Annotated in this window: 51 protein-coding genes and 1 tRNA gene (2 of these 52 running past the window's edge); 35 read left to right on the plus strand and 17 right to left on the minus strand. The window is 75.1% G+C overall.

The window, feature by feature from the left end:
* Window positions 1–35, minus strand: the 5' end (the start) of a protein-coding gene (locus ACH443_RS01535; protein WP_430589274.1) for an HAD family hydrolase. The gene continues 802 nt to the left of window position 1, outside the view; the window shows 35 of its 837 coding nt (coding positions 1–35); the start codon lies at window positions 33–35; its stop codon lies off the left edge, out of view.
* A 105-nt stretch (window positions 36–140) separates the two neighbouring features.
* Between ACH443_RS01535 and ACH443_RS01540 the strand changes: the two genes are divergently transcribed.
* From ACH443_RS01540 to ACH443_RS01575, 8 genes are all read left to right on the plus strand, one after another.
* Window positions 141–788, plus strand: coding sequence for a winged helix-turn-helix domain-containing protein (locus ACH443_RS01540; RefSeq protein ID WP_429765958.1), 648 nt, complete (start codon window positions 141–143; stop codon window positions 786–788).
* Complete coding sequence (locus tag ACH443_RS01545) at window positions 785–2107, plus strand: MFS transporter (protein ID WP_430589275.1); 1323 nt, start codon at window positions 785–787, stop codon at window positions 2105–2107. Before ACH443_RS01540 ends, ACH443_RS01545 begins: the two co-directional genes overlap by 4 nt.
* 90 nt (window positions 2108–2197) lie before the next feature.
* Window positions 2198–4171, plus strand: a complete 1974-nt coding sequence (locus ACH443_RS01550; protein WP_430589276.1) for a TadA family conjugal transfer-associated ATPase — start codon at window positions 2198–2200, stop codon at window positions 4169–4171.
* The gene (locus ACH443_RS01555) at window positions 4159–4866 is read left to right on the plus strand and encodes a type II secretion system F family protein (RefSeq protein ID WP_430589277.1); all 708 of its coding nucleotides are present in this window, start codon (window positions 4159–4161) and stop codon (window positions 4864–4866) included. The genes ACH443_RS01550 and ACH443_RS01555 overlap by 13 nt, the downstream gene beginning before the upstream one ends.
* Window positions 4863–5516 carry a type II secretion system F family protein gene (locus ACH443_RS01560; protein ID WP_430589278.1) on the plus strand — a complete coding sequence of 218 codons (654 nt, stop codon included), beginning with the start codon at window positions 4863–4865 and terminating at the stop codon, window positions 5514–5516. The genes ACH443_RS01555 and ACH443_RS01560 overlap by 4 nt, the downstream gene beginning before the upstream one ends.
* Before the next feature lie 146 nt (window positions 5517–5662).
* Complete coding sequence (locus ACH443_RS01565; RefSeq protein ID WP_429765948.1) at window positions 5663–5929, plus strand: DUF4244 domain-containing protein; 267 nt, start codon at window positions 5663–5665, stop codon at window positions 5927–5929.
* Window positions 5930–6012: 83 nt separating this feature from the next.
* Window positions 6013–6330: a TadE family type IV pilus minor pilin gene (locus ACH443_RS01570; protein ID WP_429765946.1), complete on the plus strand. Its 318-nt coding sequence runs from the start codon at window positions 6013–6015 to the stop codon at window positions 6328–6330.
* Window positions 6327–6809 (plus strand): Rv3654c family TadE-like protein, encoded by a 483-nt coding sequence (locus ACH443_RS01575; protein WP_430589279.1) that lies wholly within the window; start codon window positions 6327–6329, stop codon window positions 6807–6809. Before ACH443_RS01570 ends, ACH443_RS01575 begins: the two co-directional genes overlap by 4 nt.
* Window positions 6810–6839: 30 nt before the next feature.
* On the opposite strand, the gene ACH443_RS01580 is transcribed toward ACH443_RS01575, so the two are convergent.
* Both ACH443_RS01580 and ACH443_RS01585 read right to left on the minus strand, forming a co-directional pair.
* Window positions 6840–7709 (minus strand): HpcH/HpaI aldolase/citrate lyase family protein, encoded by an 870-nt coding sequence (locus ACH443_RS01580; RefSeq protein WP_429765942.1) that lies wholly within the window; start codon window positions 7707–7709, stop codon window positions 6840–6842.
* The gene (locus tag ACH443_RS01585; RefSeq protein ID WP_430589280.1) at window positions 7706–10300 is read right to left on the minus strand and encodes a DEAD/DEAH box helicase; all 2595 of its coding nucleotides are present in this window, start codon (window positions 10298–10300) and stop codon (window positions 7706–7708) included. The genes ACH443_RS01580 and ACH443_RS01585 overlap by 4 nt, the downstream gene beginning before the upstream one ends.
* 323 nt (window positions 10301–10623) lie before the next feature.
* Here ACH443_RS01585 and ACH443_RS01590 point away from each other — a divergent pair, with 323 nt between their 5' ends.
* Together ACH443_RS01590 and ACH443_RS01595 are read left to right on the plus strand one after the other, a co-directional pair.
* The gene (locus tag ACH443_RS01590) at window positions 10624–10881 is read left to right on the plus strand and encodes a hypothetical protein (RefSeq protein ID WP_430589281.1); all 258 of its coding nucleotides are present in this window, start codon (window positions 10624–10626) and stop codon (window positions 10879–10881) included.
* Between the two features lie 154 nt (window positions 10882–11035).
* Window positions 11036–11827: a transglycosylase family protein gene (locus ACH443_RS01595; RefSeq protein ID WP_429765936.1), complete on the plus strand. Its 792-nt coding sequence runs from the start codon at window positions 11036–11038 to the stop codon at window positions 11825–11827.
* 16 nt (window positions 11828–11843) lie between these two features.
* On the opposite strand, the gene ACH443_RS01600 is transcribed toward ACH443_RS01595, so the two are convergent.
* Genes ACH443_RS01600 through ACH443_RS01610 form a run of 3 tightly spaced genes read right to left on the minus strand, consistent with a single transcriptional unit; the run spans window position 11844 to window position 15185 of the window.
* Window positions 11844–13151: a M18 family aminopeptidase gene (locus ACH443_RS01600; protein WP_430589282.1), complete on the minus strand. Its 1308-nt coding sequence runs from the start codon at window positions 13149–13151 to the stop codon at window positions 11844–11846.
* A gap of 28 nt (window positions 13152–13179) precedes the next feature.
* On the minus strand, window positions 13180–14595 hold the full coding sequence (locus ACH443_RS01605) for a hypothetical protein (RefSeq protein WP_430589283.1): 1416 nt from the start codon (window positions 14593–14595) through the stop codon (window positions 13180–13182).
* On the minus strand, window positions 14592–15185 hold the full coding sequence (locus ACH443_RS01610) for a sigma-70 family RNA polymerase sigma factor (protein ID WP_430556448.1): 594 nt from the start codon (window positions 15183–15185) through the stop codon (window positions 14592–14594). The genes ACH443_RS01605 and ACH443_RS01610 overlap by 4 nt, the downstream gene beginning before the upstream one ends.
* A 212-nt stretch (window positions 15186–15397) precedes the next feature.
* On the opposite strand from ACH443_RS01610, the gene ACH443_RS01615 reads away from it, so the two are divergent.
* A complete protein-coding gene (locus tag ACH443_RS01615; protein ID WP_430547048.1) occupies window positions 15398–17686 on the plus strand; it encodes a sodium-translocating pyrophosphatase in 2289 nt (762 codons plus the stop codon).
* 86 nt (window positions 17687–17772) lie between these two features.
* On the opposite strand, the gene ACH443_RS01620 is transcribed toward ACH443_RS01615, so the two are convergent.
* Complete coding sequence (locus ACH443_RS01620; protein WP_430589284.1) at window positions 17773–18351, minus strand: DinB family protein; 579 nt, start codon at window positions 18349–18351, stop codon at window positions 17773–17775.
* Between the two features lie 193 nt (window positions 18352–18544).
* Between ACH443_RS01620 and ACH443_RS01625 the strand changes: the two genes are divergently transcribed.
* A complete protein-coding gene (locus ACH443_RS01625; protein ID WP_430589285.1) occupies window positions 18545–21193 on the plus strand; it encodes a M14 family zinc carboxypeptidase in 2649 nt (882 codons plus the stop codon).
* A 51-nt stretch (window positions 21194–21244) separates the two neighbouring features.
* Here ACH443_RS01625 and ACH443_RS01630 read toward each other — a convergent pair whose 3' ends face one another.
* Window positions 21245–22117 (minus strand): hypothetical protein, encoded by an 873-nt coding sequence (locus ACH443_RS01630; RefSeq protein ID WP_430556450.1) that lies wholly within the window; start codon window positions 22115–22117, stop codon window positions 21245–21247.
* A 42-nt stretch (window positions 22118–22159) separates the two neighbouring features.
* The gene (locus tag ACH443_RS01635; RefSeq protein ID WP_429765923.1) at window positions 22160–22702 is read right to left on the minus strand and encodes a DinB family protein; all 543 of its coding nucleotides are present in this window, start codon (window positions 22700–22702) and stop codon (window positions 22160–22162) included.
* 165 nt (window positions 22703–22867) lie between these two features.
* On the opposite strand from ACH443_RS01635, the gene ACH443_RS01640 reads away from it, so the two are divergent.
* From ACH443_RS01640 to ACH443_RS01655, 4 genes are all read left to right on the plus strand, one after another.
* A complete protein-coding gene (locus ACH443_RS01640; protein WP_430589286.1) occupies window positions 22868–23425 on the plus strand; it encodes a hypothetical protein in 558 nt (185 codons plus the stop codon).
* Between the two features lie 44 nt (window positions 23426–23469).
* Window positions 23470–24069 carry a hypothetical protein gene (locus tag ACH443_RS01645; RefSeq protein ID WP_429765919.1) on the plus strand — a complete coding sequence of 200 codons (600 nt, stop codon included), beginning with the start codon at window positions 23470–23472 and terminating at the stop codon, window positions 24067–24069.
* On the plus strand, window positions 24066–25691 hold the full coding sequence (locus ACH443_RS01650; RefSeq protein WP_430589287.1) for a methyltransferase: 1626 nt from the start codon (window positions 24066–24068) through the stop codon (window positions 25689–25691). Before ACH443_RS01645 ends, ACH443_RS01650 begins: the two co-directional genes overlap by 4 nt.
* Window positions 25692–25810: 119 nt before the next feature.
* Window positions 25811–26356 (plus strand): hypothetical protein, encoded by a 546-nt coding sequence (locus ACH443_RS01655; RefSeq protein WP_430589288.1) that lies wholly within the window; start codon window positions 25811–25813, stop codon window positions 26354–26356.
* A gap of 25 nt (window positions 26357–26381) precedes the next feature.
* Here the strand turns inward: ACH443_RS01655 and ACH443_RS01660 are convergent, their stop codons facing one another.
* Window positions 26382–27806, minus strand: coding sequence for a TrkH family potassium uptake protein (locus ACH443_RS01660; protein WP_429765916.1), 1425 nt, complete (start codon window positions 27804–27806; stop codon window positions 26382–26384).
* 117 nt (window positions 27807–27923) lie between these two features.
* On the opposite strand from ACH443_RS01660, the gene ACH443_RS01665 reads away from it, so the two are divergent.
* On the plus strand, window positions 27924–29066 hold the full coding sequence (locus tag ACH443_RS01665) for a S1 family peptidase (protein WP_430589289.1): 1143 nt from the start codon (window positions 27924–27926) through the stop codon (window positions 29064–29066).
* Window positions 29067–29081: 15 nt separating this feature from the next.
* On the opposite strand, the gene ACH443_RS01670 is transcribed toward ACH443_RS01665, so the two are convergent.
* Window positions 29082–29729: a TetR/AcrR family transcriptional regulator gene (locus ACH443_RS01670; RefSeq protein ID WP_430589290.1), complete on the minus strand. Its 648-nt coding sequence runs from the start codon at window positions 29727–29729 to the stop codon at window positions 29082–29084.
* 100 nt (window positions 29730–29829) lie between these two features.
* Here ACH443_RS01670 and ACH443_RS01675 point away from each other — a divergent pair, with 100 nt between their 5' ends.
* The 9 genes from ACH443_RS01675 to topA all read left to right on the plus strand — a co-directional run bounded on the left by ACH443_RS01675 (window position 29830) and on the right by topA (window position 44056).
* Window positions 29830–32400 carry a beta-glucosidase gene (locus tag ACH443_RS01675; protein ID WP_430589291.1) on the plus strand — a complete coding sequence of 857 codons (2571 nt, stop codon included), beginning with the start codon at window positions 29830–29832 and terminating at the stop codon, window positions 32398–32400.
* Window positions 32401–32476: 76 nt separating this feature from the next.
* Entirely contained in the window at window positions 32477–34156 is a 1680-nt protein-coding gene (locus tag ACH443_RS01680) for an ABC transporter substrate-binding protein (protein ID WP_430589292.1), read from the plus strand.
* A complete protein-coding gene (locus tag ACH443_RS01685) occupies window positions 34156–35274 on the plus strand; it encodes an ABC transporter ATP-binding protein (RefSeq protein ID WP_430589293.1) in 1119 nt (372 codons plus the stop codon). The genes ACH443_RS01680 and ACH443_RS01685 overlap by 1 nt, the downstream gene beginning before the upstream one ends.
* On the plus strand, window positions 35271–36251 hold the full coding sequence (locus tag ACH443_RS01690) for an ABC transporter permease (protein ID WP_429765906.1): 981 nt from the start codon (window positions 35271–35273) through the stop codon (window positions 36249–36251). Before ACH443_RS01685 ends, ACH443_RS01690 begins: the two co-directional genes overlap by 4 nt.
* A gap of 1 nt (window position 36252) precedes the next feature.
* The gene (locus ACH443_RS01695; protein WP_430589294.1) at window positions 36253–37311 is read left to right on the plus strand and encodes an ABC transporter permease; all 1059 of its coding nucleotides are present in this window, start codon (window positions 36253–36255) and stop codon (window positions 37309–37311) included.
* The gene (locus ACH443_RS01700) at window positions 37308–38345 is read left to right on the plus strand and encodes an ABC transporter ATP-binding protein (RefSeq protein WP_430589295.1); all 1038 of its coding nucleotides are present in this window, start codon (window positions 37308–37310) and stop codon (window positions 38343–38345) included. Before ACH443_RS01695 ends, ACH443_RS01700 begins: the two co-directional genes overlap by 4 nt.
* A 181-nt stretch (window positions 38346–38526) precedes the next feature.
* Window positions 38527–40122, plus strand: a complete 1596-nt coding sequence (locus tag ACH443_RS01705) for an Ig-like domain repeat protein (RefSeq protein ID WP_430589296.1) — start codon at window positions 38527–38529, stop codon at window positions 40120–40122.
* 62 nt (window positions 40123–40184) lie between these two features.
* Window positions 40185–41168: a phosphatase PAP2 family protein gene (locus ACH443_RS01710; protein WP_430589297.1), complete on the plus strand. Its 984-nt coding sequence runs from the start codon at window positions 40185–40187 to the stop codon at window positions 41166–41168.
* A 134-nt stretch (window positions 41169–41302) separates the two neighbouring features.
* On the plus strand, window positions 41303–44056 hold the full coding sequence (gene topA / locus ACH443_RS01715; RefSeq protein ID WP_430589298.1) for a type I DNA topoisomerase: 2754 nt from the start codon (window positions 41303–41305) through the stop codon (window positions 44054–44056).
* A 22-nt stretch (window positions 44057–44078) separates the two neighbouring features.
* Here topA and ACH443_RS01720 read toward each other — a convergent pair whose 3' ends face one another.
* Entirely contained in the window at window positions 44079–44285 is a 207-nt protein-coding gene (locus ACH443_RS01720) for a hypothetical protein (RefSeq protein ID WP_429736341.1), read from the minus strand.
* Between the two features lie 72 nt (window positions 44286–44357).
* On the opposite strand from ACH443_RS01720, the gene ACH443_RS01725 reads away from it, so the two are divergent.
* Both ACH443_RS01725 and ACH443_RS01730 read left to right on the plus strand, forming a co-directional pair.
* Window positions 44358–44816 carry a MarR family winged helix-turn-helix transcriptional regulator gene (locus ACH443_RS01725; RefSeq protein WP_429765896.1) on the plus strand — a complete coding sequence of 153 codons (459 nt, stop codon included), beginning with the start codon at window positions 44358–44360 and terminating at the stop codon, window positions 44814–44816.
* Between the two features lie 109 nt (window positions 44817–44925).
* The gene (locus tag ACH443_RS01730; protein WP_429765895.1) at window positions 44926–45987 is read left to right on the plus strand and encodes a Gfo/Idh/MocA family protein; all 1062 of its coding nucleotides are present in this window, start codon (window positions 44926–44928) and stop codon (window positions 45985–45987) included.
* 18 nt (window positions 45988–46005) lie between these two features.
* Here the strand turns inward: ACH443_RS01730 and ACH443_RS01735 are convergent, their stop codons facing one another.
* Window positions 46006–46422 carry a pyridoxamine 5'-phosphate oxidase family protein gene (locus tag ACH443_RS01735; protein ID WP_429765893.1) on the minus strand — a complete coding sequence of 139 codons (417 nt, stop codon included), beginning with the start codon at window positions 46420–46422 and terminating at the stop codon, window positions 46006–46008.
* Between the two features lie 102 nt (window positions 46423–46524).
* On the opposite strand from ACH443_RS01735, the gene tmk reads away from it, so the two are divergent.
* The 5 genes from tmk (at window position 46525) to ACH443_RS01760 (ending at window position 52377) form a co-directional block, all read left to right on the plus strand.
* Complete coding sequence (gene tmk / locus ACH443_RS01740; RefSeq protein ID WP_430589299.1) at window positions 46525–47193, plus strand: dTMP kinase; 669 nt, start codon at window positions 46525–46527, stop codon at window positions 47191–47193.
* On the plus strand, window positions 47190–48341 hold the full coding sequence (locus tag ACH443_RS01745; RefSeq protein WP_430589300.1) for a DNA polymerase III subunit delta': 1152 nt from the start codon (window positions 47190–47192) through the stop codon (window positions 48339–48341). The genes tmk and ACH443_RS01745 overlap by 4 nt, the downstream gene beginning before the upstream one ends.
* A gap of 108 nt (window positions 48342–48449) precedes the next feature.
* Window positions 48450–50144: an enoyl-CoA hydratase-related protein gene (locus ACH443_RS01750; RefSeq protein WP_430589301.1), complete on the plus strand. Its 1695-nt coding sequence runs from the start codon at window positions 48450–48452 to the stop codon at window positions 50142–50144.
* Window positions 50141–50725, plus strand: coding sequence for a hypothetical protein (locus ACH443_RS01755; protein WP_430556465.1), 585 nt, complete (start codon window positions 50141–50143; stop codon window positions 50723–50725). Before ACH443_RS01750 ends, ACH443_RS01755 begins: the two co-directional genes overlap by 4 nt.
* 41 nt (window positions 50726–50766) lie before the next feature.
* The gene (locus ACH443_RS01760; protein WP_430556466.1) at window positions 50767–52377 is read left to right on the plus strand and encodes an alpha/beta hydrolase; all 1611 of its coding nucleotides are present in this window, start codon (window positions 50767–50769) and stop codon (window positions 52375–52377) included.
* Here the strand turns inward: ACH443_RS01760 and ACH443_RS01765 are convergent.
* Entirely contained in the window at window positions 52332–53258 is a 927-nt protein-coding gene (locus ACH443_RS01765; RefSeq protein WP_429765882.1) for a PrsW family glutamic-type intramembrane protease, read from the minus strand. The two genes, ACH443_RS01760 and ACH443_RS01765, sit on opposite strands and share 46 nt — an antisense overlap.
* A gap of 126 nt (window positions 53259–53384) precedes the next feature.
* Here ACH443_RS01765 and ACH443_RS01770 point away from each other — a divergent pair.
* Both ACH443_RS01770 and ACH443_RS01775 read left to right on the plus strand, forming a co-directional pair.
* Window positions 53385–53457, plus strand: a tRNA-Thr gene (locus ACH443_RS01770).
* A gap of 294 nt (window positions 53458–53751) precedes the next feature.
* A complete protein-coding gene (locus ACH443_RS01775; RefSeq protein WP_430556467.1) occupies window positions 53752–53958 on the plus strand; it encodes a hypothetical protein in 207 nt (68 codons plus the stop codon).
* A gap of 79 nt (window positions 53959–54037) precedes the next feature.
* Here the strand turns inward: ACH443_RS01775 and ACH443_RS01780 are convergent, their stop codons facing one another.
* The 3 genes from ACH443_RS01780 to ACH443_RS01790 form a co-directional block, all read right to left on the minus strand.
* Entirely contained in the window at window positions 54038–54382 is a 345-nt protein-coding gene (locus tag ACH443_RS01780) for a hypothetical protein (RefSeq protein WP_430589302.1), read from the minus strand.
* A gap of 106 nt (window positions 54383–54488) precedes the next feature.
* Window positions 54489–55814: an enolase C-terminal domain-like protein gene (locus tag ACH443_RS01785; RefSeq protein WP_430589303.1), complete on the minus strand. Its 1326-nt coding sequence runs from the start codon at window positions 55812–55814 to the stop codon at window positions 54489–54491.
* On the minus strand, window positions 55811–56929 hold the 3' portion of the coding sequence (locus ACH443_RS01790) for an aldehyde dehydrogenase (NADP(+)) (RefSeq protein WP_430589304.1). It continues 507 nt past the right edge of the window; only the last 1119 of its 1626 coding nucleotides appear in the window; the start codon falls outside the window, past its right edge — the gene reads right to left on this strand; its stop codon occupies window positions 55811–55813. Before ACH443_RS01790 ends, ACH443_RS01785 begins: the two co-directional genes overlap by 4 nt.

Raw genomic sequence — 56929 nt, forward strand, 5'->3', positions numbered from 1 at the left:
GGTGACGTCTCGCGCGGTCCTGGTCGGTCGGTCACGGGCCAGAGCCTAGCCGGGAGGATCGCCGCGGTGTCCGGGGTCTCATGCACAACTCTTGTGCAGAGATATTGTGCACAAGAGTTGTGCATGGTTATTGTGCACGCATGGAGCCGACGCCGGAGCGCCCGTACACCCACCTCGAGCTGACCGCCGAGGCCGCCAAGGTCCTTGCCCACCCGCTGCGCTCCCGGCTGCTCGGCGCGCTGCGTCGTGGCGGCCCGGCGTCGGCGACGGCGCTCGCGGCCGAGCTGTCCACCAACACCGGCGCCACCAGCTACCACCTCCGCAAGCTGGCGTCCGTCGGCCTCGTGACGGACACCGAGGAGGGGCGCGGCAAGGAGCGGCTCTGGGCGGCGGCCACGCAGAGCCACGGCTGGCGCGACTCCGACTTCGGCGGCGACGAGGACGCCCAGACCGCGCTCGGTTGGTTGGTGCGCGACTACCACCGGCAGTTCGACACGAACTACGCCCACTGGCTCGACGTGCAGGAGAGCTGGCCGAAGGAGTGGACCGACGTCGCCGGCATGACCGACACCTGGGTGGACGTCACGCCCGAGCAGGCGGCCGCGATGGCGGACGAGCTCGAGGCCGTCGTCAACAAGTACCTGCGCGTCGGCACCGGCGACCCGCGCGCGCGGCGCCTGCACCTGTGGCGGTTCCTCTTCCCGCTCGACGCCGACGACGTGCCCGACGCCGACGCCAGGACCGCCGCCGTCGACGACGGGCCCGAGAGCGAGGACGACGAGTCATGAGCCCGCAGCGCGTCTTCCTCCTGCTCACGGCCACCCGGTGGTTCCCGGTCGGCCTGGTCGTCACGGTCACCACGCTGCTGCCGATCGAGCGCGGCCTCACCGTGGCCCAGACCCTCAGCCTCGCCTCGGTGATGGGCCTCGTCGTGTTCGCGCTCGAGCTCCCGACCGGCGGCACCGCCGACGCCGTCGGGCGGCGTCCCATGCTCGTCGCCTCCGCCGTGGTGCAGGTGCTGGCGGCCACCACGTTCCTGCTGGCGCAGTCCTTCTGGGCCTTCCTCGTCGCGTCGGCGCTCATGGGCATGTTCCGGGCGCTGGACTCCGGCCCGCTCGAGGCGTGGTTCGTCGACGCCGTGCACGCGAAGCACCCGGGCGCCGACGTCGACCGCACGCTCGCGCACCAGGGCACCGTGCTCGGGGTGTCGATCGCCCTCGGCGCGCTCGTGTCGGGCGGGCTGATCTGGTGGCACCCGTTCGCCGCGTGGTCGGCGCTCGCGCTCCCGTACACCACGTACTGCGCCCTCGCCGTGGTGCACCTGGTGATGGTCACCGTGCTCGTCCGGGAGGCTCCGCGTCGCCCGGCCGACGCCGCCACGGTCGTGCCCGTCGGACGACGGCGGTGGCGCGCGGCGGTCCGGTCCACCGTCGCATCCGCGCGACAGATGCCCGCGGTCGTCGCCTCCGGTCTGCGGCTCGCCCGGGACAGCCGCGTGCTGCGCGGCCTGCTGCTGGTGGAGCTCTTCACGGCGACCGCCATGGTGGTGTTCGAGTCCCTGCAACCCGTCCGGATGGCGGAGCTGCTCGGGGGCGAGGCGCAGGCGGCGGCCGTCATGGGCCCCGTCGCCTCGGTCGGCTGGGGGACCTTCGCCCTCGGCGCCGCGCTGTGCGGACTCACCAGCCGCCGGTTCGGGGTGGCCCGCACGGCGATGGCGTCGCGGGTCCTCAACGGGCTCGGCGCGGTGTGGATGGGGCTGGCCGGCGGGCCCGGGATGCTCGTGGTCGCCTACCTCGTCACGTACGGGCTGCACGGCAGCTCGGGGCCGAGCTACAACGCGCTGCTGCACCGCGAGGCACGGCGGGACAACCGGTCCACCGTGCTGTCCCTGGCATCGATGGTGGGCTTCGCGTCCTACGCCGTCGCGTCGCCCGCACTCGGCTGGGTGGCGCAGACGGCGTCGACGTCGCTCGCGATGGTGCTCGGCGGGGCGTTCAGCGTCCTCGGCGTCCTGTGCTTCCTGCCGGCGCTGCGCGCGGAGCGGGAGCGGGGGCGGCGACCTGTCGACGAGGTGGACGACGTTCCGCAGGACGCCGCCGCGGCCTGACGCCGCACGGAGGCCGCCCCCAGGCGAGCGTCGTCCACAGATCCTCGCCCACCGCCCCGACGGGTGAGCGCTGCGGACCAGCCTGGGCGCATGGACGACGCACCCATCCGCACGCTGCCCCGGCCGACGGACACCAGGCCGACGACCGCCTGGCCCCCAGCCGGGCCTGCGGCCTGGCCACCGGGGCCAGCACGCCGCACGGTCGCCGTCGTCGGCGCGTGCGGCGGCGCCGGGGTGAGCGCCCTGGCGGCGGCCCTGGCCCAAGGGCTCCGGCGGGCGGGGGAGGGCGCGGTCCTCGTGGACCTCGACCTGCCGGGCCCCGGCGTCGACGTGCTGCTCGGCATCGAGGACGAGCCCGGGGCCCGCTGGCCCGAGCTCGCGGCCGCCCGAGGGGAGGTCGACGGCGTCGGCCTGGTCGCGGCGCTACCCCGCTGGCGCTCGGTGCCCGTGCTCTCCGGTGCCCGCCTGAGCCCCGCCCGCCCCGACGACGCGGTGGTCGTGGACGTCTGCACCGGCATGCTGCGTAGCGGCGAGACCGTGGTGCTCGACCTGCCACGACCCGCGGCCTGGACCGCGGCCGCGCGGATGCTGGTGGCCTCCGCGGACGTGGTGGCGCTCGTGGCCCCCTGCACCGCTCCCGGTGTGGCCGGGGCGCTGGCGACCTGGGGCGAGCTCGTCGAGCTCGGCGTGCGGGACCCGTGGCTCGTCGCGCGGCGGCCTGCGCCCGGCCGCGTCGACGCGGCCGCCCTGGGCGACGCCGTCGGGCTCCCGGTGGCCGCGACCGTGCGCGCGGACGCCCGCCTCCCCCGCCGCCGTCGACCGTGGCGACGGGCCGCCCGTCGGTCGGCGTACACCGCTCGGTCGTGCCGCGGCCTCGCTGGTGGCGGCGCTGGCGGGTGCGTCGTGACCGCCCGTGCGCTCGTCGACCGCGACCTGCTCGACGACGTGCGGGCCCGGGTCGGCACGTCCGGGACGGCGCTCGACGACGCCGCGGTCCGCGACGCCCTGCGGGCCACCGGGCGGGTGTTCGGGTCGGCGGCGCTGAGCGACCTCGCGCGCGCGGCGCGGGCCGAGCTCACCGGCGCCGGGCCGCTGCAGGAGCTGCTGGACGCGCCCGACGTCACCGACGTGCTCGTCAACGGCCCGCGCGACGTCTGGGTGGATCGCGGCGACGGGCTCCGGCGGGTGGACCTCGACCTCGGCACCCCCGACGCCGTGCGGGCGCTCGCCGTGCGGATGGCGGCCGTCGCCGGGCAGCGGCTCGACGACGCGGCCCCGACGGTGGACGCGCGCATGCCCGACGGGACCCGGCTCCATGCCGTCGTGGAACCCGTCGCACCGGCCGGCGCGGTGATCGCCCTGCGGGTGCTGCGGCAGGCGGCGCACTCCCTGGAGTCCCTGGTCGCCGGGGGCGGGCTGCCGCCGCAGTGGGAGGCCGTGCTGCGCGCGCTCGTCGCGGGCCGGGCCAACCTGCTCGTCACGGGCGGCACCGGCACCGGGAAGACCACGCTGCTCGCCGCGCTGCTGTCCCTGGTGCCGCCCGCCGAGCGGGTGCTCGTGGTCGAGGAGGCCCGCGAGCTCGCCCCCAGGCACCGGCACGTGGTGTCCCTCGCGGCCCGGCGCCCCAACGTCGAGGGCGTCGGGGAGGTCACGCTCACCGAGCTGGTGCGCGGCGCCCTGCGGATGCGGCCGGACCGGATCGTCGTCGGCGAGTGCCGGGGCGCCGAGGTCCGCGAGCTCCTCCTCGCCATGAACACCGGGCACGACGGCGGCATGGCCACCGTGCACGCCAACGCCGTCGAGCATGTGCCCGCGCGCCTGGAGGCGCTCGCGGCGCTCGCCGGGATGCCGCGAGACGCCGTCGCCGCGCAGGCGTCGGCCGCGCTCGACGTGGTGCTCCACCTGCGGCGGGGCGGCGGTCGTCGGCACCTGGCCGAGATCGGCCTCGTCGGGCGGGACGACGACGGCCGGCTGTCGGTCCGTCGTGCCGCCGTGTGGGCGCCGGGCACGGACCCGCGACCCGACGGCGCGTGGGAGGAGCTCGTGCGGCGGTGGGCGTCGTGACGGGGCTCGGGGCGGGGGCCGGCGCGGGGATCGCGGCGGGGCCGGCGGCCGTCGGGCTCTGGGTGGCGCTCGCCGCGTGGCTGGTGCTGGCCCGTGGCGGGCGCCGCGCGGACGTCCTCGCTCGCCCCACGGTCGCGCGCCGCACCTGGTCGAGGGCGCTGCGGCGCCGGGGGCGGGACGCGTCGACGGGGGCGGACGCGGTGCGGGTCGCCGTCGCGCAGGTGGTGGCGCTGCTGCGGGCCGGGGCGCCGCCGGCAGCGGCCTGGTCGCGCGCGCTCGCGGTGCCCGTCGACGCCACCGGGGTGCCCGACCCGGCGGCTCTGGCACCGATGGTCGGCGGGGCCGGCCACGCTCGGTCGGTCGTGGCCGCCGCGGTGCTGTCCCGGGACACCGGGGCTCCGCTCGCGTCCGTGCTCGACGCCGTGTCCGGGGCGCTCGTGGCCGAGGCGGAGGCCCGCGGGGAGCGGGAAGCGTCGTTGGCCGGGCCGCGAGCCACCGCGCGCGTCCTGATGTGGCTGCCCCTCCTGGGCGCCGCGCTCGGCTGGGTGCTCGGCGCCGACCCGCTGGCGACGGCGCTCGACGGCGGCGTCGGCTCCGTCGCGGTGTGCCTGGGGCTCCTGCTGCTCGCCGCCGGGTGGGCGTGGACCCGCCGGCTGGTCGCGGCCGCGCGGGCGGCGGGGGAGGAGGCGGCATGAGCTCGCTCGCCGCCGGTGCCGGCGCGGTCACCGTCGCGGGGGCCGCGTGGACGGTCGTGGTGACCGTGCTGCTCGGCGCAGGGCCGTGGTGGCTGGCGCGCGGTGCCGCCGACCGGCGGGTGGCGCGCCTGGCCCTGGACGGTCGTGCACCCACCCGCGCCGACGGGCCCGCGGCGGATCCCGTGGACGTGCCCGTCGTGCTGGAGCTCCTCGGAGCGGCGCTCCGCGCGGGAGCCGGCGTCCCGCGGGCCCTCGAGGCGACGGGCGCGGCGCTCGCCGGCGCGACGTCGCCGGGGGCCTCCGGGGTGTCCGGCTCGAGCTCGGCCGACGGCGTGGCCCTGCGAGCGGCGGCGGACGCGCTGCGGCTCGGCGCGGACTGGGACGGCGCGTGGCGCGACGCCCCCGGCCGGCTCGGCCCGGCACACCGGGCGCTGCGCGGGGCCTGGACCGACGGAGCGTCTCCGACAGGCGCGTTACGGGCAGCGGGGGAGGAGCTGCTGCGTGCCCGTCGGTCCGCCGCGCGCACGGCCGCGGCCAGCCTCGCCGTGCGGCTCGTGCTGCCGCTCGGCGCCTGCTACCTGCCCGCGTTCGTGCTGATCGGCCTCGTGCCCGTGCTGCTCGCGCTGGGCGTCGACCTGCTGTCCGGGTGACCGTGCCCGGCCCACGACGACCCGGGCGCCGCCCGGGTCCGCCGCGCCCGCCCGGCCGGGCGGACGCGGCACGACCCGCCCGGACCGTCCGGCGCAGGTCGCGAGAAGGACACCGCAAGGAACGACCGAAGGAACACGGAGGAGCCATGACGAACGAGGACGACGGCCGCGTGGCGGCCGAGCGCGAGCGGGAGCCAGGGACGGCACCGGACGGTGGCGTGATCGCTGGCCCGGACACGGGAGCGGGGTCGGAGCCCGCGCCCCTGGACCCGGAGGCCGGGCTGGCCACCGCGGAGTACGCCGTCGCCACCGTGGCGGCGGTCGGGTTCGCCGGCCTGCTCATCGCGGTGCTCAAGAGCGACACCGTCCGAGGCCTGCTGGAGAACATCATCAGCTCGGCGCTGTCCGTCTGATGCGCCCGCACCGCAGCAGGGGCACCCGCACGACGCGGGCCCCCGGGGAACGGTCACGGGGGGCCGACGGAGAGCGTGGCGCGGTGACGGCCGAGCTTGCCGTCGGGCTGCCGGTGGTGGTCCTCCTGCTGGTCGCGGTGCTCAGCCTCGCGGCCGCGTCCACGGCGCAGATGCGCGCCCTGGACGCGGCCCGGGCCGGGGCGCGCGCCTACGCCATCGGGGAGGACGACGCGGCGGCGCGCCGGGCTGTCGCGCAGGTCGGCGGCGACGACGCGGAGCTGACCGTCACCCGGGACGGCACGTGGGTGCGGGTCTCGGTGACCCGGCCGGTGGTGGGCGGGTGGTTCGCGGACGCGCCCGTGCGGGCGTCCGGGGACGCGACGGCGTGGGTGGAGCCGTGAGCGCCGCGTGCGGCGGGGTGCACGAGTCCCGGCCGGACCTGCGCGAGAGCTCCGTGAGCCGGGAGCGGGGCGCGGGGACCGTCGTCGTGCTCGCGCTCGCGGCGGTGGTCGTGCTGCTCGCGCTGGCCGTCGGCGCGCTGGGCGCCGCGCAGCGGGCACGAGGGGCGGCCCAGGCCGCGGCGGACCTGGGCGCGCTCGCCGCCGCGACCGCATGGCGGCAGGGCGCCGACCCGTGCGCGACGGCGACCGAGGCCGTGCGCCGCAACGGCGGGCGGGTGGTGGCGTGCGTCCCGGAGGACGGCGGCACCGTCGGCGTCCGGGCGACGCGCGCCGCGCTCGGCCCGGAGGTGGTGCCGTGGGTGGGCTCGCTCGGCGACGCCGCCGCGCACGCCCGCGCGGGGCCACGGCCCGGTCCTGCTCCTGGGCCCGCGCGGCAGCCCGGGGCCGAGCCGCCATCCCGACCCGGACCGTCGCCGTGAGGCGCGCCCGGGCCGGACGGCGGCGGGGGATCAGGAGGGGTTGACGTTGAACAGCGCGGCGCGCTCGCTGATCTTGCGGGCGCGTGCCAGGCGGGGCTTGTCCGAGCCGTCGCGGATCACGGAGCCCGACGCCTCGAAGTCGGCCAAGAAGTCGATCGCCCACGCGACGTCCGCGCTGGACGGACTGAACGACTCGTTGATGACGGCCGGCGTCTCCAGGTCCAGGCAGAGCTTGCCGGTGAGGCCGAGGGCCACGCCGTCCGCCGACTGCTCGCGCAGCAGCGAGTGGCTGGTGCCGACGGTGGGGCCGTCGATCGGCCCGGGCAGCCCGCCGATCCGGCTGGCGGTGACGAGGCGCGAGCGCGGGTACGCCATCGCGAGCGACTCGTTGGCGGTGCCGGTGTCGCGACGGTAGTCGCCGGAGCCGAACGCCAGGCGGAAGGCCCCGGGCGCGCGAGCGATGCTCACGGCGTCCTCGATGCCGAGCGCGGACTCGACCAGCGGGATCACCGGCACGCTGCCGCCGAGCCGCTGGGCCGTGTCGATCACCTGGTCGGGCGACTCGGTCTTGGCGAGCATGACGCCGCGCAGGCCCTTCGAGTCCCACAGCGCGCGGACGTCGTCGGCCCAGGCCTGCGAGCCGCGCTCGTTGATGCGCACCCAGGCGCGACCGCCCGCAGAGAACCAGTCGAGCACCTTCTGGCGTGCCTCGTCCTTGCGGCTGTCGTCGACCGCGTCCTCGCAGTCGAGGATCACCTGGTCGGCGCGGGAGAGCTGGGCGGCGTCGAACATGTCGTCGCGCAGGGCCGACAGCAGCAGCCACGAGCGGGAGTTGGCTGGGTCGACGCGCGTGTCCTCGCGGGAACGGCGGCGTTCGGCGAGGTCGATCTCGGTAGTCACCTCACGATGGTAGGTTCCGCCGGCGCGTGGCTCAGCACGGCATCCAACAAGCGCAGGGCCGCGGACTTGTCGAGGGGCGCGTTGTCGCTGCCGCACTTGGGCGACTGGACGCACCCCGGGCAGCCCTCCGCGCAGGCGCACGCGGCGATCGCGTCCCGCGTGGCGCGCAGCCAGCGGGCGCCCAGCTCATACCCGCGCTCGGCGAAGCCGGCGCCGCCCGGGTACGCGTCGTACACGAAGACGGTGGCCTCCCCGGTGTCGGGGTGCACCTCGGTGGAGACGCCGCCCAGGTCCCACCGGTCGCACGTCGCCAGCAGCGGCAGCAGGCCGATCGACGCGTGCTCGGCCGCGTGCAGGGCGCCCGGCGTCTCGTCGGGGGAGACGCCCGCCGCCCGCAGCACGAAGTCCGGCACCGACCACCAGACGGCGGTCGTCGCGAGCGTGCGCGACGGCAGGTCGAGCGCCTCCGTGCCGAGCACCTGCATGTCCGGCAGGCGGCGGCGCTGGAAGCTCACCACCTGGCTCGTCACCTCCACCGGGCCGAGGCCCCACCGCACCGGGCCCCAGTCGCGGCCCTCCACCGGCCGGTGCCCCTCCTCGTCGATCGCGATCTCCATGACCTCGTGCGACCAGGTGCCGTGCTCCACGTCCTTGCGCACCACGAGGGCCACGTGCTCGGCGAGGTCCAGGTGGTCCACGACGAACGTCGCGCCCTGGTGCACGTACACCGCGCCGTCGTGCACCTGCCCGTCCGCCGAGCCGGCGTCCACCGTGCCGAGCATCCGGCCCGTCGTCGCCTCGACGACCCGTACGGGCCGTCCTCCGGAACCGCGCAGGTCGGCCATCGACGACGCAGGCTGCGCGTGCGTCCAGTACCAGCCCGACGGCCGGCGCCGCAGCGCGCCGCGCGCGACGAGCACGTCGAGCACCTCGCGCACCGCCCGCGGGTCGCCGAACGCGGCGAGGTCCTCGGCGCGCAGCGGCACCTCCTGCGCGGCGGCGCAGAGCTGGGGCGCGAGCACGTGCGGGTTGGCCGGGTCGAAGACGGTGGCCTCGAGCGCGGCGTCGAACACCGCCTCGGGGTGGGTCACGAGGTACGTGTCGAGCGGGTCCTCGCGCGCGACGAACGCGACCAGGCCCTCGGCGCCCGCGCGGCCGGCCCGCCCGGCTTGCTGCCAGAGGGACACGCGCGTCCCCGGCCACCCGGCGACGAGCACGGCGTCCAGACCGGAGATGTCGACGCCCAGCTCGAGCGCGTTGGTCGTGGCCAGCCCGCGCAGCTCGCCGGTGCGCAGGGCCTGTTCGAGCTCGCGCCGCTCCTCCGGCAGGTACCCGCCCCGGTAGCTCGCCACCCGGGACTCCAGCCCCGCGGCCACCGGCCGCAGGTGGTCGCGCGCCTGCTGCGCCACCGACTCCGCACCCCGCCGCGACCGGGTGAACGCGAGCGTGCGCGCGCCGTGCGCCGTGAGGTCGGCGAGCAGGTCGGCCGCCTCGGCGGTGGCCGACCGGCGCGGGTGCTCCGCGGCACCGCGGGTCGTGAGCACGGCCTCGGCCTCGTGCTCGGTGTGCGTCGCGTCGAGCGGGTCGGGCAGCGCCCAGGGGTCGTCGTCGTGCGTCGGCGTCTCCCCGGTGGCCCGCGACCGGTCGAACCCCGCCACCTCCGGCGGCTGCCACAGCGCAAAGGTGCGTCGTCCGGCGGGCGACGCGTCCGCCGTGACCGCGACGACCTCCTCGGGCGCCACCCCCACCAGCCGCGCCGTGCTCGCCGCGGGCTCCGCCGTCGTCGCGCTGGCCACCACGAACACCGGCGACGTGCCAGACCGTGAGCGCACCCCGGTGAGCTGGGCGTCTGACAGGTCCGGAGCGTCGGGCGGCGTGTCAGACGGACGGAGCACCCCGGCGAGCTGAGCGTCTGACAGGGGACGGTAGTGGGCGGCCAGCCGGGTGAGCCGCCGCAGCACCAGCGACACGTGCGCCCCGAAGACGCCGCGGTAGGCGTGCCCCTCGTCGACGACGACGTACCGCAGCCCGCGCAGCAGCCGCGCCCAGCGCCGGTGGCCGGGCAGCAGCGAGAAGTGCAGGAAGTCGGGGTTCGTGAGCACCACGTCGGCGTGCTCGGTCACCCAGCGGCGCTCCTCGGTGGGGGTGTCGCCGTCGCAGGTCGCGACGCGGGGGCGGGCACCGGGCATCCCCGCGACCAGCCGCTCCAGGCCGGCGAGCTGGTCGGCCGCCAGCGCCTTGGTGGGGGAGAGGTAGAGCACGGTGGCGGGCTCGGCACCGCGCACCGCAGTGAGCGCGGGCAGCCAGAACGCGAGGGACTTGCCCGAACCCGTCGACGTCGCGAGCGCGACGTGCCGCCCGGACCGGGCGGCGTCGGCGGCCTCGACCTGGTGCGCCCAGGGTCGGTCGACGCCGAGCGCGCGGTAGCCGTCGACCACGCCCGGGTCCGCCCAGGCCGGCCAGTCCGTCGTCACGCCGGCGCGCGCCGGGAAGGTGCGCACGTGCGTGAGCCGGTCCGCCCGCGCGCCGTGCGCGGTGAGCACGTCGAGCAGCGGGTGCTGCTCGGGCTCGAGGGCAGGGACGGCGGGCACGGCCGACAGTCTTGCACCGCGCGGAGGCCGTGCGTCTCGTGCGTACGAAGGCTCCGCCGTGGGGAATCTGTGTCCTGACATCAGGGTGAAATCACCCGAAAGCAGTATTTCTCCGCACCATCGATCGAGGATCTCCCGCGCTGCCGGCACCTCCGTCCCCCGGAGCCGGGCCGCGCTCCCGACGCCGACGAAGGACGCCTCGATGCGCCATGCCACCGTGGCGGCGACCGCCGCTGCTCTCCTCCTGATCTCGGCCGGCCCGGCCGTCGCGGGCGGACGACGAGCCGCCCTACCAGGTCACCCAGGTCACCCCGGTGCACCCGGTGGCGACGCCGGCCACGCCCGACGCCGAGGAGCCCGCCCCCGAGACCTCGTCCCCGGCGACGCCCTCGGGGGAGGAGACGACCGACACCCCTGCCCGTGTCCCGGGCGACGAGACAGGGACGCCGGCCGCCGGCGCGGCTACCGCCGTCGAGCAGCTGCCGCGCACGGGCGCGGCGGTGGCGGGTCGGGTCGTCCCCGCGGCGGCGCTCCTCGGCGCGGGGGCGGCGCTGCTCGTGCGCCGTCGACGCCGCGCCTGAGGCTCAGATCGGGCATGTCGGGCCTGGCCTGAAGCGCGCGGAACCGGCGGGATATCGCGGTTCGGCACGGAATGGCGTCGGCATCCGGTGAAGAGGGTGTGACCATCCCCGCACCGGTTTTGTTATCCGATCGTGACATCGTTCCCTGGTACGCATGCCTCTTTCCATCGCCCGTCGTTCCGTCGTGGCCGCGGTCGCCGGCGCGCTCGTCACCTCCGCCCTGGTGGTGCCGGCCGCGGCCTCCGCGAGCCCTGCCTCCGCGGCCCCCGCGTCCGCCGTCACGCAGTCCGTGCGCACCGCCGCCGGCAGCAGCGGCGTCCGCTGGGTGAAGTGGAACAAGGCACCCCTGACGAAGACCTCGTCCAGCCGGTCCCGGACCGTCGCCCGGCCCGACGACGGCACGCGGCTGCGCGTCCTCGACCGCGGCACGCACCGCCTCAAGGTGCGCACGCCCGCGGGCAAGGTCGGCTGGGTGTCGAAGAAGGCGGTCACGGCGACCAAGCTCAAGGACGTGTCCGGCACCCGCTACACCAAGGGGAAGGTCACGCTGACCAAGGACATCGGCTCGGGCTCGAAGAAGGTCACGAAGGCGCGCCTCGGCACCAAGGTCACCGTCCTGGCCCGCACCACCGGCCGGGACAGCAACCGCGTCAAGGTGCGCGTGCCTGGCGGCAGGACGGGCTGGATCTCCACCAGCCGCATCTCGAAGCGGAACGTGTGGGGCCAGCTCGCGCGCTGCGAGTCCGGTGGCAACCCGCGCACCAACACGGGCAACGGGTTCTACGGCATGTACCAGTTCACCGGCCGCACCTGGCACGCCGTCGGCGGCAAGGGCCTGCCGCACCGCCACGGCAAGTCCGAGCAGACCAAGCGCGCGCAGATCCTGCAGGACCGTGCGGGCTGGGGCCAGTGGCCGCACTGCACCCGCAAGCTCGGCCTCCGCTGACCACGACAGGTGGTGGTCAGCCGGCCAGGACCGCCTGCATCGCCCGGGACAGGTACCAGGGGTCGACGACGGCGGTGAGCTCGCGCGCGGAGTGCATCGACAGGATGGCGGCGCCGACGTCGACGACGCGGATGCCGAGGCGCGTCGCGGTGATCGGCCCGGTCGTGGAGCCGCAGGGCACCGTGTTGTTCGAGACGAACTCCTGGCTGGGCACCCCGGCCGCGGCGCACGCGGCCTGCCAGCGGGCGGCCCCGTGCGCGTCCGTCGCGTAGCGCTGGTTGGCGTTGATCTTGAGGATCGGGCCGGCGCCCGCGTGCGGGTGGTTGGCCGGGTCGTGCCGCTCGGGGTAGTTCGGGTGCACCGCGTGCCCGACGTCGGACGACACGCACAGCGACGCGGCGAAGGCGCGGGCCCGCTCGTCCTCCGACGCGCCCAGACCGGCCGACACCCGCCGCAGCACGTCCTCCAGGAACGGGCCGGCGGCGCCCGAGCGCGACCCGGACCCGATCTCCTCGTGGTCGAACGCCGCGACGACGCCGATCCCCGCGAGGTCCTCGGGCGCGACGGCGAGCAGCGCCGCGATCGCGGCGTGCGTCGAGAGCTGGTTGTCCAGGCGCGGCGACGCCCACAGCGCCTCGCCGATGCCGAAGGCGCGCGGCGGCTGCGTCTCGGCCAGGACGACGTCGTAGCCGAGGACGTCCGCGGCGTCGACCCCGTCGCCGGCCGCCGCGGCGAGCTCCGCCAGCACATCGGACTGCGACACGTCGCCGAGCCCGACCACGGGCTGCGTGTGCCGCTGCTTGTCGAGCGTCAGCCCCTCGTTCGCCGACCGGTCCAGGTGGATCGCGAGCTGCGGGATGCGCGCGATCGGGCCGGTGCGCACCAGGTGCTCCACCGTGCCCCCCGAGCCGTCCGACGTCACCAACCGTCCGGCGAGCTCGACCTCGCGGTCCAGCCACGAGTTGAGCAACGGCCCGCCGTACACCTCGACCCCGGCCTGCACCCAGCCGTCGCGGCCGGTGGTCGGCCTCGGCTTGAGCTTGAACCCGGTGGAGTCGGTGTGCGTGCCGAGGATGCTGAACGGCGTCGTCGCGCCCGCCGTCGGCGGCACCGCGACCGCGATCGCGGAGCCGTCGCGGACGACGACGTAGCGTCCGCCCGGCACGACGTCCCACGCGGCCGTCTCGTCCAGGCGCACGAAGCCTGCGTCCTCCGCGCGGCGGGCCACCTCCCGGGCGGCGTGGTACGACGACGGCGAGGCGGAGACGAACGCCCCCAGGTCCTCAGTGTGGGCGCGGGCGGCTGCGGGGACGACGTCGGGCATGACCGTCATCCTCCCACGCGGCCGGTCGTCAGTCGCCGCGCGGCGGCCCCAGGTACCCGTCGACGAACTGCATCCAGCCGCCGTCGCCACGGACGACCAGCCGCCAGCCTTCGTAGTCCGGTCGCGGGCCGTCGTTCCACTCCTGCGCCTCGCGTTCGGTGAGCGCGCCGGCGTCCACGGCGTCCCGCCAGTCCTGGGCGGTGGCCTGGCACAAGCCCCCGTCCATGCGCGGCCAGGCGTACGCGCGGTCGACGTCCTCGCTGCTGTCCGCTCCCATCTCGCAGGGCGTCGTGCCGGACAGCAGCCGGCCGAGGATCGCGTAGACGTCCTCGTCGTCCTCGGCCCCGGGCAGCCCCAGGAGCTCGGCCGGCGGCTGCCCGCCCCAGTTCAGCTCGTGCCGGTCGACGGCCTCGGCGAGTGCGGTGAGCCCCTGGTCGTCGCAGTTCACGGCCGCCTCGAAGAGCGTCAGCACCGTGTCCCGCACCGGTCCGGGGAGCTCCGCGACGTCCGGCTCCGGAAGGGTGAGACCCGCCGCCGAGCAGGTGCCGTCCCCGGACGAGGGCTCGGCCTCGGAGGCGGCCCCCGGAGCGACGAGCGTCGCGCCGTCGGCATTCACGCGGACGTCGAGCCAGGGGCCGGCGACGACCACGGACTCCCGGAAGTCGTCCGACCACACGACGTCGTAGGGCGTGACCTGGTACTCGCCGTCGGGCAACGACGTGGCGTACGCGGTCGTGCCCTCGGCCTCGCCGTCCGGCGCGCACGTCGTGAGGGTGGAGTCCTCGGCCGTCCGGTCGAGCCTCCCGGGCCGGATGTCGACCAGGTCCTCGGTCATGTCGATCCCGAGGTCGACCACCTGCCCGTCCTGCGCCCACAGCAGGGACGGGCCGACGAGGACGCCGTCCTCGGGCGGGGTCTCGTCGACCACGGTCCAGGTCGGCAGGCGGAGGGTCGCCGGCTCGTCGGTAGCGGGACCGCCCAGGTGCGGGTCGTCCCCGGCGACGAGGATCTTGTAGCCCTCCGCCCGGGTGGTCGGCACGTCGTCGGCCGCCATGCCGCACGTCAGCCCGGTGCCCTCGAGCCAGCCCGGCTGGTACCCCGGCCGGATCAGGTCGGCGGCGCGCGCGCCGTCCGCCCGTGTGTCGTCGCCGGACGGCGAGGGCGACGGCGACGGGCTGGTCGCGGGGCCGGGCAGGGGCTGCGGCGCGTCGGGCAGCAGCGCGGCGCCGCCCAGCACCAGCCCGGTGGCGACGGTGAGCGCGGTGGCGCCGATGCCGGCCTGCTTGGCGGTGCGCCGGCGGCGTACGCGGTGCCGCACCGATCCCATCACGTCGTCGAGGGCCGACGCCGACGCCCCCAGGCCGGCGAGGGCGTCCAGCTCGCGGCGCAGCGTCTCGTCCGTGCGGGCGTCCGCCCAGCCGTCCCGCGCGTGGTGCGTGCTCATCGTCCGGCCCTCCGTCCTGCCGTGGTGGTCGTGGTGCTCGAGGTGGCGTGCCCGGTTCCGTCGTCGGCCACCCGCAGCACGTCGCGCAGCGTCGCCGTCGCGTCGGCGAGGTAGCGCTTGACGGTGCCCTGCGCGAGGCCGAGGGCGTCGGCCACCTGCGGCACGGTGAGGTCCTCGAAGTAGCGCAGGACCACGCACGCCCGCTCACGCGGGGCCAGGCGCCCCAGCGCGGCGGCGACGTCCGCCCGCGCCGTCGCGCCCGAGGCGGCGCCGCGCACCCGGTCGTCGCTGGCCACGAGCGGCCGCGCCGCCGCCCACCGCTTCGTGCGCCGGTGCTCGTCGAGGAAGAGGGTCAGGATCGCGCGCCGCACGTACGCCTCGCTCGTCCCGCCCCCGTCGAGCGGGTGCACGCCCGCCCCGCCCCGCGCCTCTCCGGAGCCCCGGCGCAGCCGCGCGAACACCTTGACCAGCGCGTCCTGCACCAGGTCCTCCGCGAGCCGCTGGTCCCCGCAGAGCACGTAGGCGTACCCGACCAGGGCACGGCCTCGCGCCCGTGCGAGCTCGGCGAGCTCGTCCTCCCAGCGACTCATCGTGCGACCACCAGTCCCTCCCGTGCCGTCCTCACCCGCTGGGACGGCCGGGGGACGGGAATCGTTGGGGTCAGGATTCCACGGTGGTTCGTGACGGCCGTCACATGTGGGTAGACTCCCCGGCATCCCGCCGTCAACGGCGACGGCGGGACCTTACCGACGGGCGGTCACCGCCGTCCCGCCGGGTCGAGGAAGCACGTCAAGGAGGACGGATGCTCACGTTCGGTTCCAGCAGCATCACGATCGTCGCGGTCATCGCCGTCATCGCGCTGGCCGCGCTCGTGTGTGCGGGCACCCTGCGGCGGCAGGTGCTCGCCGCCCCCGAGGGCACGCCAGGCATGCAGGAGATCGGGCGGGGCGTCCAGGAGGGGGCCTCCGCCTACCTCAACCGCCAGTTCCGCACGCTCGCGATCTTCGCCGTCGTGGTGTTCGCCCTGCTCTTCCTGCTGCCGGGCGACGGCGGGGTCCGGGTGGGCCGGTCGATCGCGTTCCTGTTCGGGGCCGCGTTCTCCGCGGCCATCGGGTACCTGGGCATGTGGCTCGCCGTGCGCGCCAACGTGCGGGTGGCGGCAGCCTCGACCCGTCCCGACGGGCGCGCGGAGGGTGCGCGGATCGCGTTCCGCACCGGTGGCGTCGTGGGCATGTCCGTGGTCGGGCTCGGGCTGCTGGGGGCGGCGCTCGTCGTGCTCGTGTACCGCACGGAGGCGCCGGCCGTGCTCGAGGGCTTCGGCTTCGGCGCCGCGCTGCTGGCCATGTTCATGCGGGTCGGCGGCGGCATCTTCACCAAGGCGGCCGACGTCGGCGCCGACCTGGTCGGCAAGGTCGAGCAGGGCATCCCTGAGGACGACCCGCGCAACGCCGCCACCATCGCGGACAACGTGGGCGACAACGTCGGCGACTGCGCCGGCATGGCCGCCGACCTCTTCGAGTCGTACGCCGTCACCCTGGTCGCCGCGCTCATCCTCGGCAAGGCCGTCATGGGGGAGCAGGGCCTCGTCTTCCCGCTGATCGTCACCGCCGTCGGCGCGTTCGTCGCGCTGCTGGGCGTGCTCGTCACCCGCGTGCGGGGCAGCGAGAACGGCCTCAAGGCCATCAACCGCGGCTTCTACCTGTCGGCCGTCGTCGGGGCCCTGCTGGCCGCGGTCGCCGCATTCGTCTACCTGCCGTCGTCGTTCGCCGACCTGTCCGGCACCGCCGAGCTCGGCGAGGTCACCGCCGACCCGCGCGTGGTCGCGTCGCTGGCCGTCATCATCGGCGTCGTGCTCGCCGGGATCATCCTGTGGATCACCGGCTACTTCACCGGCACGACGTCGAAGCCGACGCTGCACGTCGCGGCGACGTCGCGCACCGGCGCGGCCACCGTGGTGCTGTCCGGCATCGGGGTGGGCTTCGAGTCCGCCGTCTACACCGCGGGCGTCATCGCCGCCGCGATCTGCGGCGTCTTCCTGCTCGCCGGCGGCTCGCTCTGGCTGTCCCTCTTCCTCGTGGCGCTCGCGGGCTGCGGCCTGCTGACGACCGTCGGCGTCATCGTCGCGATGGACACCTTCGGGCCGGTGAGCGACAACGCGCAGGGCATCGCCGAGATGTCCGGCGACGTCGACGACGAGGCCGCGCAGATCCTCACCGACCTCGACGCGGTGGGCAACACGACCAAGGCCATCACCAAGGGCATCGCGATCGCGACGGCGGTGCTCGCCGCGACCGCGCTCTTCGGCTCGTACGCCGACGCCGTGTCGACGGCGCTGGGCGAGGTCGCGGAGCGGGGTGCGGGCCTGGTCCCGGCGATGCTCAGCTTCGAGATCGTCTCGCCGGTGACGCTCGTGGGCGTGATCCTCGGAGCCGCCACCGTGTTCCTCTTCTCCGGCCTCGCCATCGACGCCGTGACCCGCGCGGCGGGCGCGATCGTCTTCGAGGTGCGCCGCCAGTTCCGCGAGCACCCCGGGATCATGACGTACGAGGAGCGGCCCGAGTACGGCCGTGTCGTGGACATCTGCACCCGCGACTCGCTGCGCGAGCTCGCCACCCCCGGCCTGCTGGCCGCGTTCGCCCCGATCGCCGTCGGCTTCGGCCTCGGTGTGGGGCCGCTCGCCGGGTTCCTCGGGGGCGCGATCGGCGCCGGGGTCCTCATGGCCGTCTTCCTCGCCAACTCGGGCGGCGCCTGGGACAACGCGAAGAAGATCGTCGAGGACGGCGCCTACGGCGGCAAGGGCTCCGAGGCGCACGCCGCCACCGTCATCGGCGACACCGTCGGCGACCCGTTCAAGGACACCGCCGGCCCCGCGATCAACCCGCTCATCAAGGTGATGAACCTGGTGTCGGTGCTCATCGCGCCCGCCGTGGTGATGCTGAGCGTGCCGGCCGACGCGAACCAGGCGGTGCGCATCGTCATCGCCGTGGTCGCGGCGGGCATCGCCTTCGGCGCGGTCATCATGTCCCGCCTCCGCGCGGCCCGCGTGGACCGCGAGCAGGCGGACGAGGCGGCGAGCGTCCCCGCGCGGTAGACCGCGCCCGGACGACGAGACGGAGAAGCTCGGGCGAGGCCGCATCCACGTGCGGCCGCGCCCGAGCTTCTCCGTCTCGCGGGGGGCTACTGGCCGGTGCGGCCGTCGATGCACTCCCGCAGCAGGTCGGCGTGCCCGGCGTGGCGGGCGTACTCCTCGACGAGGTGCTCGAGGATGTCGCGCACCGTCGAGGTGGTGCCGTCGAACGGGACGACCCGCCCCATGTCCGCGTCGGTCAGGGTCGCGAGCCACTCGTCGGCGGCCGCCGTCTCGCACCGCCAGGCAGCCCACGCCTCCGCGACGACGTCCGGGTCCGCGACGGCGCCGTCGAAGTCCCAGTCCGGGCCGCCGTCGGCGACGTAGAGCTTCGGCAGGTCCATCGCGCCCTGCAGGACTCGGCGCGACCAGGAGTGCTCCACCTTCGCCAGGTGCCGCACCAGCCCCAGCAGGGACAGGGCCGACGGCGGCACGGAGCGGCGGGCGAGCTGCTCGGCGTCGAGCCCCTCGCACTTCATCTCGATCGTGGCGCGGTAGGACCGCAGGTAGGACCAATGGGTCTGCAGCTCGCCGACGGGGTCGGCCCACTGCTGGCGAGGGTCGTCCTCGGGGTCCACCCACAGGTCGGGGAACCGGCGTGCCTCGGGCGTGGGGGCGGGATCAGTCATGGCGACATCCGACCTCTTCGGGGGAGACGCACGCAAGCGGATAGTCCCCGTCGCCTGGCGTCCCCGGTGAACATCGTGTTTCCGGCCGTGCCGACGCCCCCGGGTCACGACATGCTGGTCCGGGACCGGCGCTCGGCGTCGGCTCCCGGGCGGGACGACGGAGTCCACGCCGACGACGACGAGAAGGAGACCCATGAAGCTCCCACGCACCGTCGCGGTGCTCGGCACCCTCACCCTCCTGGCGACGACGCTCGTCGGCACCGCCGCCGCCGACGACCGCCCCGACCGCCCGGGCCGCGGCCCCGAGCGGGACGCGGCCGCGGTCGGGGCGGCGTCGTTCGCCGAGCTCGCGCGCACGGCACAGCGCTCGGGGCCCGGCCACGGCGGCGGGACGACGAGCGGCGCGATCGACATGCCCCGCGCCTACCCGTCCCAGCCCGACCTGACCGTGTACCCGCCGGAGGACGACGACGCGACCGACCTCAACGGCACGATCAGTCACGCCGAGATCGCCCCGCGGCTGGCGGCCCTCATGGCCTCGAGCGACCGGGTCTCGACCCAGGTGGTGGGTCGCTCCACGGCGGGTCGCGACCTGTACCTGGTGACCGTGACGGCGCCGGAGTCCCGTCGCGAGACGGCGCAGCAGACCCGCTGGCGGGAGGAGATCCGCACGTCCCCGGAGCGGGCCGCGGCCGACCGCCGCCTCGCCGAGGGCTACAAGACGCCGCTGTGGATCAGCGCCAACATCCACGGCAACGAGTGGGAGGGCACCGACGCCGCGATGCAGGTCATCGACGACCTGGCGACGTCGGACGACGCGGCCACCGCAGCCCTGCTCGAGGACCACCGGCTGTACTTCTCGCTGACCCTCAACCCCGACGGGCGCACCCTCGGCACCAGGGCGACGAGCCTGAGCCTCGACGCCAACCGCGACATGATCACCGGGGCGACTCCGGAGTCGCGGTCCTTCGTCGCGACGGCGCAGGCGCTCCAGCCGCTCTACGCGGCCGACTTCCACGGGTACACCGGCGTGCTGCAGGTGGAGCCGTGCGGGCCGCCGCACGGCGAGAACTACGAGTACGACCTGTTCATCCCCCACGGGTTCGCGATCGCGCGCCAGGTGGAGGACGACGTGGTCGCGGCCGAGATCCCCGGGAACACCTACTACGACCCGGCCACGGACGAGGCGGTCGACGAGAACACCGGCTTCATCAAGATCCCGTACCGCGACACGCCGTCCGGGTGGGACGACTACCCGCCGATCTTCACCGCCCAGTACGCGGCCTTCCACGGCGCCACGACCAGCACCGTCGAGCTGCCGAAGGGCCGCACCGGCCCGGCCACCACGCCCGAGGACGCCGCCATCAACACGGCGGTGGCGAAGCGGACGATGACCTCGATGATCGACTACGTGGCCGGCCACGACGACGCCATGCTGGCCGACCAGATCGAGGCGTTCCGCCGCGGCGCGGCCGGGGAGCCGAAGGACGCGCTGACGGTCGACGACGTGGCGGCCGTGCCCGGACCGGACGAGTGGAAGCAGCACTGGGACGTGGTCGACGACCAGGACCCGGTCGACCTGCCGCGCGCCTACGTGATCCCCGTCGGCGACGGGCAGCGCTCCGCCGCCGACGCCGAGACGCTGGTGGACCAGCTCCTGTTCCACGGCGTGGAGGTGGGCACGCTGACGCGCAGCACCCGCGTCGGCGGCACGACGTACCCCCGCGGGTCATTCGTCGTCGACCTGCACCAGCCGCTGCGCGGCCTGGCGAACGCCCTGCTCGACCTGGGCACCGACATCTCGGCGAAGGTGCCGTCGATGTACGACATCTCGGCGTGGAGCCTGTCGTCCCTGTGGGGCGCGACGGTCGACAGCGTCGGGTCGACCACGGACCGGCCGGTCGGGAAGGTGGTGCCGCTGCGCGGTGAGCCGTCGGACGCGCGGGTGCCGCACGGGGCGCGCCACGTCGCGTTCGACGTCGCGGGCGTCGAGGACTACCGCGCGCTCAACGCGCTGCTGGAGGAGGACGTCCCGGTCTGGCTCCTGGACGACGGGCGTGCCGTCGTCGGGCGCGCCGACGGCCGGACGGTCCGCGAGGTCGCGCGCGAGCACGACGTGCCCTTCGAGGCTGCGACCCGGCAGGAGCTGCGCCGGCTCGACGAGGCGGCGGAGCTCGACGACCTCACGGTCGCGTACGCCGGCACCCAGGACGACCTGCTGTCCCTGACCGAGCTCGGCTTCGACGACCTGGTCCGGGTGTCGGCCGGCGGCATCGAGGCCGGCGCGGCCACCGGGACGACGGGGCTCGAGGACGCCGACGTCCTGTGGGTCGGGTCGTCGCTGACGCTCCCGGCCGGGAGCGCGGGCCGGGCGGCCGTGCAGGGCTGGGTGGACGACGGCGGCTCGGTCGTGGGCCGCACGGCGGCCGCGTTCGCCGTCGCCGAGACGTACGGGCTCGTGGAGGGCTCGGCGGTCACGGGCAACCGGTCGGGCAACGGGATCGTCGACGTCGACACCGCGGGTTCGTCGTTCCTGTCCGCGCACCCGCAGGACCAGGCGTTCGTCTACCCGGCGACCTGGTTCACCGACCTCGGCGAGGGCACCACGGCCGAGCAGTCCTACGACGCGGACCGGCCGCTCCTCGCCGGCCACTGGGCGCCGTCGGACACGGGGTCCGGGGGCCCCGACGCGGCGGCGGGCCAGGCGGCCGTGGTCTCGGGCGAGGCGCAGTCGGGCGCGCGGGCCGTCGTCTTCGGCACGTCGGTGTTCTTCCGCACCCACCCGAAGGGCGGTCTGGGCCAGGCCGCCCAGGCCCTCTTCTGGGCGACCTCCGGCGACTGACCCGCACCTGCCGCCCGGGCCGACGCCCGGGCGGCAGGTCCGGGCCGAGGATCAGGCCGCGCGGCCGCGGCGCAGCACGCCTGCTGTGACCCCCGCGCCGACCCCCACCGCCGCGGCGATCCCGAACGCCCACCACAGCTGGGTGCGCAGCGGCACCAGCAGGGCGTCGACGGTGTCGTCCAGCACCTGGCGTCCCGCCTCGCCGACGTCGAGCCCGGCGAAGCCCGCCTGCACGGCCTCCGGCAGCAGCACGAGGAGCACCAGCATCGCGACGGCGGTCAGCGCCCCCGTGGCGGCGACCGTGCGCAGGCGCCGGCCCGGCCGGGCGGCGAGTGCCGCCAGCACGGCGAGCAGCACCGTCGCCGGCAGCGCCCAGGGGGTCCACCGGTCCAGGACGGCGACGGCCGACTGGGCGGTGGCGAGGTCGTCGGACGCGTACAGGACGACGTCGGCGCCGGTCGACGCGAAGCCCTCGGGGACGGGCAGCCCACGGTCGCGCAGCGCCTGGCCGATCGACTCCAGGAACGGGTCGAGGGGCAGCGTCACCACGCCGTCCGCGGCGTCGACGACGTCGCTCTCGTCGCGCAGCACCGCCACGGTCGCGGCGTGCCCCTGCCGGGTGGCCTCCTCCCACGCGGGCGGGAAGGCGTCGGAGCGGACGAAGAGGTCCGCCACCTCGCCGATCACGGGCCGCAGCGCGCCGGCGAGCACCCCCGAGTCGATCTGGCCGACCACGGTGCCGGTCAGCGCCTCGGCGACGGCGTCCTGCGTGGTGATCTCGTCCGCGAGCGGCGCCGTCGCCGCGACGTACGCCTCGGTGTCCAGCAGCGTGCCCTCGACGTACCGGGCGGGCACCGTGACCACCGCCGCCAGCACCGCGAGCAGGACCAGGACGCCGCTGAGGAAGCTCCGCACACCCGCCATGGTCGGCACGCTACGCGGCCCCGGGCGGGGCCACAGCGCGGGCTACAGCCCGGTGCGCCCGTCGATGCACTCGCGCAGCAGGTCCACGTGGCCCATGTGCCGGGCGTACTCCTCGAGCACGTGCAGCAGCACGTCGCGCGCCTCGACGGTGCCGCCGTCGTAGGGCACCTCGCGGCCCAGGTCCTCGCCGGCGAAGCAGTCGTCGGCGACCTCGACGGCGCGGTGCCAGGCATCCCACGCCTCCTCGACGCAGGTCGCGTCCGGGAGGGCGCCGTCGAAGTCGACGTCGGGGTAGCCGGGCAGCTCGAACGGGCCGCGCTCGTCGCGGCTCTGCAGCACCCGGCGGAACCAGTGGTGCTCGACGTTCGCGAGGTGCCGGACGAGCCCGAGCAGGGAGAGGGTCGACGGCGGCACGGCGCGGCGCGCGAGCTGGGAGGCGTCGAGGCCCTCGCACTTCATGACCAGGGTCATGCGGTAGCGGCAGAGGTACTCCCAGAGGGTCTCCTTCTCACCGACCGGGTCGACGCCCGTCGCTCGCGGGTCATTCTCGGGATGCACCCACAGGCCGGGCGTGGTAGAGGTCACGCGCGTAATCTGGCCGAACGCCCGCCACGGGTCAAGCGGCGCCCTCCCACCTGCGGCGACGTTCCGGCGCCGAGCGCTCTCCCGGTACCCTTCGGCAGCATGAGGGCCAGGACGAGACGCGCTTCCGGCGCCTCGCGCGGCCTGGTCGGTCGCCTGAGGCGACCGGTGCCGGGGCCCTGGCGCCGTCGGTCCTCCCTCGCCGCGGCGGGGGCGCTGTCCCTGCTCCTGGGGCTCGGCGTCGGGGTGGCGGCCGGCTTCGTGGCGGACGCGGGCGCCCCCGCGGAGGCCGTCCTCGCGGCCGGCCCGCCCGACGAGTGCCCGGTGGTGCAGGCCGCATGGTCGCGGTCGGCATCCCTGCAGATCGGGATGACGGCCGACGACCCGGCCACGCTGCGGCGCGGCTTCGTGGGCGCCCGCGACGCGCTCGCCGAGGTCCGTCCGCCCACGGAGGTGCGGGACGACTGGCTCACCGTCGCGACCTACGTCGGCGCGGTCGCCGACGAGATCGAGGCGGCCGGCGAGGACGAGGTCGCGTCCGCCGTCGCGGACGCGCTCGCGGACCTGGACACGGCGGCGATGACGGCCGCGTCGAACCGCGTCACGACCTACCTCAAGGCCGGCTGCGGCGCGGCCGACGCGCCGACCGACGCGCCGACCGACGCGGAGGGTGACGCGGGGGACGACACGGACGACGACCCCCAGGGCGACGTGCCCGCCGGCTGAGCGGTGATTTCCGCGCGCGCGGGCGGGTGACGCACCATAGGGGGATGCGCCGTGCCCGCCTCCTGCCCCGCCAGCTCCCGGTCGTCGTCGTGGGGATGCTCGTGACGGGCGCCGCGCTGGCCGGCTGCGGGCAGTCCGACGGCGGCGCGGAGCCGGTCGCGGAGCCCGCCCCGGCGGTCTCGATCCCGGGCGACCTCTCGATGGGCGTCGAGGGCGAGCCGAGCCGGTCGAAGGACTCCGGGTCGGCGTCGCCCGACCCGAGCGCGGACGCGACGGACGGCGGCAAGGACGAGTCCGGCCTCGACCACGAGACGTGCGCGGGGCTGCAGCAGGCCTGGTCCACGACGAACCGCGCGCTCGTGGACCTCAGCCCCGAGCATCCGCGCGCGCTGGTGCAGAGCTTCCGCACCGCGGACGAGGCGATGGCCGCGGTGGAGGCGCCCGAGGGGGTGGCGAAGCCCTGGGGCGTGATGGCCGACTACCTGGGCAGCGCGGAGACGGCGTTCGACGACGTCGACGAGGACGACGCGGACGCGGTCAGCTCCGCGATGGCCGGCGCGATCACGGCCGACGACACCGCCGCCGCCACGGCCGCGGCCAAGGACATCACCGTGTTCCTGTCGACGGAGTGCGCGGGCCGATGACGACGCGCGGCACTGCCTCGACACCTGCCTCGGCGCCCGTGCCCGGCGCGGCGGGGCACGCCGCGCCCCTGGTCGACGCGCTGCGGTCGGGCCTGACGGCGGCGGGCTACACCGTCGACGGCGTGGGCGAGGCGCTGGGCGAGGTCGCGTCCGCGGCGCTGCACCGCGAGCAGACCGTGCCCGCCCGCCGCGCCCTCGCGGACGTCGCCGCCGCGCACGAGCCGCGCGCGGCGCTGGCCCGCCTCTTCCTGCTCGGCGACGACGTGCCGCGCGCGGCGCTCGACCGCGCGCTGCCCGGCCTCGGCACCGCCGGCGCCGCGCGCCTCGGCCTGGTGGCCGCCGCCGGCGAGGGTGACGACGACGCCGTGCGCGCCGTCGTCGACCTGCGTCCGTACGCCGCCGTCGACGCGGCCGGCGACGCCTCGTGGTGGCTGGCGAGCGACCTCGCCGAGCTGGCCACGGGCGGCCGACTCGCGACCGACCACGTGCTCGGCGCCGGCGGCGCCTCGACGACGCTGGCCCAGGTCACGGCCCGCACGCCCGTGGGTCGCGTGCTCGACCTCGGCACGGGTTGCGGCATCCAGGCGCTGCACGCGGCGCGGCACGCCCGCCACGTCGTGGCGACCGACCTGTCCCGGCGGGCGCTGGGCTTCGCCCGGTTCAACCTCGTGCTCAACACCCCGGCGGAGGGGGTCGATGTCGCGCTGCGGCACGGGTCGATGCTCGACCCGGTGGCGGGGGAGAGCTTCGACCTCGTGGTCTCCAACCCGCCGTTCGTCATCACCCCGCACGCCGGCGCGGCGGGCGCCGCGGTGGCGGAGGCGCTGGGCGACTACGAGTACCGCGACGGCGGCCGCTCGGGCGACGACCTGGTGCGCGACCTGGTGCGCGACGTCGGCGGCGTGCTCGCGCCGGGCGGCGTCGCGCAGCTGCTGGGCAACTGGGAGCACCGCCGCGGCGAGCCGTGGGACGAGCGGGTGGGTGCCTGGCTCGACGCGGCCGGCCTGGACGGCTGGGTGATCCAGCGCGAGGTGCTCGACCCGGCCGAGTACGCGGAGACGTGGATCCGCGACGGTGGCACGACCCCCGAGCGCGAGCCGGGCGCCTGGGCCGCCGCCTACGGCGCGTGGCTCGACGACTTCGCGTCCCGCGACGTCGAGGCCGTCGGCTTCGGCATCGTCACCCTCCGCCGGCCCACGGGCGGCACGCGCCCCACGCTGCGCCGCCTCGAGGAGCACACCGGGTCCGTGCACCAGCCGCTCGGCGCGCACGTCGCGGCGTCGCTCGTGGCGCACGACTGGCTCGAGGCGCGCGACGACGCCGCGCTGGCCGAGGCCCACCTCGTGGCGGCGGACGACGTCACCGAGGAGCGGTTCCACACGCCCGGGCAGGCCGACCCGAACGTCGTCGTGATCCGGCAGGGCGACGGGCTGGGGCGCGGGGTGCACGCCTCCACCGGCCTCGCGGCCTTCGTCGGGGTGTGCGACGGCGAGCTCGCCGTCGGGCAGATCGTCGGGGCGCTGGGCGCGCTGCTCGACGTCCCCGCCGACGACCTGCGCTCCGAGCTGCTGCCCGCCGTCCGCGGCCTGGTGCGCGACGGCTTCCTCCGTCCTGCCGACTGACCTCCTGCCGGGCCGACCTCCCCGCCTGGGAGCCTGCCGTCCGTGGGCTGTGCCACATGGGGAGCTCTCCCCGTCGTGCCGGGGCGCGTGAGCGACGCCGGTCGGTCACCATGGTCACCATGCGCAACCGACTGACCATGACCCGTGCCGCCGCCGTGGCCGCCGCCGCCCTGCTCTCCCTCGGCCTGGCCGCCTGCAGCGGCTCGGGGGACTCGGGTTCCGGCGAGGGCACGCCCGCCGCCGAGGAGCAGGCGGCCGAGGAGAGCCCGGCCGAGGAGAGCCCGGCCGAGGAGAGCCCCGCCGAGGAGGCCCCGGCCGACGAGGCGGCCGGCGGCGACGTGTGCGGCGCCGTCCAGGCCCTCACCGAGGCGTCCTCGGCGATGGGCGACGTCGACCCCGCCGACCTGCAGCCCACCGTCGACAAGCTCGAGGAGCTCACCACCACGCTCGAGGGCGTGGGCGAGCCGCCCGCGGAGATCGCCGACGACTGGGAGACGCTGACCACGTCGTTCCGCACCGCGACGGACGGCCTGAGCGCCGCGGCCGAGGACCCCACCGACGCCGAGGCGATGACGAAGCTGCAGGACGCCATGTCCGCGATGACCGGCTCGGAGTTCCAGGAGTCCGCTCAGGCCGTCGGCACGTACGCCGGCACCCACTGCTGACGCCCTCCGAGGCCCGGGGCGGTCGTCAGCCGATGACGACGGCCGCCTCCGGGCGCCGGTAGAGGCGCTGGCGGTCGCGCATCGCGAGGCCGGTGCCGAGGGTGATGGGCCCGAGCCGGCCGAGGAACATCAGGGCCACGAGCACCAGCTGGTGCCAGGGCTGCATGTCCGCGGTGATCCCGGTGGACAGGCCGGTGGTGCTGAACGCCGAGATCACCTCGTACAGCACCTGGTCCAGCGTGAACAGGCTGGTGGAGAGCGTGATCGCGAGCGTCGGCACCACCACGGCCGCGACGCCGACCAGCGCGACGGTGAGCGCCTGCCGCTGGGTGCTGGGCGTGAGGCGCCGGTCCCAGAGCGTGGCGTCGGGGTCGCCGCGCAGCTCCGACCAGATCGCGACGGCGAGGACGGCGAACGTCGTCACCTTGATGCCGCCGGCGGTGCCGCCCGACCCCGCGCCGACGAACATGAGCATGTCGGTGAAGAACCAGGTGCCGTTGTTGGCCTGCGACAGGTCCACGGAGTTGAAGCCGGCGGTGCGGGGCATCACCGCCTGCGTGAACGCGGCCAGCACCTTCGCCGGCGGGTCGAGCGGGCCGAAGGTGCCGGGGTTGCGCCACTCGGCCGCGAGGAAGAACAGCGTGCCCACCACCAGCAGCACCGCCGTCATCAGCACGGTGAGCCGCGTGTGCACGCTCCAGCGCGACAGCCGGGCGAGGTCGGTCGGGCCCTCCTCGGTCCGGCGGGTGCGGTGCAGGCGCCACAGCTCGAGCAGCACGGGGAAGCCGAGGCCGCCGATGATGATCGCGGCGCAGATCGGCAGGCACACCCAGGGGTCGGCGACGAACGGCACGAGGTTCTGGCTGTAGATCGAGAAGCCCGCGTTGTTGAACGCGGACACGGCGTGGAAGACGCCCGACCAGACGGCGTGGCCGAGGGGCTCGTCGTAGGCGGCGGCGAACCGCGCCGTCAGCACCGCGGCCACCACCAGCTCCGTCACGACCGTGAACCGCAGCACCCCGAGCAGCACGCGTCGCACGTCGCCCATCCCGACGGACCGCGTCGACTCGGTCGCCACCAGCCGGGTGCTGAGCCCCAGGCGACGGGTCAGCAGCAGGCCGAGCAGCGACGCCAGCGTCATGACCCCGAACCCGCCCACCTGGATGAGCAGCAGGATCACGACCTGCCCGAACGGCGTCCAGAACGTCTCGGTGTCGACGACGGCGAGCCCGGTCACGCAGGTTGCGGACGTCGCGGTGAACAGGGCCTCGACGAAGCTCGCGTTCCTCCCCGTGGCGCTGACCGGCAGGCTCAGCAGGGCCGTGCCGGTGGCGATCGTCGCGAGGAAGGCGAGGGTGACCACCTGGGCCGGGCGGCGGCGCAGGCTCGCGGGCGACGTGGGGGAGTTCGCGGGCACCCGGTGCGGGCGCAGCCACGGGATCGGGTGCACAACGGATCAGTGTGCACCCGCGCGGCAGCCTGGGCGCGCCCTGGCCGGGGGCTGGTCGTCCCCGTAGCGTGTGGTGCGCCGGGCAACCGTCCGGTACCTGACGGAAGGAATTCTCCGATGAGACGCACGACCTTCAGGACGATGGCCGCCACGGCCGCCGGGCTCACGCTCGCGGCGACCGCGGCGACGGCCCAGGCCGCCGGTCCGGACCCCGACGACGACGTCGCGGGCGCGGACCGATACCCGGCGGGGCTCCTGCAGGCCATGACGGACGACCTCGGCGTGTCGAGGGAGCGCGCCGTCGAACGGCTCGACTTCCAGGACGACGCCGCGGCCGCGCAGGACCGGCTGCGGGAGCAGCTCGGTGACGACTTCGCCGGCACCTGGCTCGACCCGGAGCGGGACCGGTTGTACGTCGCCACGACGAGCGGTGCCGCGGACGCCGCGGTGCGGGCGGCGGGCGGCCGGGCCGTCGACGCCCGGTACTCGCTCGACCAGCTCGAGGGCTGGGCCGCGGACCTGGGCGACGACGCCGCCGCGGCCGCCGGCGTGACCGGCTGGCACGTGGACGTGCGGGACAACACGCTCGTGGTCGAGACGCTGGCGGGCTCGGACGCCCGGGCCGGCGTCGACGACGCGCTGGCCGCCGCGGGCGTGCCGAGCGGCGCCGTCACGGTGAGCACGACGACCGAACGGCCGCGCGTGCTGGACGACGTCGTCGGCGGCAACGCGTACTACATCGACGGGGCCTCGCGCTGCTCGGTGGGCTTCGCCGTCACCGACGGCTTCGTCACCGCGGGGCACTGCGGCTCCGCGGGGGACCCGACGTCGCAGCCGGAGGGGACGTTCGCCGGGTCGAGCTTCCCCGGCGACGACTACGGGTACGTCCAGGTGGGGCCCGGCAGCACGCCCGTCGGTGCCGTGAACGACTGGGCCGGCGGCCAGGTCGCCGTCGCGGGCGCCGAGCCGGCGCCGGTGGGGGCCCAGGTGTGCCGCTCGGGATCCACGTCGGGCTGGCACTGCGGCACGGTCGAGGCGCTCGACGTCTCGGTCTCCTACGCCGAGGGCACGGTCGACGGGCTCATCCGCACCGACGTGTGCGCGGAGCCGGGCGACTCCGGCGGCTCGCTGCTGGCGGGCGACCAGGCGCAGGGCGTGACGTCGGGCGGTTCCGGCGACTGCACGTCCGGCGGCACGACGTTCTTCCAGCCCGTGGGCGAGATCCTCGACGCCTACGACCTCACCCTGGTGACCGGCTGACCGCCGCGGGGTTCTCTATCCCGTGGGGACGACGCGCGGGGCGGCCGGCCCGGCGAGGACGGCGGCGAGGATCGCCTCGATCGCGAACGCCGTCTCCTGCGCGAGGTCGACGGCGTCCGGGTCCAGGAGCCACTGCACCTGCAGGCCGTCCATGACGCCGATGACGGCGCTCGCGGCGCTGCGGGCCCGGGCCTCCTCGAGCGCCACGCCGCGCTCCTGCGCCACCTGCAGGAGGGCCGTGGCGATCTCGCCGCGCAGCACCGTGAAGCGCTCCGTGACCCACGCGGCCGCCGGGTGCCCGTCGGTGACGGACTCGCCGGTGAGCACCGAGTAGGCCTGCACGATGCCGCGCCGGTCGGCGTTGATCCGCGCGGTGGTCATCAGGTGCCGGAACAGGTCGAGGCCGCCGGGGATGTGCTGCCCCTCGAGGTGCTCGACGTCCACCCGGTCGCGGTACTCCAGCACCGCCCACAGGAGCTTGTCCTTGCTGCCGAAGTGGTGCAGCACGCCCGCGTGGGTGATGCCCACCTGCTCCGCGACGTCGACGAGCGACCCCGCGTGGTAGCCCTTCGAGCCGAACACGCGCGTCGCCGCCGCGAGGATCTCCTCGCGCCGCTCCGCCTTCGAGGGGCGGGTCCGTCGCGGGGTGCTGCCGTCTGCCATGGCGTCACCATACTGTGACCTTGCGCTACTTACTTACCTGTCAGTAACTGTGCTTCACTGGGCGCAGTCGACGCCGACCAGGACGAGGGAGTACCGCCGCGTGTCATCGCAGACCGCTGTCACCAGCACCGACGCCAGCACCGACGCCAGCGCCGACGGGCAGATCGACGCGCTCGTCGACCTCCTCGGCGTCGACGAGAAGGCCGCCCTCGTCGTCGGCGCGTCCATGTGGGCGACCCGCGCCGTCGAGCGGATCGGGCTCGAGCCCGTCGTCATGTCCGACGGTCCCGTGGGGGTGCGCGACCCGTACGGCCGCGGCACCTCCGCGATGCTGCCCGCGCCGTCGGCACTCGCGGCCACGTGGGACGTCCGCCTCGCGCGCCGGGCGGGGGAGCTGTTCGCGGCGGAGGCCCGCCGGCACGGGGTCGACATGGTCCTGGCGCCGCAGGTCAACCTGCAGCGCACGCCCGTCGGCGGTCGGCACTTCGAGTGCTACTCCGAGGACCCGCACCTCACGGCCGAGGTCGCCGTCGCGCTCGTCGGCGCGGCGCAGGACCGGGGCGTCGGGATGTGCGTGAAGCACTACGTGGCCAACGACTCCGAGACCGACCGCACCCGCTACCTCGCCCGCGTCGACGAGCGGACGCTGCGCGAGGTGTACCTGGCGCCGTTCGAGCGGCTCGTCGCCGCCGGTGCGTGGAGCGTCATGGGCGCGTACAGCGGGGTCGACGACGGCAGCACCGCCGCGCCCGCCCTCGAGCACCGCCCCCTGCTCACCGGCGTGCTCAAGGACGAGTGGGGTTTCGACGGTCTGGTCGTGAGCGACTGGGTGGCCACGCAGTCGGTGGTCGCGGCCGCGCGCGGCGGGCTCGACCTGCAGATGCCCGGCCCGGACGGGCCGTGGGGGGACGGCCTGCTCGACGCCGTCCGGTCCGGCGAGGTGACGGTCGCCGAGCTCGACGACAAGGTGCGCCGGCTGCTGCGTCTCGCGCACCGCGTCGGGCGGCTCCCGCTGCCGGGCGGCGGCGGCGCCGTCCCGGCGGCCGCGGCCGAGGACCCGGCGCCGCTGCTGCGCGAGCTCGTCGCCCGCTCCGTCGTCGTGCTCAAGGACGACGACGGCACGGTGCCGTTGGTCGACGCGGACGACGGCGCCGGTCCGCTGCGCGTCGCCCTGCTCGGCGCGCACGCGATGGAGCCGTTCTTCCAGGGCGGGGGCTCGTCGTTCGTGGTGCCCGTCCGCCTCACCTACCCCGCGGACGCGCTGCGCGACGCGCTCCCGGCGCGAGCGGTCGTGGACGTGGTCGCAGGGTCGCGCGTGCTGCGCAACCCGCCGGCCGTCGACCTCGCCCGCTGCACCGACCCCGTGACCGGCGCGCCCGGCGTGCGGCTGGAGTGGCTCGGGGCCGACGGCACCGTGCGCCGCGCCGAGACCCGGACCGCCTGGGACGGCTGGTGCGCCGACGTCGGCCCCGACGACGCCACCCTGCGGCTCACCGCCCACGTGCGCACCGACGAGCCGGGCACCCACGAGCTGGGGGTCGGCACGGTGGGCGTGCACCGGGTCACGGTGGACGGCCGGACGGCGTCCGCGGGGGACGTCGTCGTCGACGAGGACGTCATCCTCGCCTCGGGCCACAACCACCCCCTCGCCGCGACGCTGGCCGTCGAGGGCGGCGCCGGCGGCGCCCTGCTGGAGGCGGAGCTTCAGGTGGTGCACCCCGTCGGCTACGACCGGTTCGTGCGCGGTGCGCTGGTGCACCGTCTGCCCGGCCCGTCGGCCGAGGACGAGCTGGCGGCCGCGGCCGCCGCGGCCCGGGAGGCGGACGTCGCCGTCGTCGTCGTGGGCACCACGCCCGAGGTCGAGTCCGAGGGCTACGACCGTGCCGACCTGGCGCTGCCCGGCAACCAGGACGAGCTGGTGCGGCGCGTGCTGGCCGCCAACCCGCGCACGGTGGTCGTCGTCAACGCGGGCGCGCCCGTGCTGCTGCCCTGGTACGACGAGGCCCCCGCGGTGCTGTGGGCCTGGCTTCCCGGCCAGGAGGCGGGCACCGGGCTCGCGGACGTGCTCACCGGCGTCACCGAGCCGTCCGGCCGCCTGCCGTGGACGCTGCCCGCGCGCGCCGAGGACGTCCCGGTGCCGCACGCGATCCCCGTCGCCGGCGTCGTCGAGTACGCCGAGCGGCTCGACGTCGGCTACCGGGCCTGGGAGCGGCGGCTCGGTGCCGGCACGGGCCCCGGTGGCCCGGCGCCCGCCGCCCCCTTCGGCCACGGCCTCGGCTGGACGACGTGGGACTACGAGGCCGCGGGCCTCGCCGCCCCCGGGCTCGCCCCGGGCGACGCGGACGTCGTCGTGCGCGTGACGGTGCGCAACAGCGGCGCGCGGCCCGGGCGCGAGGTCGTGCAGGTCTACGTGACCCCGCCGCCCGGCACGGCGGACACCGATCCCGCACGGCCCGTGCGCTGGCTCGGCGGCTTCGCCGTCGTCGACGCCGCGCCGGGGGAGCGCGCCACCGCCGAGGTGCGCGTGCCGCGCCGCGCCCTCCAGACGTGGGACACCGCCGCCGGCGGCTGGACCACCCCGCCCGGCACCTACCGGCTCACCGCGGGCCGGTCGGTGCGCGACCCGCGGCTCGACGTCGACCTCGTCGTCGCGCCCGACACCCAGTCCTGACCATCCAGCACCGATCACCCGATCACCCACCCAGCGCCCCGCCATCGGCGGCGGGGCTCGTGCAAGGAGGCACACCGTGAGAATCCGCAAGCTCAGCACGGCGGTCGCGAGCGCCGCGGTCGTGGCCATGCTGGCCGCGGCGTGTGGCGGCGGCACCGGCGGGAACAGCCCGTCCGCCTCTTCCGGCGGCGTCGGCACCGAGACCCTGACCGTCGGCATGCCCAACGGTGTGCAGACGGAGAACCAGTCGCCGTTCGCGACCGGCTCGTCCGCGCTCTCGCTCGGCTACGCGTTCGTCATCTACGAGCCGCTCATGATGCGCAACCAGGCGAAGCCGTCCGAGGACCCGGAGCCCTGGCTGGCCGAGAAGATCGAGTGGAACGAGGACTACACGCAGGCCGTGATCACGCCGAGGTCGGGCGTGACCTGGTCGGACGGCGAGGACTTCACCGCCGACGACGTCGCGTTCTCGATCCAGCTGCGCATCGACCACGAGGGCCTCAACGCGGCCGCGCTGCCGTACGACAAGGTCGAGTCCGACGGGACGACGGCGACGGTGTCGTTCACGGCCCCGCAGTACGTCAACCAGTCCAAGCTCTACGACCTGCTCATGGTCCCGGAGCACCTGTGGAAGGACGTCGAGGACCCGACGACCTTCACGAACACCGAGCCGGTCGGGACCGGCCCGTACACGCTCGAGTCGTGGACGCCGCAGGCCGCGACCGTCACGGCGCGCGACGACTACTGGGGCAGCCGGCCCAAGGTACCCGAGATCCGGTACTCGTCGTACAACGACAACAACGCGCTCACCACGGCCCTCACCACCGGCGAGGCGCAGTGGGGCTGGACGTTCATCGCCGACTACGAGAACGTCTACATCGCGCAGGACCCGGAGCACTACCACCAGTACGCGGCGGCGGGCCTCGGCATCGACGCGCTCTTCCTCAACAACGAGAAGAAGCCGTTCGACGACGTCGCCTTCCGCCGGGCGCTCAACATGGTGATCGACCGGCAGGAGCTGGTGGACGTCGCCACCTCCGGCGTCAACCCCCCGCTGACCAACGCCACCGGCCTGCCGCTGCCCGCCGGCGAGCCGTACCTCTCCGACGCCTACGCGGACGCCGACCTCGCCGTCGACGTGGAGGGGGCCAAGGCGCTGCTGACCGACGCCGGCTACACCTGGGAGGGCGAGAAGCTCGTCGACCCGGACGGCGAGAAGGTCACCTTCGAGCTCACCGACCCTGCCGGCTGGAACGACTACCTCACCGCGCTCGACCTCATCAAGAACGCGGCCGCGACGCTCGGCGTGGACGCCACGGTCAACCCGGTGAACCAGGACGGCTGGTTCGCCGACGTCGTCCCGCCGGGCGACTTCCAGGCCACGCTGCACTGGACCGACGGCGGCGCCACCCCCTGGGACATGTACTCCGACCAGTTCGACGGCGCGCAGTACAAGAAGCTCGGCGAGCCGGCCACGTGGAACTTCGGCCGCTTCCAGGACGACGCCGCGACGAAGGCGTTCGCCGACTACGCGGCCGCGACCGACGACGCCGCGCGCGAGGCCGCGATGGACACCATCCAGCAGGTCTACGTGGAGCAGGTGCCGGCCATCCCGATCTGGTCGCGACCCGCCACCGCGCAGTACTCCTCGCTGAACTACGTCGGCTGGCCGTCGGAGGACGACCCGTACAACCAGCCGCAGCCCACCGGGGTCCAGGCGGCCCAGATCGTCATGCACCTGGAGCCCGCGTCCTGATGTCCCTCCACACCACCACCCCCGGGGCGCCGGCCGGCGCCCCGGGGGGCACCCCCCGCACCGACCCCGGCGCGCCCGTGCTCGAGGCCGTCGGGCTCACCAAGCACTACCCGGTCAAGGGCGGCGGCCGAGGCTCCGGGCGCGGCGCCGTCGTGCACGCCGTCGACGGCGTGGACCTCGCGCTGCACGCCGGCCGCGTCGTGGCCCTCGTCGGCGAGTCCGGCTCCGGGAAGTCGACCGTGGCGCGGCTGCTCGCCCAGCTCCAGCCCGCCACCGCCGGACGGTTGCTGCTCGGCGGTACCGACGCGCGGGCGCGCGGACGGCGCGCCTTCCGCCGCTACGTCAACCGCGTCCAGATGATCTTCCAGGACCCTTTCGCGTCCCTGAACCCGGTGCACCTCGTGCGGTACACGCTCACCCGGGCGCTGCGCATCCACCGCGGCCGCCTGCGCGGGGACGAGCTGGAGCGGGCGCTCGCCGAGCTGCTCGAGCGCGTGCACCTCACGCCCACCGAGCGGTACGTCGACAAGTACCCGCACGAGCTGTCCGGCGGGCAGCGCCAGCGCATCGCCATCGCGCGGGCGCTCGCCGCCGACCCGGAGGTGCTGCTGGCCGACGAACCGATCTCGATGCTCGACGTGTCCATCCGGCTCGGGATCCTCAACCTGCTCGCGGACCTCCGCGACCGGCTGCACCTGGCCATCCTCTACATCACGCACGACATCGCCTCCGCGCGGTACTTCGCCGACACCACCCTCGTGATGTACGCGGGGCGCGTCGTGGAGTCGGGGGACAGCGAGTCGGTCACCCAGGACCCGAAGCACCCGTACACGCGGCTGCTCCTGGCGTCCGCCCCCGACCCCGAGGACCTCGCTGAGCGGCCCGCGGGCGCCCCGCGCGGCGAGCCGCCCAGCCTGGTGCGGCCCCCGTCGGGCTGCCGCTTCCACCCGCGCTGCCCGTTCGCCACCGACCTGTGCGCCGCCGAGGCGCCGCCCCTGCTCGACGTCGGGCACGGGGCGGGCGGCGAGCCGCGGCAGGCCGCCTGCTGGGGCTACGCCGACCGCGCCGACGCCCCGGCCGTGCCGCGGACCGCGACGCCGACGGGAGGGGGCGCGTGAGGTTCGTCCTGCGCCGCGCGGCCTTCTACCTGTTCACCGCCTGGGCCGCGATCACCATCAACTTCTTCGTGCCGCGCCTGCTGCCGGGCGACCCGGTGACCGCCCTCATGGGGCGCATGCAGGGCCGGATCGACTCGAACGCCGAGGAGTCGCTGCGCGTCCTGTTCGGGCTCGACCAGGACATGTCCCTGTGGGACCAGTACGTGCACTACTGGCAGATGCTGCTGCACGGCGACCTCGGGCTGAGCTTCACCCACTTCCCGACACCGGTGGCCGACATCGTCACGCAGGCCCTGCCGTGGACGGTCGGGCTCGTGGGCATCGCCACGGTCATCGCGTTCCTGCTCGGGACGGCCGTGGGCACCGGCATCGGCTGGCGGCGCGGCACCTGGGCCGACTCGCTGCTGCCGATCACGACGTTCTTCTCCGCCGTGCCGTACTTCTGGCTCGGTCTCATCGCCATCGCGGTGTTCGCCGTGAACCTCGGCTGGTTCCCGTCGAACGGCAGCTACGACCGCGGCATGGTGCCGTCGCTGAGCTGGGAGTTCGTCGGCTCGGTGATCTACTACGGCACGCTGCCGGCGCTGACCATCGTCGTGTCGTCGATCTCCGGCTGGATCCTCGGGATGCGCAACATGATGGTCACCGTCTCCAGCGAGGACTACGTCACCGTGGCCCACGCCAAGGGGCTGCCCGCGCGGGCGGTCGTCGTGGGGTACGCGGCGCGCAACGCGATCCTGCCGCAGGTCTCCAGCTTCGCCCTGGCCCTCGGCTTCGTCGTCGGCGGCACGCTCGTCATGGAGATGGTCTTCAGCTACCAGGGCATCGGCTACACGCTCTACCAGGCGGTCTCCACCCACGACTACCCGCTGATGCAGGGCTGCTTCCTCGTCATCACGCTGTCCGTGCTGGTCGCCAACCTCGTGGCCGACCTGGCGTACGCGGCGCTCGACCCCCGCACCCGGCAGGAGGGCTGACATGGCCACATCGACCACCGCGATCGAGGTCGCGGCACCCACGGGGCCCGACGACGTCGGGCAGGGCGTCGCGCGCCCCGGCCGGCGCCGGCGGCTGCTGTTCCTGCGCAACTCCAAGGCGCTCGTCGGCATCGTGATCCTCGTCTTCTTCGGGATCCTTGCCGTCGTCGGGCCGTGGATCGCGCCCTACGACCCCGACCAGGTGAGCACAGCGCTGCTGCAGCCGCCGTCCGGCGCGCACTGGCTCGGCACCGACCACACCGGGCGCGACATCCTGTCCCAGATCATCGTCGGCACGCGCGGCGTGCTCGTCGTCGGGCTGGTCGCCGGGCTCGGGGCCACCGCGCTCGGCGTGATCGTCGGCGTGACGGCCGGGTTCGTCGGCGGCCTCGGCGACGAGGGGCTCTCGGCGCTGTCGAACGTGTTCCTCGTCATCCCGCAGCTGCCGCTGATCATCATCATCGCGGCGCAGCTGCCCAGCGCCGGCGGCATCACGGTGGCGCTCGTCATCGGCGTCACCGGGTGGGCCTGGGGCGCGCGCGTGCTGCGCGCCCAGACCCTGTCGCTGCGCAAGCGGGACTTCGTCGAGGCCGCGCGGGCCACGGGCGAGCGCACGTGGCGCATCGTGCTGGCCGAGGTGCTGCCGAACCTCACGGCGATCATCGCGGCGGGCTTCGTCGGCACCGTGACGTTCGCCGTCCTGAGCCAGGTGACCCTCGCGTTCATCGGCATCACGCCGGTGAGCGAGTGGAACTGGGGCACCATCCTGTTCTGGGCCCAGAACAACCTGGCGCTGCAGCGCGGCGCGTGGTGGTGGTTCGTCCCCGCCGGCCTGTGCATCGCCCTGCTCGGCATGGCGCTCACGCTGATCAACTTCGGCATCGACGAGCTGGTCAACCCGCGCCTGCGCAGCACCGGCATGCACGCCCGCACCCTGCGCCGCCGCGGCATCCGCCCGCGCGTCGGCTTCACCCCGGTGGTGAGGCCGACGGGGCCCGGGGTGCGCGACGTCGGGCGCCCCGCCCTGCACCACGCACCGCACACCGAGGAGGAACGATGAGCGAGCCCGTGCTGGAGATCCGCGACCTGCACGTGGACTACGGCTTCGGCGACGACCCGACGCACGTGCTGCGCGGCGTCGACCTCACGCTGCACCGCGGCGAGGTGCTGGGGCTGGCGGGGGAGTCGGGCTGCGGCAAGTCGACCCTCGCGTACGCCGCGACCCGGCTGCTGCCGCCGCCCGGCCTCATCGCCGGCGGGGAGGTGTGGCTCACCGACCGCGACGGCCGGCGCAGCGACGTCCTCGGCCTCACCGACGCGCAGCTGCGCGCCGCCCGCTGGCGCGACGTCGCCATCGTGTTCCAGGGCGCGATGAGCTCCCTCAACCCGGTCTTCCGGATCGGGCGGCAGCTCACCGACGGCATCCGGGCACACCGGCCCGGGCTGTCGCCCCGGGACCTCGAGGCGCGGGCCGCGGAGCTGCTCGAGATGGTCGGCATCTCCGCCGACCGCCTCCGCGCGTACCCGCACCAGCTGTCCGGCGGCATGCGGCAGCGCGTGATGATCGCGATGGCGCTCGCCCTGGAGCCGCAGGTGCTGCTCATGGACGAGCCGACGACGGCGCTCGACGTCGTCATGCAGCGGCAGATCCTCGAGCAGATCATGGAGCTGCGCGACCGGCTCGGGTTCTCCGTCGTGCTCATCACCCACGACGTCTCCCTGCTGGTCGAGGTCGCCGACCGCATCGCGATCATGTACGCGGGGGAGATCGTGGAGGAGGCCACCGCGCAGGAGGTCTACCGCAGGCCCCGGCACCCCTACTCTTCGGGGCTGCTCGGGTCGTTCCCGCCGTTGCACGGCCCCCGGCGCGAGCTGTCCGGCATCCCCGGCGCCCCGCCCGACCTCCAGCGGCTCGGCGCCGGCTGCCCCTTCGCGCCGCGCTGCCCGCACGCGATGGATGTGTGCCGGCAGGTGCGCCCCGTGCTGGGGCCGCCGAGCACGGGCGAGGACCGGCGCGTCGCGTGCCACCTGCACGACGCCGACCTGGTGGGCGCGGGCGCGCCGTCCGGCCTGCCGCCGGAGCTCGCCCGCTGAACCCTCCGTCGCCGCCCGCGGCGGCCTGCGCCCGCCGACGAGATACCCCAGGGGCGTATGAAGTTCGGCAAACTGGGCAAAGGTGCCCTTGGAGGGCTAGATCGGCGCCTGACCTGCCGCTATGTTCCACGCAGTCTCGACGGAGGGTGGTGTGCGCGTGGGCGCAGGAGTGCGGCGGAGGATGGGGGCGATCGGCGCGATGCTGACGCTCGCCCTGGTGTCGACCGGGCTGGCGGTGCCGACGGCCGTGGCCGACGTCGAGCAGGACAGCACGGTCATCGCACCCGCCGCCGAGCGGTGGTGGGCGGGCCAGGACGTCACCATCGACGTGGACGTGACGCGCGACGGTGCGCCGGGAACCGGGTACGTCGCGTGGCTAGAGGACGGCCACGCCGCGTACCGCTGGCGTGCCCCGTTGACGGACGGGCGCGCCACCATCGTGATCCCGAGCATGTACCTCCAGTCAGGTCGGCACACGGTCGAGGTACGGCACCTCGAGACGCCCGCCGCGGTCGACCCTGAGACCGGGCAGCTCCGGTACACCTCGTCCGACTCCGTCGAGTTCGAGGTCGCCACACCCGCGACCCCGGTCCTGGGTGCGGCGTCGTGGTACTACGGCGACGAGCACGACCTCCGGTTCGACCTCACCGGTACCGACGAGCCGCGCGACGGAACCGTGGGCGTCGTCTTCGAGGAAGGCGGCCCCGAACGGTCCGCGACGCTGGTGGACGGCGTCGCCACCTTCGCCCTCGACGGCACGGAGGTGAGCGGCGGCACGAACCTCAAGCTGACGCACACGAGCCCGACGGGGGCGCACGTGTCGAGCTGGACCGTCGGCGTCTACGCCAGGCGCAAGCCGGTGACGGTGAGTGCGACCGTGCCCTCCGCCGTGCGGGTCACCTCGCAGGTCGTCATCCCGGTCCGTGTGACGTCGTCGCACGGGACCCCGGAGGGTCGCGTCTACGTGGAGCGCGACATGGACGACATCCTGACCTCGGCGACCCTGTCCGACGGCCGCGCGACGCTCCGCTTCCCGGCGAGCAGACTCCCGCTCGGCAACAACCCCTTGGTGGTCCGGTTCAACGGGGCGCCGGAGTACGAGCAGAAGAGCCGGTCGTACCAGGTCGACGTCCGCCCGCGCGCCACGTCCGTCGCGGTGTCGACCGGGAGGACGTGGACCTACGGCAAGGGGCGTCGGATCGCTGTGACGGTCTCGTCGCCCGGCGCCACGCCGACGGGCCGGGTCGAGCTGTGGTCGTACGGCAAGAAGCTGCGCACCGGCACGCTCGCCAAGGGGAAGGCGTCCCTGTACGTCCCCGCCACCCGGGTGGAACCGCACGACGGCGACAGGCAGTCCATGGTGGTCAAGTACGTCGGGCCGTCCACCTTCGAGCGGTCGCAGCGGTCCTGGAGCCAGAAGGTCGCCGAGGCGCGGCCGAAGGTCACCTTCCGCATGGACCGTCGGTCCTTCCCCGCCGACTGGTCGGACCGGCGGTCGGTCCGCGCGACCGTCACGGTCACGACGGCGGGCCTCCCGGAGCGGGGCCGGCTGTGCCTCTGGACGCGCGACCCGCAGTCGCGCCACTCCAGGTGGGCCGGCTGCTGGACCAACTGGTCGTGGAAGGTCGACGACGGGCGGCGGACCATCCGGGTGCCCGGGGTGCTGCTGGCGGGCTCGCCCGGGAAGTCCTTCATCAAGGTCGAGTACATCCCCAAGGACCCCAACGTCCGCCAGGTCTTCTCCAACACGGTCACCCTGCGGCACACCGCCCCGTAGCGCTGAGAGGTCCCCACCCCGCGCATACGTTTCCGACACACCGGAGTCGGTAGCGTGGTCCCGTGCTCACGGAGACGCGCCCTCAGACGCCGCCGACCCCCTCGCAGGGGACGGCGGGCGTCGGTGCGCCGATCCTGCCGGTCGGCGCGTGGCGCGGACCGCGGGCCGTCCCGCAGGCGCGGACCGCGCCGCGGGTCGCGGCCGCGGTGGTCGCCGTCCTCGCCGCGTTCGGGGTGTGGCTCACCTGGCGGCTCTTCGTCGGCACCACGGCCGGACAGCGGGTCGACGAGCTCGCGTTCCTCGGCGCCACGCACGGCCAGGGTCGCCTGTGGCGCGTCGCCGAGCCGGTGCTCGACGTCGTCTCCGTGGCCTTCGTCGTGGCGGGGGTCGGGGCGGCGATGCTCGTCGCCCTGGTGCGGCGCCGCTGGGCGCTGGCGCTGCAGGTCGCGGTGCTCGTGGGCGGTGCGAACGTCACGACGCAGGTGCTCAAGCACGGCGTCCTCGACCGGCCCGAGCTGCTGCCCGGGTGGACCGGGCCCAACACGCTGCCCAGCGGGCACACCACCGTCGCGGCGTCGGTGTCGGTCGCGCTGCTGCTCGTCACGCCGCGGGCCTGGCGACCGGTGGTCGCGATCCTCGGGGCCGCCTACACGGCGGCCACCGGCGTCTCGACGCTCGTGGGGCAGTGGCACCGCCCGTCGGACGTCGTCGCCGCGCTGCTCGTCGTCCTGGCGTGGGGGGCCGCCGTGTGCGCATTCACGCCCGCGTCGTCGACGGACGAGCCGCGCCGCCCGGGCGGGTCGTACGCGGCGCCCGCGTCGTACGTCGTCGCGGGCCTGCTGCTGGCCGCGTCGGCGGTCGGCGTCGTCGTCTCCGGGGGCACGCTGGTGGGGCTCGTCACGAACGGCGACCCGGTGCCCCTGTCGCCGGACCTCACCGCGTACGCGGCGGGCGCCCTGGGCGTGCTCGCGGTGACCGCGGCGGCGTTCGCGGCGCTGCTCGTGCTCCGCCAGCTCACCGCGCAGCCCCGCCGCACGTCTCGGTAGAGTGCCGCCCGGCGGCCGTGTCGGGGAAGTGACGAGCAGATGTCGTACCGTGACATGACCGGTCGGCCGGCCACCATCACCACCTCGGCAGCACGCCGCCCGCACCGCCGCAGCACCAGGGAAAGCAGGAACGGATGCCCCAGCCACGCAAGCTCGTGATCGTCGAGTCGCCCACCAAGGCCCGCAAGATCCAGGGCTACCTCGGTGACGACTTCGAGGTCGAGGCGAGCGTCGGGCACATCCGCGACCTTCCGCAGCCGCGCGACCTGCCGACGGACATGAAGAAGGGCCCGTACGGCAAGTTCGCCGTCGACGTCGACAACGGCTTCGACCCCTACTACGAGGTGCACGCGGACAAGAAGCAGAAGGTCCGCGAGCTGAAGAAGGCCCTCAAGGAGGCCGACGAGCTCTACCTCGCCACCGATGAGGACCGCGAGGGCGAGGCCATCGCCTGGCACCTCATCCAGGAGCTCAAGCCCAAGGTGCCGGTCAAGCGGATGGTGTTCCACGAGATCACCCGCGAGGCGATCCTGCGTGCGCTGGAGAACACCCGCGAGCTCGACGAGGACCTCGTCGACGCGCAGGAGACCCGCCGCATCCTCGACCGCCTCTACGGCTACGAGGTGTCGCCGGTGCTGTGGCGCAAGGTGCGCCAGGGCCTGTCCGCGGGCCGCGTGCAGTCCGTCGCGACGCGGCTCGTCGTGGAGCGGGAGCGCGAGCGCATGGCGTTCGTCCCCGCCGACTACTGGGACGTCACCGGGCAGTTCGCGCCGACCGAGGGCGACGACGCCGGGCAGGCGTTCCGCGCCCGCCTCACCGGCCTCGGGGCCGACCGCGTGGCGTCCGGCCGGGACTTCGACGACCGCGGCCGCCTCAAGGTGCGCACCGGTGTGGTCCAGCTCGACGAGGCGTCGGCGCGCGCCGTCGTCGCGGGCCTCGCGGACGCCGCCTTCGCCGTCCGGTCGCTCGAGACCAAGCCGTACTCCCGCAAGCCTGCCGCCCCCTTCACCACCTCGACGATGCAGCAGGAGGCCGGCCGCAAGCTCCGCATGAGCGCGCGCCAGGCGATGCGCACCGCGCAGGCGCTGTACGAGAACGGCTACATCACCTACATGCGGACCGACTCGCCGTCGCTGTCCGCGGAGGCGACCGACGCCGCGCGCCGGCAGGCGGCCGAGCTGTACGGCCCGGAGTACGTGCCGGGCGCCCCGCGCCTGTACGCCTCCAAGAACAAGGGCGCGCAGGAGGCGCACGAGGCGATCCGCCCCGCGGGCGACTCGTTCCGCACCCCCGCCCAGGTGGCCCGCGAGATCTCCGGCGACCAGTTCAAGCTGTACGAGCTGATCTGGAAGCGCACCGTGGCCTCGCAGATGGCCGACGCCAAGGGGTCGACGGCGTCCGTGCGCCTCGCGGCCTCGCTGGCCGACGCCGCGGGCGGGCTCGCGGGCCGCGACGCCGTGTTCTCGGCGTCCGGCACCGTCATCACCTTCCGCGGCTTCCTGGCCGCGTACGAGGAGGGCACGGACGTCGCCGAGGGCGACGGCGCCGGCGCGTCGGGCAAGGACGCGCGGCTGCCGCGCATGGCCGAGGGCGACCCGCTGCGCGGCGACGACCTCGCCGCCGAGGGGCACTCGACCACCCCGCCCGCCCGCTACACCGAGGCGTCGCTGGTCAAGGCGCTGGAGGAGCTCGGCATCGGCCGCCCCTCCACGTACGCGGCGACGATCTCGACGGTCCAGGACCGCGGCTACGTGCGCACCAAGGGCCAGGCGCTGGTGCCGACGTGGCTCGCGTTCGCCGTCGTGAGGCTGCTCGAGGAGCACTTCCGCTGGCTGGTCGACTACGACTTCACGGCCGAGATGGAGGCCGACCTCGACCAGATCGCGTCGGGCAGCCGCGACCGCGTGGCGTGGCTGACGCGGTTCTACTTCGGCGACGGCTCGGGCGACAGCACCGGCTGGGGCCTGCACGAGCTGGTGGAGAACCTCGGCGAGATCGACCCCGTGGCGATCAACTCGGTCGAGATCGGTGAGGGCATCCGCGTGCGCGTGGGCCGGTACGGCCCGTACGTCGAGGACCTGGGCGCCGAGGTGGCGGAGGGGGAGAACCCGCCGCGCGCGTCCATCCCCGACGACGTCGCCCCCGACGAGCTCACGGTGGCGAAGGCTCGCGAGCTCCTGGCCGCGGGCGCGGAGGACGGCAAGGTGCTCGGCACCGACCCGGTGTCCGGGACCGAGATCATCGCGAAGAACGGCCGCTACGGCCCGTACGTGACCGAGGTGCTCGACCTGCCGGAGATCGACCCGAGCCTGTCAGCGGCGGCGCAGAAGAAGGCGAAGGCCGCGCAGCCGAAGCCGCGCACCGGGTCGCTGCTGAAGTCGATGACGCTCGAGACGGTGACGATCGACGACGCCCTGAAGATCCTGTCGCTGCCGCGCGTGGTCGGCACCGACCCGGAGTCGGGCGACGAGATCACCGCGCAGAACGGCCGCTACGGCCCGTACCTCAAGAAGGGCACGGACTCGCGGACCATCGCGTCGGAGGAGCAGCTCTTCACGATCACGCTGGACGAGGCGCTGAAGATCTACGCCGAGCCCAAGCGCGGCCGGGGCGCCCGCGCGGCCACCCCGCCGCTGCGCGAGCTGGGCGAGGACCCGACGAGCGGCAAGCCGATCGTGGTCAAGGACGGCCGCTTCGGCGCGTACGTCACCGACGGCGAGACCAACCGGACGCTGCCTCGCGACCTGACGCCCGAGAGCATCACGCCCGAGCGGGCGATCGAGCTCCTGGCGGAGAAGCGGGCCGCCGGCCCGGCCAAGAAGCGCACGACGACGCGCAAGCCGGCCGCGAAGAAGCCCGCGGCGAAGAAGTCCACCGCCAAGAAGTAGCGCCCCGCCACGAGGGCGGGGGTCAGTCCTTGCGCTCGACGAGGTACACGTGGCCGTCGGGGCGCGTGACGCGCTGCAGCGAGCTGCGGAGCGCGGCGTCCCGGGCCAGGTCCTCCGCGCTCGGCGGGATCGGCGGCGTGCGCCGGATGGACGCGGGCCCGAAGAACCGCAGCAGGCTCTCCGTGACCTTCATGCCCCAGGTCCGGTCGTCGTCCTCGCGGCGTGCCATGACACTCCCTCGCAAAACTTGGCGGGCCAACCATTGGTGCGCCAACTATATGTCGAACCGTAGGGTGGGCGCATGGACCTGCCCGCCGACCCGCTGCGCCTCGAGGCGCAGGTGTGCTTCTCGCTCTCCGCGGCCGCCCGGGCGATGGTGTCGATCTACCGCCCGATCCTCGAGCCGCTGGGTCTCACCCACCCGCAGTACCTCGTGATGCTCGGGCTGTGGCAGGACGACCGCGCCGGCGCGACGACGACGGTCACCGGGCTGAGCGCGCGGCTCCTGCTCGACCCGGGCACCCTCTCGCCGCTGCTCAAGCGGCTGGAGCGCCAGGGGCTGCTGGAGCGGCGCCGCGGCTCCGGCGACGCGCGCGTCGTCGAGCTGCACCTCACCACCCCCGGCCGCGCGCTGCGGGACCGGGCGGAGGAGGTGCCGGCGAAGGTGGTCGCGGCGAGCGGGCTGAGCCTGGTCGAGCTGGAGCAGGTGCGCGACGTCGCGAACCGGGTGGTCGCGGCGTCGCTCGGCGCCCCCGCATGAGATCGAGACGCCCCGCCGAGGTCGAGGCGGGAGGCTCGAGGTCGAAGTCCGTGACATCGACTTCGAGCGCTCGCCTCGACCTCGCGCCCCGGCGGGTACCGTGTCGGCCATGACCGACGTCACACCTGCCTCGTTCGCGCCCGGCCTCACCACCGACGACCTCGCCGGGACGGTGCCCGACCCGCGGACCGCGCCGGCCGTGCGCTGGGGCGTGCTCGGCGCCGGCAACATCGCCGGGTCGTTCTCCGACGGCGTCCGGCAGCACACGGCGGCGGCCGTCGTCGCGGTGGGCTCGCGCGACGTCGCCAAGGCGGAGGCGTTCGCCGCCGCGCACGCCCCGGGCGCCCGGGCGCACGGCGACTACGACGCCCTGGTGACCGACCCCGACGTCGACGTCGTGTACGTCGCGACGCCGCACTCGCACCACCATGAGCACGCGCTGCTGGCGATCCGCGCGGGCAAGCACGTGCTCGTCGAGAAGGCCTTCACCCAGGACGCGGCGCAGGCGCGCGAGGTGCTCGACGCCGCCCGCGAGGCCGGCGTCTTCGTCATGGAGGCGATGTGGACGCGGTTCCTGCCGCACGTTGCGGCGCTGCGGGGCGTGATCGCGCGCGGCGAGATCGGCCGCGTCGTCGGCGTGATCGCCGACCACGGCCAGCAGTTCCCCTTCGACCCGGCCCACCGGCTCTACGCGCCCGGGCTGGCCGGCGGCGCGCTGCTGGACCTCGGCGTCTACCCCGTCTCCTTCGCGCAGGACCTGCTCGGCGCGCCCGAGACCGTGACCGCCGTCGGCGCGCTCACCGAGACGGGCGTCGACGGCCAGATCGGCATGGTGCTCGGCTACCCCGGCGGCACGCAGGCCACGCTGTCCACCACGCTGTGGGCGCGCACCGCCAACACGGCCGTGATCTCGGGCACCGAGGGGCGCATCGAGGTGGCGCGCACGTTCTACGCGCCCACCTCGTTCACCGTCGAGAGGCACGACGGCGCCACCTGGGCGTACGACGGCTTCCGCGGCGAGGGCAAGCAGTACCAGGCGGCCGAGGTGGCCCGCCGGATCGCGGCGGGGGACGTCGAGAGCCCGCGGATGTCGTGGGACGGCACGCTCGAGGTCATGCGCACCATGGACGACGTCCGTCGCCAGGTGGGCGTCGTCTACCCGGGGGAGTGACCGGGGGGCTCGCGCCCGTCAGCGCAGGTCGCCCGGCACCAGACGGCGGCCGGAGACCTCGCTCGGCGTGATGCGGACCCAGATGGTCTTGCCGTCCTCGAGGTAGCTGACGAGTCCGGTCGCGCGGGCCTCCTCCAGGTCCTCCTCCCGCTCGAGGACCTGCGCGCGGCCCTTGACCACGACGCTCCACGCCCCGTCGTCGCCGATCTCGTCGGCCTCGAACGCGACGCGGGGGCTGATCGTCACCTCGGCGAGCTTGGTGCCGGGCTGGGTGCGCAGGAAGATGCGCTGGCCGGCGACCGCGAAGCTCACGGGGAAGATCTCGGGCTCGCCGGCCACCGACGTGGCCAGCCGGCCGGTCTTCTGCCCGGCGAGCAGCGCCCAGCACTCTTCCTCGCTGAGCACGGTCTGGGAGGGTTGCGGCTGGGTGGACATCGAACCTCCTGCGTGTCGAGGGATCACTGCCATCGTGCCCCCGCACCGAGCCGGGCGCTACGGCGGGCGGCGGTGTCGTCGGTCACGGCTAGGGTGTCGGGAGTGAGCAGCGCACCCGGGTACTTCGTCTCGTTCGAGGGCGGCGACGGCGCCGGCAAGACCACGCACGTGCGCCTGCTGGGCGACTGGCTGCACGAGGTCACCGGCCGTGAGGTGGTCGTGACGCGCGAGCCGGGCGGCACGGACCTGGGGGCCACGCTGCGCCGGGAGGTGCTGCACGGCGAGGACCTGGACCCGCGCACGGAGGCCCTGCTGTACGCGGCGGACCGTGCCCACCACGTCGCCACGGTGGTGCGGCCGGCGCTCGGGCGCGGGGCCGTCGTGGTGACCGACCGCTACCTCGACTCCTCGGTGGCGTACCAGGCCGGAGGCCGGGAACTGTCGGAGGAGGAGATCGAGGCGCTCTCCCTGTGGGCCACGGCCGACCTGCTCCCCGACGTCACCGTGCTGCTGGACCTCGACCCGCTGGTCGGGGCCGCCCGGTTGTCGGGCGAGCCGGACCGGCTGGAGAGCGCGGGGGACGAGTTCCACCGCCGCACCCGCGACACGTTCCTGCGGCGGGCCGCCGCCGACCCCGAGCGCTGGGTCGTGGTGGACGCCTCGGCGAGCCTGGACGACGTGCAGGCGCAGGTGCGCGTCGACGTCGCCGCCCGGCTCGACCTCACGCCCGTGGTCGAAGAGGCCGCGTCGTCGGGGGAGGGCCTCGAGTGAGCGTGTGGGACGACGTCGTCGGGCAGCCGGACGCCGTCGCCACCCTGCTCCGCGCGGCCACGGAACCGGCCGCGATGACGCACGCGTGGCTGCTCACCGGCCCGCCCGGCTCGGGCCGGTCGGTCGCGGCGCGGGCGTTCGCCGCCGCGCTGCAGTGCACCGGCACCGACGGCGAGACCGGCGGCTGCGGGAGGTGTCACGCCTGCACGACGACGCTCGCCGGCACGCACCCGGACCTCACGGTCGTCGCCACGGACAAGGTCGTCATCACCATCGACGAGGTGCGCGACCTCATCATGACCGCGGCGCGGACGCCGTCGTCCGGCCGGTACCGCGTGATCGTCGTCGAGGACGCGGACCGGATGGCCGAGCGCACCACGAACGTGCTGCTCAAGGCGATCGAGGAACCCCCGCCGCACACCGTCTGGGTGCTGTGCGCCCCGAGCGCGCAGGACGTGCTGCCCACCATCCGCTCCCGCTGCCGCGGCGTCGTGCTGCGGGTGCCGCCGGCCCGGGACGTGGCGGACCTGCTGGTGCGCCGCGACGGCGTCGACCCGGCGGTCGCGCTCACGGCCGCCCGCGCCGCGCAGTCGCACGTCGGTCTGGCGCGGCGCCTCGCCCGCGACGCCGACGCGCGCGAGCGCCGTGACGCCGTCCTCCAGATCGCGCGGCGCATCCGCGGCGTCGGGGACGCCGTCCTCGCGGCGGGGGAGCTCGTGGACGTCGCGAAGGCCGAGGCCGTGGCGGCCACCGCCGAGCGCGACGCCGTCGAGAAGGCGGAGCTGATGCGCGCCCTCGGCGTGCAGGACGGCGACACCCTGCCGCCCCGGCTGCGCTCGCAGCTCAAGCAGCTCGAGGACGACCAGAAGCGGCGCGCCACGCGTCGGCAGCGCGACGTGCTCGACCGGTCGATGGTGGACCTGCTGTCCCTGTACCGGGACGTGCTCGTGGTGCAGCTGGGCGCCACGGTCGAGCTCGTGAACGCCGAGCACGACGGCTCCGTGCGCGCGCTCGCGGCGGACTCGACGCCCGAGCAGACGATCCGCCGGATGGACGCGATCGGCGTCGCCCGCGAGCGGCTCGAGGGCAACGTGGCGCCGCTCCTGGCGCTCGAGGCGATGGCCGTCGCGCTCCGCCCCCAGGGCTGACCACCCCGCGCGTGTCCCTGCGGCGACAGTTGCCTCATCACCCCTTCATGCGGTGAGGTGTTCCGCGGCGGGGGCCATGGTGGCCCCGCGACCAGACTGGGGGTTGGCATGAGGATCCTGCTGCTCGTCTCGGCGTTCAACGGGCTCACGCAGCGCGTGTGGGGGCACCTGGCGGACCGGGGCCACGACGTGGGCGTCGAGCTGGCGCCGGCATTCGGCTCGCCGGAGGAGCTGACGGCGCGGGTCGAGGAGATCGGCCCGGACCTGGTCCTCGCGCCCTTCCTCAAGCACCGCGTGCCCGAGGACGTGTGGCGGCGGTGGACCACCGTCGTCGTGCACCCGGGCCCCGTGGGGGACCGCGGCCCCTCCTCCCTGGACCACGCGATCCTCGACGGCCGCGACCGCTGGGGCGTGACCGCCCTGTCCACGGTGGAGGAGATGGACGCCGGCCCCGTGTGGGCGACGTCGACGTTCGCGCTGCCCACGGGTCAGCAGGCGCCGATCGCCAAGAGCGCCCTGTACAACGGGCTCGTGGCGGACGCCGCGCTCGCGTGCGTCGAGGAGGTGCTGCGCAAGGTCGCGGCGGGGGAGGAGCCGACGCCCGCCGACCGCCTCGAGCGGGAGGTGCCGGGCACGGGCGAGCTGCCGCTGCTGCGCCGGGCCGCGTTCGAGCTCGACCTGTCCCGCCCCGCCGCCGAGCTGGCGCGCACGATCGCCGCGGCCGACGGCGCGCCCGGCGCCCCCGTGACCCTGCAGGGCGCGCGCTTCTGCCTGTTCGACGCCGTGGCCGTCCCCGAGCCGGTGGACCCGCTGGCCGCCCCCGGCACGGTGGTGGGGCGCGACGAGGACGCCGTGGCGATCGCCACCGGTGACGGCACGCTGTGGGTCGGGTACGCCGCGACCCTGGCCGAGAAGCGCGGCACCAAGCTGCCCGCGTCGTGGGTGCTCGACGTCGCCGGGGTGCCCTTCCGCCCGGCGCCGGCCGCCCTCGCGGAGTCCGTGTACGAGCGCGACGGCGACGTCGGCTACCTCACGATCCGGTCGTACAGCGGCGCCATGCACACCGCCCAGTGCCGCCGGCTGACCACGGCCGTGGAGAAGGCGCTCACGGAGGACACCCGGGTGCTGGTGGTGCGCGGCACCGAGCACGCGTTCTCCAACGGCATCCACCTGGGCGCGATCGAGGCGGCCGTCGACCCGGCCGCGGAGGCGTGGGCCAACATCCGCGCCATCGACGACCTGTGCGAGGCGATCGCCTCGGCCGACCAGCTCACCGTGGCCGCGTTCACCGCGAACGCCGGGGCCGGCGGCGTGATGGCGGGCCTGTGCGCGGACGTCGTCGTCGCGCGCGACGGCGTGGTGCTCAACCCCTACTACGACATGGGGATCTTCGGCTCCGAGCTGCACACGTGGACCGTCGCGTCCCGGCTCGGCGAGGTCGACGCCGACCGGCTGCTCAGCGACAAGCTGCCGGTGTCGGTCGCGGAGGCGGCGCGGACCGGCCTGGTGGACGCCGTGGGCCCACGCGACCCGGAGCGGTTCGCCGGGTGGCTGGCCGATCGCGCCGCCGCGCTGGCGACGCCGGAGGGCCGCGCGGAGGCCGCCGCGGCCGCCCAGGTGCGTGCACCCCGTCGCCCGCTGTCGTACTACCGGACCATCGAGCTCGCCGAGATGGCGCGGGACATCTTCGACGACCGGCGCGGCTTCGCGGCCAAGCGGCGGGACTTCCTGCGCAAGGCGGCCCCGCAGGAGACGCCGGAGCGGTTGCGTTTCACGGACGTCCGCGAGACGGTCGCCCCGTGACGGCTCGCCCCCTCCGCGCTCTCCGTGGCCCGCTGCTGGTGGGCGCCGCGGCCGCTCTCGCCGTGCTCGTGACGGCCTGCGCGTCCGGTGGTTCGCCGGGAAGCGGGCCGACGTCCGGGTCGCCCGCCCCGGCGTCGCCGTCGTCGAGCCCGTCGCCCAGCCCGTCGGTCAGCCCGGCACCGTCCGACGGCGCGGCCGCGCCGGCGCCCGGGGAGCACGCGCGCGGCCTGCCCGAGGGCGCGGAGGGGACGTTCGACAGCCCCGCCGGCGTCGCCTGGTCGCCCACGCCCGGCGTGCTGCTGGTCGTGACGTACGGGTCGAGCACGTGCCCGCGCCTGGCCGAGGCCGAGGCAGGCTGGGACGACGCGCACGAGGCGGTCGTCGTCGGCATGGTCGAGCCGGAGCCGGGCCCGTGCACGATGGACTACGCCCCGACGACGAGCGCCGTCGCCGTCCCGCCGGACGCCGACGCGGGGACGCCCGTGACCGTGCGCCTCGGCGACCTGGGCGAGGTCGAGGTGTCGCCGCGTGCGAAGGACGCCACCGCGGGCCCGGTGGCCTGGGTCCCGGCCGCGGGCTGAGCGCGTCGGGGCAGGGTCTGCGGCGACGGTAGGTTGGGCGAGTGATCTCCGACGAGCGCCGCCCGACCGCCCGCCGCACCACCCCCCGCCCGAGCCTCCGCCGCACGAGGCGTCTTCGTTCCGCCGTGCGCGGCCTGTCCGTCGTCGTCGCCGGGGCGGTGCTGCTCGCCGGGTGCACGGCGCCCGCCAAGGAGCAGTCGCCGGTGGGCTCGGCCTCCGGCCCGGCGGCGTCGCAGGCGCCGGACGGGTTCGAGCAGTACTACGGGCAGGCGCTCGAGTGGGAGGACTGCGAGGACGGCCTGCAGTGCGCGACGGCGTCGGCTCCGCTCTCCTGGCAGGACGCGGACGCGGGCAGCATCGAGCTGTCCCTGGTGCGCAACCCGGCGGACGGCAAGGACCCGGAGGGCTCGCTCCTGGTGAACCCCGGCGGGCCGGGCGCGTCGGGCGTCGACTTCGTGCAGAGCGACGCCCAGTCCGACGGGTCGATCTTCGGCAAGCGGCTGCAGGACGCGTTCGACATCGTCGGCTTCGACCCGCGCGGCGTGCAGCGCTCCACGCCCGTGGCGTGCTTCGACGACGCCCGCAAGGACGAGTCGTTGGCCAAGGACTTCGACCGCAGCACCGACGCCGGGCTGCAGGCGATGCAGGAGGAGTACGAGGCGTGGAACGGCGCGTGCGCCGAGAACTCGGGCGAGGTGCTCGGCCACGTGGACACGCAGAGCGCGGCGCGCGACATGGACATGCTGCGCGCGGTGCTCGGCGACGACGCCCTGAACTACCTCGGGTTCTCCTACGGCACCCAGCTCGGCGCGACGTACGCGGGGCTGTTCCCGGACCGCGCCGGCCGCCTCGTGCTCGACGGCGCGATCGACACCACGCTCAGCTCGGAGGAGATCTCCCACGGGCAGGCCGTCGGCTTCGAGAACGCCCTGCGGGCGTACGTGCAGGACTGCCAGGCGGGCGCGAGCTGTCCGCTCACCGGTGCGGTGGACGACGGCATGCGGCAGATCCGGCAGGTGCTGGACCATGCCTACGAGCGGCCGTACGAGACGTCGAGCTCCGGCCGCACGGTCACGCAGAGCCTCGCGTTCTACGGCATCGCCGTCACCCTCTACAACCAGGGCAGCTGGCCCGCGCTCACCCAGGCCCTGGACGAGGCGATCAACCAGGGCACGGGCAACGCGCTGCTCTACCTCTCCGACCAGTACTTCGACCGGAACGCGGACGGGAGCTACGCCACCAACTCGGAGGAGGCGATGCGCGCCGTGAGCTGCCTCGACGACCGGGCCACCACCGACGTCGAGCAGATGCGGGCGGACGCCGCCGCCATCGAGAAGGACGCGCCGACGATGGGCTCGTTCTTCGGCTACGGCGGGCTGACCTGCGCCGGCGCGGAGTACCCGCAGGTGAAGCAGGAGTTCGACCTGCACGCGAAGGGTGCCGCGCCGATCCTCGTCGTCGGCACCACCAACGACCCTGCCACCCCGTACGTCTGGGCCGAGGGCCTGGCGAGCACCCTCGACTCCGGGGTGCTGCTCACCTACGAGGGCGAGGGGCACACGGCGTACCAGCCGTCCCGGACGTGCGTGGCCGACGCCGTCGAGTCCTACCTCGTGGACGGCGAGGTGCCGGCCGACGGCGCGACCTGCTGAGCGCCCGTGCGCGACCAGTGCCGCAGGGCCAGCACGCCGAGCGCGGAGATGACGACCAGCCCGACCACGTAGAACACGGTCGACCAGGTGGAGGCGTTGTCGGCCGCGGCGGGCAGCAGCTGGCCGTACGCGAGCTCGTAGTGCACCCCGCCGGTGACCTTGATCGCGAGGTACGCGGAGATGAAGCCCATCGAGTCCCACAGGGCGTGCAGCGCGACCACGGTGAGGTAGGCGAGCAGGACGCCGCCGGTGAACCGGTACCTGCCGGCGGCCGACGCCGCGCCGAAGATCGCCGCGCCCAGGATCGCCGTCCAGAGGACGTGGCCCACCGGCGTCAGCAGGCCGCGGACCGCCTCCGTCTGCAGCAGGGAGTTCAGGTCGATCTGGCCCAGGCGGGTGAGGCTCGCGTTGAAGGCGTAGCCCGCGGACTCGAAGGCCGCGAACCCGGCGCCGACCGTCGCGCCGAGCAGCGCTCCCGTGAGCCCGGTCTTGTGCGCCACCCGGGCGCCGACCACCAGGAACACCGCGATCTTCACGGCCTCCTCGATCGCGCCCACGCCCACGTAGATCCACACCGAGGGCGACAGGTGCGACTCCAGGATCGACGCGCCCAGCACGCCGAAGATGCCGCCGAAGAAGAACGCGCCCAGCAGCAGCATGATGTCGATCGAGCCGTGGGCCTTCTCGACGACGAACAGCACCACGCTGAACGGGACGAGGAAGCTGCCGAGCAGGATCACCGTCGGGATGAGGTTCGAGTTCTGCGTGCTGAACGTCACGGCGGCGGTGACGGCCCACAGCAGGATGCCGAGGACGAGGGTCTTCCACCACCACCCTCGGCCTGTGGTGATGACGGTGCTCTGCGACGTCGTGGGCTGCATGGGCACGAGTATGCGGAGGTCAGCGCGTGCTGTCGCGCGGAACCGGCCGGCCGTTTTGGAGCCGGGCCCGGGCGTCAGGTACTGTAGGCGCGCTCGTTGATCCGGTTCCGCACCGGCGCACGGCACGCCGCCTTAGCTCAGTCGGTAGAGCGATTCACTCGTAATGAATAGGTCATCAGTTCGATTCTGATAGGCGGCTCAGGTCACGAAGGCCCGGAACCTCGCGGTTCCGGGCCTTCGTCGTCCCGTCACACGCGGGATGGCGGCGCTCGTCGTGCCGCTGTTCCTCCCGTCGAGGACGCCGAGGTGGAGGCCCCGCTCGGTCGTGAAGGTGCGAGCACCGGGTCGGCCAGGTCGTCCCGCCCCCTGTCCTGCGGCGTCGTCCGATCCCTCCAGATGCGGTCCCGATCCCCCGCCATGAATCGAGGCTCGCTGAGTCAGGGGCGAACCTGGCCAGGGTGCGGGCATCGCGGCCCGGAGCGACGGTAGGAGCATGGCCACGGTGAAATTCGTGGCGTCGACCAGGTGCCTGGTGTGCGGTCAGGGGATCGCGGCGGCGGTGGTGCATGCGGAGCCCGGCTCCAGCAGCGCCGCCAGCCACACGATCATCGCCAACACCGGGTGGCACCTCCCGTGCAGGGGGCACGAGGACGTGGTGGAGGAGCTCTCCGCCCAGTGTCCCGAGTGCGAGGACCGCTGACCGCGGACCCGCGCGAGGGGATCGACGCGACCGGCGGCGCGACGCAGAGGTCGTGCCGCGGGGCGCCGCCGTGCCAGGGTCAGGGCGTCCCGTGCGACGACGTCGGACGGTAAACCGTGCCGAGGCCGCCGGAGAGGGTGGCGAACAGGCCGGCGACGGCGCCGCCGACGGCGGTGACGGTCTGCGCGGCGTCCGGCGCCACGGCGGCGGTGATGGTGGACGCGGCGGTGGCGAGCGCGCCGACGACGAGCGCGACGACGTACGCGTAGGTGCGCAGCCGGGGCGACACCGTGGCGTGCCCGGTCCCGCCCGAGACCACGGGCGCGGGCGGCGCGGACGGGGTGGGGACGGGCGCCGGGACGGGGGCCGACGACGCCGGGGCGGCCGTCGTCGCGGCGGTGGCGGATGCGTCGATCGCGGACATCGGAGGGCTCCTCGGTGGTGCGTCGGGCCGGGCGCACCGGCCCCTGCTTGGAACGACGCGCGCGACGGCCGTCTGATACCCCACCGGGACGAGCAGGGCGAGACCCCTACCGCACGAGGCAGGGCCGCTTCGGGTCGAACTCCCAGCCCGGCACGAGGTACTGCATCGCGACGGCGTCGTCCCGCGAGCCCAGCCGGTGCTCGCGGTACAGCTCGTGCGCCTCGGCCAGGCGGTCGGGGTCGAGCTCGACGCCGAGCCCGGGGGTGGTCGGCACCCGGATCTCGCCGTCGACGATGCGCAGCGGGTCGGTGGTGAGGCCCTGGCCGTCCTGCCAGATCCAGTGGGTGTCGAGCGCGGTGATCTCGCCGGGCGCCGCGGCGCCCACGTGCGTGAACATGGCCAGCGAGACGTCGAAGTGGTTGTTGGAGTGCGAGCCCCACGTGAGGCCGAGCTCGTGGCACAGCTGCGCGACGCGGACGGACCCGGCCATGGTCCAGAAGTGCGGGTCGGCGAGCGGGATGTCGACGGCGTCGGACCGGATCGCGTGCCCCAGCTCGCGCCAGTCGGTGGCGATCATGTTGGTCGCCGTCGACAGCCCGGTGGCGCGCCGGAACTCGGCCATCACCTCGCGGCCGGAGAACCGGCCCTCGGCGCCGCACGGGTCCTCGGCGTACGCGACGACGCCCCGCATCCGGCGCCCGAGCCGGACGGCGTCGTCCAGCAGCCAGCCGCCGTTCGGGTCGAGCGTGATCCGGGCGTCGGGGAACCGCTCCTTGAGCGCGACGACGGCGTCGACCTCCGCGTCGCCGGCCTGCACGCCGCCCTTGAGCTTGAAGTCGCGGAAGCCGTAGCGCTCCCGCGCGGCCTCGGCGAGCCGCACGACGGCCTCGGGCGTCGTGGCGGCCTCGCGGCGCAGCCGGGACCAGGCGTCGGGCCCGTCGGGCTCGCGCAGGTAGGGCAGGTCGGTGGCGTCCGGGTCGCCCACGTAGAACAGGTAGCCGAGCATCGGGACGGCGTCGCGCTGCTGCCCCTCGCCGAGCAGCTCGGCCACCGGGACGCCGAGGGCCTGCCCGTGCAGGTCGAGCAGGGCGGACTCCAGCCCGGTGACGGCGTGCACGGTGGTGCGCAGGTCGAAGGTCTGGTTCCCGCGCCCGCCCGCGTCCCGGCCGGCGAACCTGGCCGAGACGCCACGCAGCACGGACCGGAACCGTGCGACCGGCCGGCCGACGACGAGGGCCGCGGCCTCCTCGACCGTCGCGCGGATCTTCTCGCCGCCCGGCACCTCGCCCAGCCCGGTCCGGCCCTCGGAGTCCTCGACGACCACGACGTTGCGGGTGAAGAACGGCGCGTGCGCGCCGGACAGGTTGAGCAGCATGGAGTCGTGCCCCGCGACGGGCACGACCTGCACGCGGGCGACGGTCGGGGCGCTCATCGGACCTCCTCCGCACCGGCGGCGGGCCGGAGCACGCCGTCGACGCGGCGCGTCAGGCGCCACGGGTTGTCAGGCCGTACGGGCTCCGGCAGCAGGAACTCCGGCAGGTCCTGGTAGGCGACGGGCCGCAGGAACCGCTCGATCGCCAGCGTCCCGACGGATGTCGTGCGCCCGTCCGAGGTCGCGGGGAAGGGGCCGCCGTGCACCATCGCATGGCCCACCTCGACGCCCGTGGGCCAGCCGTTCGCGAGGATGCGCCCGGCCGTGCGCTCCAGCGCGGGCAGCAGTCGGACGGCGGTGGCGCGGTCGGCCTCGGTGAGGTGCAGGGTCGCGGTGAGCTGCCCCTCCAGGCGGCCGACGGCGGCGAGCAGCTCGTCGTCGTCGCCGTACCGGACGACCAGGGACGCGGCGCCGAAGATCTCGTCCTCCAGCACCGGGTTGGCGAGGAAGGTGGCGACGTCGGCGACGAAGACGGACGGCGCGGGCGCGTTGCGCGTGGCGCCCGGGGCGCCGGTACCGGCGACGGCGACGCCGTCCTGCGCGGCGAGGGCGTCCACGCCGTCCTGCCACGCCCGCGCGATGCCGGCGGTGAGCATGGTCTGCCCGGCGGCGGCCTCGGCGGCCCGGCGGACGGCGTCGACGAACGCGTCGCCGTGCGCGGAGCGCGGCACGAGGACGATGCCGGGTGCCGTGCAGAGCTGGCCGGACGACCCGGTCACCGACGCCAGGTACGCCGCGGCGAGGGCGTCGACGTCGGCGCCTCCGTCCGGGTCGAGCGCGCCAGGCAGCACGATCACGGGGTTGACCGAGCTCATCTCGGCGTAGACGGGGATCGGCACGGGGCGGGAGGCGGCCGCGGCGACGAGCGCGAGACCGCCGGAGCGGGAGCCGGTGAACCCGACGGCCCGGACCACGGGGTCGCTCACGAGCGCCCGGCCCACCTGCGCGCCCGGGCCGTAGACCAGGGAGAAGACGCCGGGGTGCAGCCCCTCGGCGGCGACGGCGTCGGCGACGGCGCGGCCCACCAGCTCGCCGGTGCCCGGGTGCGCGCCGTGCGCCTTGACGATCACCGGGCAGCCCGCGGCCAGCGCCGAGGCCGTGTCCCCGCCGGCGAC

The organism is Isoptericola sp. NPDC019571 (assembly GCF_044389385.1).
Classification (GTDB): Bacteria; Actinomycetota; Actinomycetes; order Actinomycetales; family Cellulomonadaceae; genus Isoptericola; species Isoptericola nanjingensis.

Excerpts from the sequence above, each read along its gene's own strand:
- ACH443_RS01540 (WP_429765958.1), top strand. The coding sequence starts at position 141 with ATGGAGCCGACGCCGGAGCGCCCGTACACCCACCTCGAGCTGACCGCC.
- ACH443_RS01545 (WP_430589275.1), top strand. The coding sequence starts at position 785 with ATGAGCCCGCAGCGCGTCTTCCTCCTGCTCACGGCCACCCGGTGGTTC.
- ACH443_RS01550 (WP_430589276.1), top strand. The coding sequence starts at position 2,198 with ATGGACGACGCACCCATCCGCACGCTGCCCCGGCCGACGGACACCAGG.
- ACH443_RS01560 (WP_430589278.1), top strand. The coding sequence starts at position 4,863 with ATGAGCTCGCTCGCCGCCGGTGCCGGCGCGGTCACCGTCGCGGGGGCC.
- ACH443_RS01565 (WP_429765948.1), top strand. The coding sequence starts at position 5,663 with ATGACGAACGAGGACGACGGCCGCGTGGCGGCCGAGCGCGAGCGGGAG.
- ACH443_RS01595 (WP_429765936.1), top strand. The coding sequence starts at position 11,036 with ATGCCTCTTTCCATCGCCCGTCGTTCCGTCGTGGCCGCGGTCGCCGGC.
- ACH443_RS01600 (WP_430589282.1), bottom strand. The coding sequence starts at position 13,151 with ATGCCCGACGTCGTCCCCGCAGCCGCCCGCGCCCACACTGAGGACCTG.
- ACH443_RS01605 (WP_430589283.1), bottom strand. The coding sequence starts at position 14,595 with ATGAGCACGCACCACGCGCGGGACGGCTGGGCGGACGCCCGCACGGAC.
- ACH443_RS01610 (WP_430556448.1), bottom strand. The coding sequence starts at position 15,185 with ATGAGTCGCTGGGAGGACGAGCTCGCCGAGCTCGCACGGGCGCGAGGC.
- ACH443_RS01615 (WP_430547048.1), top strand. The coding sequence starts at position 15,398 with ATGCTCACGTTCGGTTCCAGCAGCATCACGATCGTCGCGGTCATCGCC.
- ACH443_RS01620 (WP_430589284.1), bottom strand. The coding sequence starts at position 18,351 with ATGACTGATCCCGCCCCCACGCCCGAGGCACGCCGGTTCCCCGACCTG.
- ACH443_RS01625 (WP_430589285.1), top strand. The coding sequence starts at position 18,545 with ATGAAGCTCCCACGCACCGTCGCGGTGCTCGGCACCCTCACCCTCCTG.
- ACH443_RS01630 (WP_430556450.1), bottom strand. The coding sequence starts at position 22,117 with ATGGCGGGTGTGCGGAGCTTCCTCAGCGGCGTCCTGGTCCTGCTCGCG.
- ACH443_RS01645 (WP_429765919.1), top strand. The coding sequence starts at position 23,470 with ATGCGCCGTGCCCGCCTCCTGCCCCGCCAGCTCCCGGTCGTCGTCGTG.
- ACH443_RS01650 (WP_430589287.1), top strand. The coding sequence starts at position 24,066 with ATGACGACGCGCGGCACTGCCTCGACACCTGCCTCGGCGCCCGTGCCC.
- ACH443_RS01655 (WP_430589288.1), top strand. The coding sequence starts at position 25,811 with ATGCGCAACCGACTGACCATGACCCGTGCCGCCGCCGTGGCCGCCGCC.
- ACH443_RS01665 (WP_430589289.1), top strand. The coding sequence starts at position 27,924 with ATGAGACGCACGACCTTCAGGACGATGGCCGCCACGGCCGCCGGGCTC.
- ACH443_RS01670 (WP_430589290.1), bottom strand. The coding sequence starts at position 29,729 with ATGGCAGACGGCAGCACCCCGCGACGGACCCGCCCCTCGAAGGCGGAG.
- ACH443_RS01685 (WP_430589293.1), top strand. The coding sequence starts at position 34,156 with ATGTCCCTCCACACCACCACCCCCGGGGCGCCGGCCGGCGCCCCGGGG.
- ACH443_RS01695 (WP_430589294.1), top strand. The coding sequence starts at position 36,253 with ATGGCCACATCGACCACCGCGATCGAGGTCGCGGCACCCACGGGGCCC.
- ACH443_RS01700 (WP_430589295.1), top strand. The coding sequence starts at position 37,308 with ATGAGCGAGCCCGTGCTGGAGATCCGCGACCTGCACGTGGACTACGGC.
- ACH443_RS01705 (WP_430589296.1), top strand. The coding sequence starts at position 38,527 with ATGGGGGCGATCGGCGCGATGCTGACGCTCGCCCTGGTGTCGACCGGG.
- topA (WP_430589298.1), top strand. The coding sequence starts at position 41,303 with ATGCCCCAGCCACGCAAGCTCGTGATCGTCGAGTCGCCCACCAAGGCC.
- ACH443_RS01720 (WP_429736341.1), bottom strand. The coding sequence starts at position 44,285 with ATGGCACGCCGCGAGGACGACGACCGGACCTGGGGCATGAAGGTCACG.
- ACH443_RS01725 (WP_429765896.1), top strand. The coding sequence starts at position 44,358 with ATGGACCTGCCCGCCGACCCGCTGCGCCTCGAGGCGCAGGTGTGCTTC.
- ACH443_RS01730 (WP_429765895.1), top strand. The coding sequence starts at position 44,926 with ATGACCGACGTCACACCTGCCTCGTTCGCGCCCGGCCTCACCACCGAC.
- ACH443_RS01735 (WP_429765893.1), bottom strand. The coding sequence starts at position 46,422 with ATGTCCACCCAGCCGCAACCCTCCCAGACCGTGCTCAGCGAGGAAGAG.
- ACH443_RS01750 (WP_430589301.1), top strand. The coding sequence starts at position 48,450 with ATGAGGATCCTGCTGCTCGTCTCGGCGTTCAACGGGCTCACGCAGCGC.
- ACH443_RS01765 (WP_429765882.1), bottom strand. The coding sequence starts at position 53,258 with ATGCAGCCCACGACGTCGCAGAGCACCGTCATCACCACAGGCCGAGGG.
- ACH443_RS01775 (WP_430556467.1), top strand. The coding sequence starts at position 53,752 with ATGGCCACGGTGAAATTCGTGGCGTCGACCAGGTGCCTGGTGTGCGGT.
- ACH443_RS01780 (WP_430589302.1), bottom strand. The coding sequence starts at position 54,382 with ATGTCCGCGATCGACGCATCCGCCACCGCCGCGACGACGGCCGCCCCG.
- ACH443_RS01785 (WP_430589303.1), bottom strand. The coding sequence starts at position 55,814 with ATGAGCGCCCCGACCGTCGCCCGCGTGCAGGTCGTGCCCGTCGCGGGG.